The following is a 57,671-nucleotide window of genomic DNA, read 5'->3' as shown; positions in this document are numbered from 1 at the left end:
GCGTGGTCTGTAACTCGACCAGCAAGTCGACCAGCGCGGCCGCCAGCAATCGCGGCTGGGAGTCGATGACCAAGTCGATCAACCCTTGATCCAGGGCTTGTCGCGACAGCTCGGTCGACTCCTGCAGGATGCAACACAGCGACGGCCGTTTCGGCAACTGTGACAGGGCCCGGATGATGCCGTCGCCGCCACCGCCGACCACGCACAGCCCCCGCAAATCGGCATGGCGGGCGATGAGTTCCAGCGTCGCCTCTTCGGTGACATCGCAGTTGTCCAGGTTGATCACCGCTTCGAGTAGCCGCAACCCCGGTGCGCGCTCCGCCAGGTAACTGCGCAGCCCCTCGACCCGAGCCTGATGACCAAGAAAACGATGGCCGCCGAGCAATACGCCGACGCTGCCTTTGCGTGCACCGCAGGTGTGAGCCAGCAGCCAACCCATGGTGCGCCCGACCTCATGATTATCCTGACCGATGTAAGGTTCTTCTGCCGCCTCATGGATGTCCGACAGCAGGGCGATCACCGGCACGCCTGCGGCTCTGATCTGCGCGATGGCGGCATTGATCTGCGGGTGAGCGAAGCTGACCACCGCCAGGCCATCACACTGCACGGCCAGTTGTTCGATCTGGGCAATGATCGCGCTGGGTGTGCGATCGAAGACGTATTCGAACTGGCAGCTCAGGTTGGCCCCGGCCTGACGCTGCGCTGCCTCGGTGATGGCGGCGGCAACGTTGGCATAGAACGCCTGGGCGGTACCGAGCAACAGGATGCCGAAACGATAGCTGGGGCGACGTTCGCGAATGCGCTGGCCGATCAGCCGGGCGGCGAAATAACCGACGGCTTCGGCGGCCTGGAACACCTGCTCGGCGGTGGCTGGGCTGACCGGAGCCCGGGCGTTGAGCACCCGGTCCACGGTGGCGACACTCAAGCGAGCGTGCTCGGCAACGGTGGCGATGGTGGGGCGTTTCTTGTTGTTCATGCTGGGCCCTTGAGTCGCTTTGATAGAAAACTATCAAGCTGCAATGGGCCTGGATGATAGCTTGATAGGGAATGTATTCAAGGGATTGAGGGTGGTTTGTGCGCTCTCTATATTTTCTCCAGCGATGCCATCCCGCATCGAAAGCAAGTGCTTAAACCTTCAAGCTTGCGGAGAACAATAAAATGCCCGAACACAACGCAGCCTTTGAAAAAAACGATAAACCCGTGCCAAGGGATTATCGATTGACCGGTCCCGAAGCCGCCCGAGCGGCGCAAAAAGGTTTGGTATCGGCAACGTGGTACCAATCGCCTATCTCCCGTAAACGCATGAAAGAATTGATGCAGCGTCGCGATGGCCCGGCCCTGCGTGATACCGCCATCTGGCTGTCGGCGATGGCTGTGACCGGCTTCGGTGGCTACTGGTTCTGGGGCTCCTGGGCCTGCGTTCCGTTCTTCTTCGTCTATGGGCTGCTCTATGGCACCGCGTCCAATGCCCGTTGGCACGAAACGGGTCACGGTACGGCGTTCAAGACCCGCTGGATGAATGATGCGGTCTACCAGCTGTCGAGCTTCATGTTCATGTTTGAACCCCAGGTCTGGCGCTGGAGCCATGCGCGGCATCACACCGACACCATCATCGTTGGTCGCGATCCGGAAATCGTCGAGCCGCGTCCACCGAGTCTGATCATGATGGTGCTGAGCCTGTTCAGAATGCCTTACGCGTTGAAGACGATGGGGTCAGTTTGCCGGCATGCGGTAGGGCGCATGGGTGAAGAAGAGCAGACCTTCATCCCCGAATCCGAATGGCCCAAAGTGGCGCGAGACGCACGCGTCTGGCTGGTCATCTATGGGCTTACCGTGGGCACTGCGCTGTATCTGCAGAGCTGGTTGCCGCTGATGTTGATCGGTCTTCCGACTCTCTATGGCGGTTGGTTGTCTTACCTGTTCGGCCTTTCGCAGCATGTCGGCCTGGCGGAGGACGTACTCGATCACCGCAGCAACTGCCGCACGATTTACATGAACCGACTGCTGCGTTTCCTGTACCTCGACATGAACTATCACCTGGAACATCACATGTATCCGATGGTGCCTTTTCATGCACTGGCGCAGCTTCACGAAGAGATCCGCCACGACTGCCCGCCGCCTTACGGCAGCCTGTCCGAGGCCTTCAAGGAAATCATCCCGACTATCTGGAGGCAGCGCAAAGACCCGAGCCATTTCGTCTGTCGTCCTTTGCCACAACGCGCAGCATCGGCCGCCGCCGTCCAGGCAGAGCCTGAAGTAACGCCGGCCTGACACCTTCCTGTCTGTACCACTACCAGAGAAAACGCCATGACCGATCAATGGATCGATGTATGTGCCGTGGGCGATATCGATGATGAAGATGTCATCCGTTTTGACCATGGCCAACACACCTATGCCATCTACCGCTCCGCCGACAGCGAGTTTTTCGCCACCGCGGGCCAGTGTACCCACGAGTCCATTCACCTGGCCGATGGCCTGGTGATGGAGCACGTCATCGAGTGCCCCAAGCACAACGGGCGTTTCGACTACCGCTCCGGCAAAGCCCTCGGCGCACCGGTGTGCGTCAACCTCAAGACCTATGAGGTCCGGGTCGAGGCGGGGCGTGTCCTGCTGGCCATCACGGTTTAACTGCATGGAGTCTGTGCCATGAGTCTTGCCAATGCTCCACTGGTCATCGTCGGCGCCGGGCATGCCGGTGGTCGCGCGGCCCTGACCCTGCGCGACGAAGGTTATAGCGGTCGCCTGATCCTGATAGGTGACGAGTTTCACCCGCCCTATGAACGTCCGCCGCTGTCCAAAGGGTTGCTGCAAGGCACGGTCGATCTGGCGGGTTACAGCCTGTGCGATAGCGCTCGGCTCGCTGAACTGGACATCGAACACCTGGCCGGCAACCCGGTAAAAGGCCTGGACCCGCAACGGCATCGTCTGCAATTGGCCGACGGCAGCTGGCTGCATTACACCCGATTGTTGCTGGCGACGGGAGGGCGTTCGCGCAGACTCGCTTCGGTGCCCGAGCATCTGCGCAATGTGCTTTATCTACGCACCCATGACGAGGCGTTGGCCCTGCGCGCTTCGTTGCAGCCCAACACTCGGCTGGTGATCATCGGTGGCGGCTTCATCGGCCTCGAAGTTGCGGCGACCGCCCGAGCCTTGGGCTGCACGGTGACCTTGCTCGAAGCGGGACCGCGCCTGGCGGGGCGGGTGTTGCCGGAACGGTTGTCCAGCGTTCTGTTGGAACTGCATCGCAGCCAGGGCGTGGACGTGCGGTTGAACGTGGCCATTGAGGCAGCGCAGGGCACTACTCATGTTGAATCCGTGCAACTGGTCGACGGCCAACTGCTGCCCTGTGACCTGGTGGTGGTGGGCATCGGCATGCAACCCAACACCGAATTGGCCTTGGCCGCCGGGCTTGAGGTCGGTCAGGGCATCCGTGTCGATGCGCAACTGCGCACCAGCGCGCCGGACATCTTTGCGGCGGGGGATGTCTGTGAATTCCGGCTGCACCCGCAAGGGGCTTTCCAGCGACAGGAAACCTGGCGCAACGCCGAGAACCAGGGCCGTCACGCCGCCCTGAATCTATTGGGCGGCGAGCTACCCTTCGAGGTCATTCCCGGTTTCTGGTCCGATCAATACGACTGGGGATTGCAGACCGTGGGTGTAATCGCAAACACAGAACCCACGGCGAGCCGGACAACCCCGGGTGGCGGTTTCCTGTTGTTCTACCTCGATGCCGAACAACGTCTGCAAGGCGCTTGCGGCTGGGGCCAGGGCAATAGCATCGCCAAGGACATCAAGTTATGCGAACGACTGATCGCTTCGCATAACTCCCTCTCGGTAGAGGCCCTGGCCGACGCCGAGGTATCGCTCAAACAACTGCTGAGGAACTGACATGCGCGAATTCCTGGTCTTCCAGTCCCTTTGGGCCATGCAAGATCACCGTGGCCAATGCGAGCTTGCGCTGGAAGCGCAACTGGAGAAAATCGCCGCCGCCGGTTTCGACGGAATCACTGACCATTTCTGGGTGGCGAACCATGCCGCACGCTTGCATGCCGCCGCCAAGGCGCAGGGCCTGCAAATCGAAGGTCAGGTGTTCCCCCGCACCGTGGATGATCTGGCGGCAGCGATCGACGTCGCGTCCCGCTACGGCTGCCACCATCTCACGCTGCAAGCCGACGTCCGGCCGCACACGCTGGCGCAAGCCATCCAGTTGATCGAGGGGTGGCAGCGACTGTCCGAGCAGGTGGACTTTCCGATCCTGCTGGAAACCCACCGTTATCGCCTCACCAGTGACCTGTTGTTCACCCTCGACATTCTCGCGCAAATGCCCGATCTCAAACTGTTGGCCGACTTGTCCCACTATGTCGTGGGCCGCGAACTGCCAGAACCGGCTACGGCCGAGGACGACGAACAGATCCAGACCATCCTGCGCAATAGTTGGGGGTTTCACGGCCGTGTCGCCAACAGCGAACAGGTCCAGGTGCCTTTGAGTTTCGCCCAGCATCGACCCTGGCTGGAGCGTTTCCTGGGCTGGTGGCGCTATGGGATCGAGGACTGGCTGGCCCGACCGGACACGCCCACCAGCCTGTCCTTCACCTGTGAACTCGGCCCGCCACCCTATGCCATCACCGGGGCTGACGGACGCGACATCACTGATCGCTGGGCCGAGGCGTTGATGCTTAAGGAGTTGATGCGTCAGGTTTGGAGTGACTGCCGGGGGCGACCTCGCGATGGCCTCTGATTGAGGCAGCGGCATATCAGGGGCACTATATTTTGCGGATCATCCGCCGGGTTGAGGTCGCCGGCGCAGCATAAGCGTTTTCAAGTCGATATCCTCGGCCATCGCCTTGTTGCCGGCATCGCCGGGATGCAAGTGGTCGCCGGAGTCGATAGTCGGCAGTAAGCGACTTGGGTGTTCAGGGTCGCGGGTCATGAAATCAAAGTCGATCACGGCATCGAATGCGTGGCTGGTCCGTATCCAGTCATTAATGACCTGGCGCAGTTGTTCTTTCTCGGCGCTGTGATAATTCTTCACGATCGTTCCGTCCAGGGCGCCTTCGACCGGCATCAGGGTTGTTCCAATGATGCGAATGTTGTTCAGGCGCGCTTGATCGATCAGTTGCCGATAGCCCGCAATCAACTGTTCCTTGGCTGGCAGGCGTTCGTTCGGAGCGAAGGAGGAGCCCGGCCAACTGATGTCATTGATGCCGAGCATCACAATCACCGTTTTTACTCCGGGCTTGCCCAGCACATCGCGCTTGAAACGCGCCAGTGCGCTGACACCCATGCCATCTTCGAGCAGGCGAGCCCCGGATATCCCGGCGTTGAGCACCGCGAGGCTCTGCGCGGCCAAGCGTTGAGCGAGGAAGTCCGGCCAGCGTCGATTGCTGTCCAGGGTCGAGCCATTGCCATCGGTAATCGAGTCGCCGAGCACCACCAGGGCACGGGCGTCGGCCGGTGCATCCACCAGGATGTCGCTGAGAAACAGCCGCGCCTCCACCCGCTCGCTGCCTTCCAGTCGCTGAGCGTCGATGTGTTTGCCAGGGGTGATAAACGCGGTTTGTTTGCCATCCCAATGGAACGTCGTCAACGGCGTGTGCTGCGGCAGATAAAGAGAAATCGCAAGCTCACTGAGTGCCGGCACTGCCAGATCTATCGGATCACTGATCCGCGTTTCACCCGCTGCGAGGGTGACCTGTTCCTGATCGTTGAACTTCAGGCTGTGCCCGGAGCCTGCGCGAATCTGATCGACGCCCTCAACGAAGGCGATACGCGCGGCACCGATGACCAGCGGTTGCTTGCCATACTCGTTGGAAATCACCACCCGTACCCGGCTTCCGCCGCTGCTGATGCGCACTCTCTGGTGAAGGGTGCTGTCGGTCAGCGCTTCAGGAATTCGCGTGGGCAGTGGCAGTTCGTTGCCCCAGGTGGGTTGAGGGCTAGCCATCCAGGTGGTGACCCAATTTTCCGCCGCCATGACAGGGCTCGCGGCAAGCAGGGCGGTCAAGGCGAGAGGCAACGGTATTCTTGAGTGAAGGGCTTTCATTCAGGTGTCTCCTTGAGGGTAATGGATCAAGAAGGCCAGATTGGTCTATTCAAAATACGTGTGGTAGAAGGGGGAACTGCATACAGCCCATTCCAGAATCGAATGCCTATGGACAGTCTTAAAGCGATGCACTGTTTTGTCCGCGCCATTGAGCTCGGAAGCCTGTCATCTGCCGCGCGTGAGTTAGGCAGCACTCAGCCCACCGTCAGCAAACTGGTCGCGGCCCTGGAAAAGCAATTGGGAGCCCGCCTGCTGATTCGTGGCACTACCGGGTTGACGCCTACCGAACAGGGAAAGCGTTTCTACGAGCGTGCCAAAGGCGTGCTGGAAGAGTACGGCGAGGCCGTTGCGGATGTGCGTGGTCTGACCGAACGCCCCGAAGGTTTTCTGCGCGTCAACGTTCCGGTCAGCCTCGGTGTGTTGCGGTTGAATGCGTTGCTGTTGTCGTTCATGGAGCAGTACCCGGCTATTGAAGTTGAACTGATCCTCAATGATCGTTTCGTCGACCTCACTGAGGAAAACGTCGACCTGGCCCTGCGCCTGGGGGGCAGCCTGCCACCGAACGCCGTCGCCCGACGCATAGCGACTTCACCGCGCTATCTGGTGGCTGCACCGGAGTACCTGCGCAACCATTCCCCATTGAAAAGCCCGGCAGACCTGAGCGAACACAACTTCCTGCGTTTTGCGTGGTTGACCGCGGGCGACCGTCTGGAGCTCAACGGCCCCCATGGTGAGCAGGTCAGTGTCACGACTCAGGGGCGCTATCGAACCAACAGTTCATTGGCCATTCGCGACGGTCTTCTGCAGGGCGCGGGGCTGTGTATCACGCCGGCCTGGCTGGTCAGCGACCTGCTTGAAAGCGGGCAGTTGGTCCGGGTGCTGCCCGACTGGAGCGGCCCACCGAACGACGCTTTTCTGATCTATCCCGAACGCCGCTACCGCCCGCTGCGCACGCGTTTATTGATGCAGTATCTGGCCGAACGGGTAGGGCAGTTGCCTGGTTTCTTGCCTTGACGGAGCACCCTTGATTTGACGAGTATTTGGTTGTGCTATACAACTAAATGCACATTTTGTTCGAGGTGCTTGCCGTGACCCATGCCCAGTCAGACCTGATCAACCAAGTCCGTTCAGCGTCGCGCCTCATGGTGCGCGAGTTGGGGTTCATGCAAGCCACGCTGGCGGCGACGGACTATTCGCCTTCGTTTGTTCACACGATCGTGGAGATTGGGGATCGGGGTTCGCTGACGGCGGGAGAGCTTGTGGAGCTCCTCGGCCTGGAAAAATCCACCGTGAGCCGGATGGTGCGCAAGCTCATTGAGGCCGGTGAGATCGAAGAAATTCCACACGAGGAGGATGCGCGCTCCAAGAAGCTGCGACTCACGGTGCGGGGCAAGAAAACCCTGCGAGCCATTGATTCGTTCGCCAGGCAACAGGTGGACGCTGCCTTGGTTTATCTGACGAATGAGCAACAACAGGCGGTGAGTGAGGGCATCGCCAACTATGCCAGCGCCCTGCAAGCCCATCGACTCGGTACAGCGCCGCAGCCCCCCGCGCAGCTGGATATCGCTCGGGGCTATCGGCCCGGAATCATCGGCCGCATGGTGCAAATGCATGCTGACTACTACGCAAGGCATTCGAATTTCGGCCAGCCGTTCGAAAGCCTGGTTGCATCGGACATGGCGGAGTTGATGGGGCGTTTGCACAATCCACGCAACGAAGTCTGGGTGGCTCTGGATGGCGAGCGAATTGTCGGTTCCATCGCGATCGACGGTGAAGGCGAGGGCGGCGAAGCGATTCTGCGCTGTTTCATTCTGGATGACTCGGCGCGAGGCAAGGGCGCAGGCAAACGCTTGCTGGCTGAAGCCATGAAATTCTGTGACGAACAGGGCTTTTGCGCGACGCGGTTGTGGACGTTCAAAGGCCTGGATGTGGCTCGCAAACTGTATGAAGACTTTGGCTTCAAGTTGGAACAGGAGCAGGAGGGCCAGCAGTGGGGCGCAACGGTTATCGAACAGTGTTTTGTCCGACCTGGCCCGGTTGCTGGGCCGCTAAATGGAGTTGGCGATACGCATCCACCAATTGAGCTTGCGTGAATGCGCGATTTCGCCCGCTGGGATTGGGCAGGACCCAGACCGAGGCATCACCAAAAGTCTTTGACTGAAGCCCCCACGCAATTTCCCGTTGACCGGACAACGCGCTGTACGCAGCTTTGCCGAGAAACGCCACAAAGCGTGGCGCATAGTGTGCGATCTTTTGTTCAAAATCCGCGGCGGCAGCGGTGAACTCATGCACGGACAGCTGATCCGCTCGCGCTGTAGGCCGTTCAACCACTGCGGTTAATCCACATTGATATTGCAAGATCGTCCGGTCGTTTTCCGGGTGCACCTCTGTAGGCGTAAAACCGGCTAGATGGAGTGTGCGCCAGAAGCGATTGCCTCGACCCGCAAAATGATGGCCCAGGGCGGCGGCAGTCACGCCCGGATTAATGCCGCAAAAAATCACCGCAAGCCGTTCGGTGAGAATGTCTTCGAGTCCTTCACTCACCCTACACCTCACACACCGCAAATCACGTTGACCGCATTGCGGGCAAGCTCCGTCAATTCCGCGCGGGATTTGCCCGCCCGCGCCCGTATCGAAATGCTATGCAACAGGGATGACGCGAGTACGGCGAGGGCGGCTGGGTCGACATCGTCTTTCAACTCACCGGCGCTGACTGCCGCGCGCAGACGTGTTTCCAGATCGGCATCGAGCCGGCTGAGCCGGTCCGCAAGAACCTCTCGTATTGCAGAATCCTCGACGGCTTCGGTCGTCGCCGTGCCGATCGCAAAGCAGCCACGCGGTTGCCCCTCGCCCGAGAAGTAGATCGACAACTGCCCCTCATAGAAGCCCATTAGCGCCTGCTCCAAGGTCAGGTCTTTGTCCGTAAGCGCCTCCTGCATGGCAGCGGAGGCAGACTCCCAATACTGCTCGAGCGCCTTGATGTAGAGCGCGTGCTTGTCACCGAATGCCGCATAAAGGCTTGGGCGATTCATGCCGGCCGCGGTGGCGATGCTGTCCAGGGAAGCGCCGGAATATCCGGTGCTCCAAAAAACCCCAAGTGCCTGTTGCAGCGCTGTCTGCGGGTCATATGCGCGGGGGCGGCCTCGGCCTTTGCCCTCTGTAATCTTTTTTTGTGCCATGTCGTACAAAATCCTTGTGTGGGGATGAGCTGCTCTATATTCTTACACCATCGCACAAAATTAAGGAACCAGAAGTTCCTGAACGTCAGGTTTGTTGTAGCTGAGCTCGAACTGGGTGTTGCGGCGACGAAACCGGTGCGGCGGAGCGATCCTCCCTGACCGTGCACGGGTTTGCTTTCTCACAGCAATTTTTGCCATCAGGGCCGCAGGCGATTCTCGCAGGTGCTGGCCCGATTTCCCGGTTAAAGGTGTATTCGATCATGACTAAACAGTTCGACATCCCGGCTACGCAGACCTTCGAGCACGCAAGGCCTGACGCGCCCATCAAAAAACCGTTCAAGCAGAAATTGCGGCCATTGCTGATCGTGGGTTTGCCGGTGCTCTTCGCAGCGCTGGGCTATGCCCGCTATCAAGCAGGCGAGGCGTTCATTTCGACCGATAACGCCTACGCCCGAGTGGCGAAGGCGTCGATCAACGCGCGTATTTCCGGACAAGTCGTCGAAATCGCCGTCGAGGACAACCAACCGGTTCACAAAGGCCAGATGCTGTTTCGGATCGACCCGAAACCGTTTCAGATCGCGGTTGACCGTGCGCAAGCGCAGCTGAGCGTGGCGCGGCTGCGCATCGATGGGCTCAAGGCCGGTTACCGCCAGCAGCAGGCTGAACTGCAATCGGCCAAAGAGTCGGCCGATTTCGATCAGCGCGAGTTTGCCCGCAAAAAAGCGCTGGTCGCTACCGAGTTTGTCTCGCGGGCGATTTACGAGCGCGCCGACACCGACCTTAAAGTGGCCCGGCAACGCATCGCGTCGATCGAGCAACAGATCGCCAGCACGGTTGTCGCGTTGAACGGTAATCCGGACATCGAAGCCGATAACCACCCGACGGTTCGTGAGGCGAGGGCGCAGCTGGATGAGGCGCAGCTCTACCTCTCATATACGACGGTATATGCGCCGGACGATGGCATCGTGGCCAAGGTCGACGATCTGCAGGTAGGCAACTACGTCAGCAACGGTGCGCCGGCCTTTGCGCTGCTGTCCGATCGGCAGATTTGGGTCGAGGCCAACTTCCGCGAAACGCAGGTGACCCACATGCGTCCAGGCCAGGAAGCAACCATCAGCATCGATACCTATCCCGATCACGTTTTCAAAGCCCACGTGACCAGCATGAGCCCCGGTGCCGGATCGGACTTCGCCTTGCTGCCGCCTGAAAATGCGACCGGCAACTGGGTCAAGGTTGTCCAGCGGGTACCGGTGCGCCTTGAACTCGACGAGGCCGACCCTGCGTTTCCGCTTTTTTCGGGCACCAGCGCCACGGTCAAGGTCGATACCGGGTATCACACGCCATGGTGGCATCCGCTCAAGGCGCTGTTGACCGCAGGTAACTTCTGATGAACGCCAACCTTGCCAGACCTCAAGGTGCGGGAACATTGAGGTTCGCCGCGCTGCTCGCGACCTATATGCAGTCGGCGAACCTGCCGTTGCCGAATGCGGTACTCAGGTTTATCCAAGGCAGTCTGTCGATGACTGACGACCAGGCAGGCTGGGTATTCACCTCATACCTCGCGGCGAGCGCCATCACCATGCCGGTTGCGCAGTGGCTGGCCGGGCGTTATGGCTTGAAGCGGGTTTATCAGGCCGCGTTAGCCTTCTTCGTTCTTGGCTTGCTGCTCGCCACAGTTGCGACGACTCCGCTGGAGTTCGTCGGTGCGCGAATTATTCAAGGCTTGGCGAGTGGCGTGCTGGCGCCGCTGTCGATGGCGATTTCAATGGAGACGTTGCCTCTGGAGAAGCGTGCGAAATTTGGCGCGACGTGGACGGCAATCGTGCTCTTGGGCATCGTCAGCGGCCCGAGCATCGGTGGTTGGGTCAGCGAGCATTTTGGCTGGCGCCCGATCTTCTACATCAGCCTTCCGTTGTCGGCATTCATCTTCCTGGTGATGGCGCTTTTGCTTGCCGAGAAGAAGGCCGAGCAACGTCCGTCGTTCGATTTCTTCGGCTTCGGCAGCTTCACGCTGGCGTTGATCAGCCTGCAAATGTTGGTCGACCGCGGCGAACGCCTGGACTGGTTTGCCTCGACCGAAATCTGGCTGGAGGCGGCGGGCTGCGCGTTGGGGCTGTATCTGTTCGCCGTGCATCTGTTGAGCAAGAAGGTGCATTTCCTCAACAAGCGTCTGTTCAAGGACCGCAACTTCGTACTGTCGACGATTATCTTTTTCGCCGTGGGTTTCGTGCTGTTGTCGACCATGGCACTGACGTCGCCGATGCTGGACGAGATCCTCGGCTATCCGCCTGATACGACAGGTTCGCTGACGATACCGCGTGGTGTGGGGCTGGTAGGGGCTTTCCTGCTGATGGGCCGTGTTCCCGAGCGTTTCGACCGTCGGTTGTTCGTGGCGATTGGCGTGGCCGTGGTGATTTACGCCAACTGGCTGATGCTCGGTTATTCGCCGTTGATGGACTGGTCGCCGGTGGCGATTGCCGGGGCGATCCAGGGGATTGGCATCGGCATCTTGATGCCGTCGCTCACCAAGATCGCGTTCAGCACGCTCGATCCCAAGTTACGCCCTGAAGGCACCGGTTTTTTCAATCTGTCGCGTGTTTACGGGAGCACCCTCGGCGTTGCGATCGTGCAGATTTTCTTCTTCAACAATACGCAAGCGATGCACCTGGCACTGGTCAGCCATCTGACGCCTTATCGCGCCGCTGCGCATGCCGCGCCGATGTCCCTGCAAGCACTGGCGGGGCTCAACGAAATGATCACCGGCCAGGCGGCTTTCATCGCGGTGATCGACCAATTCAAGCTGTTGATGGTGGCGATGCTGGTGGTCAGTCCACTGGTTGTCTTTCTTCGCAAGCCCGTTCCGACCAACTAGTTTTCGTGGAGTTTGCCCAATGAAATCCAATGCGCGCTTCATCAACAGACAAACGTTCAACACCACGTTCGGTGCGGTGTCGGTTCTTGCGTTCCTGACAGCCTGCACCGTCGGCCCCGACTATCAAATGCAGCCACCGAGCCTGTCGCAGCATTACGACCAACAGGCCGAGCAGCGTCTCGGCCAGGGCGGCAACCAGCCTGGCGGGCAACACATCAACCTTGGCCAAAAGGTCAGCGGTGACTGGTGGACGGCCTTCCATTCGCCGAAGCTCGACCAGGTTGTGCGTCGCGCCATCGAGGGCAATCTTGAGCTCGTGGCGGCGGATGCAACGATCCGGCAAGCGGCGTCGTCCGTCGCGGCGGCGGAGGGGGCGCTTTATCCGCAGGTCGATTTTGGCGCCCAGGCGGGGCGTCAGCGGGTACACAACGCAAAAGAGCCTTCGATCTCCAATTTCTACGCGATCGGGCCGCGGGTCGGTTTTGACCTTGATGCGTTCGGCGGTAACAAGCGGCGGGTCGAGCAGCAGCAAGCGTTTACCGATCTTCAGAAGCATCGATACGAAGCGGCGTACCTGACCCTGACGGGGAATGTCGCCAGCCAGGCATTGTTGGTGGCGTCTGCCAATGCGCAGATGGCAGCCGTCGAAAAGCTGCTCGCCAATGACGCCAAGAACCTCGACTTGGTGCGCAGGGCACATGCCAGCGGCGTCACCACGCAGATCGACGTTTCGCTGGCTGAGACCCGGCTCGCCCAGGACCGCACACTGTTGCCGCCCCTCGCTCAGCAGCGTGATGCCGCGCGCCATGCGCTGTCGATTCTCACGGGCAAAGGCCCCGGCGACTGGATCGCGCCGGACTTCGATTTTGCCGAGTTCGTATTGCCGGCCAACGTGCCGGTGAGCGTGCCTTCGGAAATGGCCCACGGCCGACCGGACGTCCTGCAAGCAGAGGCCGAGCTGCACATGGCCAGCGCGGCAGTCGGTGTCGCGACTGCGAACCTCTATCCCCATGTAACGCTGTCCGCCTCGTTGGTACAGGCCGTTTCCGGCAATGGCGGTGCCGCGCTCTGGGGTTTGGCTGCAGGGTTGGCGGGGCCGATCTTCGACGGCGGAACGCTCAAGGCTGAACGTCAGGCTGCCGTCGACGGCTACAAGGCGACGCTCGCCGGTTATCAGCAGACGGTCATTCAGTCGTTCGGCCAGGTCGCGGACTCGTTGCAGGCGATCAACCATGACGCCGAGCAAAACCTGGCGCAGGAAGACGCGTTGCGCGCTGCAGAAACCAGTTTTCGGTTGAACCAGCAAGCCTACGCGCAAGGCGAGAACAGCATTCTCCAGGTGCTGGAAGCGGAACGTGCCTATGAGCAAGCGTTGCTGGGGCAAATTCGGGTGAAGACCGCGCAGTATCTCGACACGGTGCAGCTGTATGTAGCCCTCGGCGGTAATTCCGTGGGCGCGTTTGAGCAACGGATTGCCAGTCGCGAAGCACATAACCCTTCGTATCAATAACGGCTACGGCCCCGAACATTGGAGTCAAGAGATGTCTTACGAAGCTTTTCACGATGCACTTCGCGATACCCGGTTTGCGCTGAACCACGGCTCAGGTGAAATGCCGGCCGTTGGGTTTGGCACGCTGTTCAGTGATCTCAGCGTCACCACACAAGCGGTCAAGGACGCCTTGGAAGCGGGCTTTCGCCATTTCGATTGTGCAGAGCGCTATCGCAATGAGGAGAGTGTCGGCGCTGCGATAAAAGAGATGCTGGAGGCGGGCAAGATCCGCCGGGAGGACGTGTTCATTACCACTAAACTGTGGAACACCAACCATCGTCCCGAGCGAGTCAAACCTGCCTTCGAGGCCAGCTGCCGCCGCCTCCAAGTGGACTCTATCGACTGCTACCTGATCCATACGCCGTTTGCCTTTCAACCCGGTGAGAATCAGGACCCGAGAGACGAACAGGGTCGCGTCATCTACGACTCCGGCGTGACACTGATCGAGACCTGGAGAGCACTCGAACGCCTGGTGGATGAAGGCCGCTGCAAGTCCATCGGCTTGTCTGATATCACGTTGGAAGCGTTAAAAGAGATTGTGGCAGTGGCCCGGATCAAACCTGCCGTGGTGCAGGTCGAGTCCCACCCTTATCTGCCGGAATGGGAACTGCTTGAGTTCTGCAAACAGCATGGAATCGTCCTCCTGGCGTTCGCGCCACTGGGCCATGGCATGGAGCCGAAAGTGTTGGAAGACTCGGTGATTACAGGGATCGCCAAGCGCTTGCAGAAGACTCCGGCTCAAGTGGCATTGGCCTGGTCTGTACAACGGGGCGTTGCTTTTTTGACCACGTCCGCTACACCTAGTCATATCAAGGAAAACCTGGATATTTCCACCCTGCCGCATAGGGCGATGCTTGAGATCAAGGAAGATATTACGACCAGGGTACGATTCAACTCGGTCGTGGAAACCGGTGTGCCTGGATTTATTCCACGGAAAAAGTGACACGTGAAGAGGAGGGCGGCCTGCTGTAAGGCCGCCCCTGTTATCCACGGCCTTGAGGTGAAAACGATGGACGTTTTCCAAACCATGCGGTTTTTCATGGCTGTTGCCCAGAGCGGCAGTTTTACCGCGGCAGCCGAGCTATTGGACACCACGACAACCAACGTCTCCAAAGCCGTTTCCAGCCTCGAGACCAGGCTTCAAACCCGTCTGATTAACCGCACCACCCGACGCCTGGCGCTGACCGAAGCCGGTGCGCGCTATTTGCAACGATGCGAGAGGATTCTTGACGAGGTACGTGAAGCCGATGAGGAAGCCGGGAGCGCTCACACCCGGCCCGTGGGCAGGCTGAAAATTCATGCCATGTCAGCCATCGGTAATCACTATGTGATCGATACCATTGCCAAATACAGAGAGACTCATCCCTCGGTCATGTTTGATTTGACGCTGACCAATCGGCTACCTGACTTGCTTGAGGAAGGGTATGACATGTCGATTGTTTTAGCGCGGGATCTGCCCGATTCAGGGTTTGTCGCTCAGCGGCTTGGCATCACTTACAGCATTCTCTGCGCTTCGCCTGCTTATCTGAAGAAACGCGGAATCCCGGACTCTCCGGGTTCTCTTGGTACACATGATTGTTTGAGGATTGTTAATACGGTAATGCCGGTTGAACACTGGGCATTTGAGGGGCCTGAAGGCGTGGAGTCAATCAACGTCCCATTGTCTCCTTTTCATATCAATACGGCTGATGGAATGACCGTTGCGATAACAAACGGGATGGGCATCGGTATTCAGCCGATTGCTTCTGCGGTCAATGGTCTCAGGGCCGGCACGTTAGTGCGCGTGCTGCCGGAGTATCGGCTTGAAGAGTTGAATCTATTTGCAATCTACCCATCACGAAAATTCGTGGATGCGAAGACAAAGACTTGGGTCGAGTTTCTTAAACATCACATCCCGGGCATGTTGGCATCCGATGAAAAAATCGTAGGTTCGGGAAAAAATATCAGTTATTGAGTGGGTTGCACCACAGGCATGGAGTGTCGACCCTCCATCGTCCGCACGGTACTCAACCGTTTGAACATCCAGTGCCCATCACTTGATATTGCATGACATGCCGTTGATCGTGGGAGTCTTCATAGGTCATTTGCACCGGAACCGGTTTGCACTCGTCCGGAATCTCTGAGAGGTAAATGACTTTCTTAATGTCGAGCTTCGTTTCGTACGTGTAGATCTCAACAGGTGTTTTACTGGTCGCGTTAGTTGAATGGCCATCGTCTGCAATGGCGTGTGCGCCTATACCGGCAAGTGCCAGAAGAACCGCAATTTTTAAAGTTTTCATTATCTTCACCGTATCGTCCAAGGTTTACTCTGGGGCCGAGATGATCGTAAAACTCATCTCGGATTTCCGAGTGACTACCTCGTGAGCTAATGGATACTGACGCTATTGGCTCACTGGGTAGAGACGATGTTAGGTGTCTGAACTTCTTTCAAATAGCGGTCGACTGGACAAACACTGTTGCCGGTTTTCGCATGAATGGCCCAAAGATCGCAGGCTCCTACAGGGCATGGGTACGGGGGTACTCAACCTCTGCAGGAGCCTGCGATCTTTCTATTTTTGGCTACCCGACAAGGGCGGGGTGCGAGGCGGTATCAAGCGTTTCGTCCCCGTCGACTCGAACGCCGAAGCCAGGCGAAGCAGCGTTGAATCGTCATAGGCGCGACCGGCAAATGTCAGCCCGACGGGCATGCCGATGTCCGGCATGACACCCATCGGCACCGTGACCGTAGGAACGCCCAGGTGGCGGATGGCGAGATTGCCGTTGGCAACCCATACCCCGTTACTCCACGCGATGTCCGCAGACGTCGGATCGACATCGGCATTCGCCGGCCCAACGTCGGCTACCGTCGGAAAGATCACCGCGTCGAGCCCCAGCCGATCCATCCATTCCTCCAGATCGATTCGACGGGTCAGCTCCAGTGCACGCAGTCCATCCGGCAGCGTGTCGATCTGATCCCACGGCGTAATGCCGCGTTCGGCCATCCGCACATACTCGTCCATGCCTGCGGCAAGATCACCCTCGCGGTTGGGCAGCGTCCCCGGGTCGTGGGGGAAAATCAGCGGCCCGTTCACGTCGACCAGGCGATTGAGTTTTGGATCGCCGTTGGCTCGCAGAAAATCATCGAACGCCCAAGCCGTCAGATCCCACAACTCATGGTGCAGGAACTCTTTGGACACCAGGCCCCGATTAAACACAGTCGGTGCGCCAGGACGATCGCCCTCGCAATTGGTGACCAGCGGGAAATCGACTTCGAGCACTTCAGCGCCGGCCGCTTCGAGTGCCTTGCGCGCCGCATCCCAAAGCCCGATCACGGAAGGGCGGGTGTTGATGCGCTGGCCCGTCGGCCCACCGATGCCAGGCGCATCGCTGGTGCCCGCGTCGGGATCGGCGTTGATGTACATGCGAGGCACGCCGAAGCGCTTTCCTTTGAGCGCATCGCTTTTCGCGGCCAGCGATCCGTAGGAAGCGGGGCGCACCGAAGCGACACTCGGAATTGGCACCCAAGGTTGCATCCGCCATAGATCACCGCGTGTGTCGGGATCATCGGCCACCACCACATCGAGCACCTCGAGCAGGTCCGCCATCGTCCGGGCGAACGGCACGACCACGTCCATCGTCGGCGTCAACGGCCAGTTGCCGCGCACCGAGATCACCCCGCGCGAAGGCGTATAAGCACACAAACCGTTGTTCGAGGCAGGGCCACGTCCGCTCGACCAGGTTTCTTCCGCCAGGCCAAACGCCGAGAAACTGGCGGCGGTTGCCGTACCGGCGCCGTTCGATGAGCCCGATGCGAAAGGGGCGGTGAGGTAGTCGGCGTTGTACGGACTCTCCGCACGGCCATATACCCCGCGCTGCATGCCGCCGTTGGCCATCGGCGGCATATTGGTCTTGCCCAGGCAGATCGCCCCGGCGGCGCGAAGCCGTTCGATGGTGAACGCATCGCGATGAGCGATCAGGTTGGCGAAGGCGGGACTTCCAGAGGCGGCGGTCAGCTCCTTCACCAGATAACTGTCCTTGGCCGTGTAGGGGATGCCATCGAGCGGCCCCAGCGTCTCGCCCTTGGCCCGACGAGCATCGGACGCCTGCGCTTCCTTGAGCGCATCGGGGTTGCGCACCACCACCGCGTTGAGGGCGGTGGGCGTGTCGGCGCCGTCGTAGGCGTCGATCCGGGCGAGATAGGCCTGCACAAGCTCAACCGCCGTGGTCCGGCCGGATTCGAGCGCGGCACGCAGCTCGGCGATGGAAACTTCGGTGACCTCGATCATGCTGTTACCACCGGCTGTTGATGGGGGGCGCAGTGGATGTTTCCATTGCGCTGGATTTTGGGCTCAGAGACATCATTTCTCTCAAAATGGGGTTTCATATCGGTTCTCGTTGCACTGCATTGCGCGACAGTATCGGAGAACTTATGGCCCTCTGTCATTCGCCGAACACCTCTGCGCTCTGAAAGTGATGAGGTGGCGTGAAGGGTTGACCGTAGAGAGATCCCGGGAAACTGTCTTGTTTGGCCTGGCACGCCAGCCAGGCGCAGAACAGGTCCAGCTTCTTGTTGGGTTCCGGGCTTCGCTTGGCGATATAGGCGTAGTGACTTTGGTGGAAACCGAACGGTGCCAGCAAACGGCCAAGACGAATGTCATCGGCCACCAGATGCCAAGGGGCGACACAAATCCCTAGGCCGGCAATCGCCGCCTCCAAGGTGAAATAGTAGTGTTCAAACTCTACGCCGGCCGGCGCGGTAGCCTGATATCCAATGGCATCACTCCAGCTGGTCCAGGCATCCGGACGCGTTTTTGTATGGAGCAGTGGATGCAAGAAAATGGAATCTAACCCAGTCAGTTGGATACGCGCGGATAACGCGGGTGACAACACGATGCCCAACCTTTCAGGAAACAGCAGGAGGGTATTCTTTTGACCCTCAACGGCCCCCTGCTCGGCAGTGATCATCACGTCATATCGGTCTCGGTCCGGATCGGTGGCATGGACAAAGGAATTCAAGCGAATCTTGATATCAGGGTACTTCGCATTGAAATCGAAAAGACGGGGTATCAACCACTTGACCGTAAACGTGCTGAAGCAAGACACATCCAGAATACCCGTCGCGGTATCGCTGATTCGGCCTACAGCGGCCTCGATCCGATCCAGCGCAGCCGTCAATTCCGGCAGGAGTTCTTTCCCGGCAGCGGTGAGTTGCGGTTTGTTTTTCGGACCCTCGAACAGTTCCACCCCGAGACTCAGCTCTAACTGGCGTACCTGACGACTCACTGCTCCGGGCGTGACAGAAAGCTCATCGGCGGCAGACGTCATTTTGCCCAGCCGGGCAGCGGCCTCGAAAGAGCGGAGTGCATTCAATGGGGGGAGACGACGTTTCATAAAGTGACTTTAACTCAATTACTTCGGGCGCATAAATCGATTTCAAACCCCATCCCGGTTTCGCAGAATCACCCCGCTGTCCGCATGCCTGGTGACCTGTTCGGGTTTGCCGGAGTGGTAGGCACCTATCCAAAAAAAATTGAGAGAGTCTCACATGCCATTCGTTCGAACAGCCGTCATCAAAGGCACTGACCCGCAGCAACGCCAGCGCATCGTCGACGGCATACACCAAGCGTTGGTGGATAGCATTGGTATGCCCCAGGATGAACTGTTCAATCTGGTGGTGGACTACGATCCGGAACAATTTTTTTACAGCCGTACCTTTAATGGCGTTGCGCGTTCCGACCATTTGATCGTGATTGAAATAACGATGCGCAGAGGTCGCAGCGACGCGATGAAGCGGGAGTTATACAAAAAAATTGCAGACAATCTTGGCGCTCAAGCACAGGTTCGCCCGCAAGACCTTTTCATCTTCATGCATGAAAATGACTATTCAGACTGGTCGGTGGGCTCGGGCAAGTTTGCAATGGAGCTGGTGCAACAGCTCGGTAACACCTCTGCCGTGTAAGTCAGCTAACGCAAAGCCTCACTCCACCAGGTCTCAGCAACTGCGACGCTCTGTAGCAGCTGCCGAGCCTGCGAGGCTGCGTTCGGCTGCGCAGCAGTCGTGAGTCCGGCTGACGCGGGTTGCCTGATGCACCGCAAGGTCTGGTTTGACGACTGCTGCGCAGCCGAACGCAGCCTCGCAGGCTCGACAGCTGCTACGGACGAACGCAGTAGTTGCTACAGACCGCATTACGCCCCAGCCTGTTTATTCAACTCCTCTTCGACAGCCGCGATTTCTGCCTGCCGCTTGATGATCATGTCGCCCACGGGCGGGCCCTGGAAGCGTCGTTTTTCGAAGCTGAACCAGATGATGGCCGTCAGAATCAGAAAACCGATGGTGATGTACAGCGCCCAATCGTTCGGCGGTTGGATACCGATAGCGAAGATCAGCACCATCGAGAGGACCGAGAGGATGGCGAACAACGAGTAAAACGCTCGCCCCATGTTCCACGGTCCCATGGTCGGCCACTTCGAGGTTCCGTAGGTGAACAGGCCCAGCACGATGGGGATGATGAACGAGAAGAACAGGAAGATCACCGTGCAGGAAACCACAATCGTGTACACCGGCGTTTCGCCGATCGACACCAGCGACGATCCCCACACGAACAGCACCGCGAGGATGGAGCCGGTCCAGATCGCTGCCACCGGGCTGCGATGGCTTGGCGAAACCGTGGCCAGCGCCTTCGAGAAGGGTAGGCCTCCGTCACGGGAGAACGCGAAGATCATGCGCGAGACCGAGGTCACGGTCGCCAGCCCGCAGAGGAACTGCGAGATGAAAATCGCCACGTAAAGCGCCATTTTGATCGCCGGGTTCACCTGGGTGTCCATCGCCCAGAAGAACACATTCCAACCCTGCTTCGCCGCTTCATCCATGTTCGGCAACATCAGTACAAACGAGCAGAGCATGACCCAGCCGAACATCAACGACCAGGCCACCGACGTGACCATGCCGATCGGCACCGACACGGCAGCCTTGTGGGTCTCTTCAGACGTATGCGCGGAGGCGTCATAGCCGGTGATGGTGTAGATCGGCAGGAGCAGGCCGAGCATGAACACCCAGCCGTTCGACACTTGTGGCCAGACGTTGCCGCCCGCCGCGCCGGAGTAGTTGCTGAAGGTCACCAGACGGGCGAACTCATAACTGGGCGCGGCGATCAGGCAGACGATGGTCAACGCGGTGGCCGTGGCGAAGATCAGATAGCCCGAGAAGTCGGTGAGCTTGGCGGTCAGGCCGATGCCGAAGTGGTTACACAAGGCCTGGATGCCGGTCAGGATCGCCAGGAAAACGATCCGTGTGGTGATTGTGTCTTGCATGCCCAGGGCCGGTCCGAAGGCTCCGAAAAAGAAGTAATAAGTGCCGACGTTGATCGCGCCGAGCACCGTGATCAGCCCCAGCAGGTTGAACCAGGCCGTCAACCAGCCGGTGAAGCGGTTACCGAGAATCGAGCCCCAGTGATAGAGGCCACCGGCGGTGGGGTAGGCCGAGGAAATCTGCGCCATGGCCAAGGCGAAAACCCCGGAGATCAGGCAGCCCAGTGGCCAGCCGATGCCGATGGCCGCACCGCCTGCACCCGAAGTGCCCTGTGCCAGCGAGTTGATGCCACCGGAGAGGATGCAGATGATCGAAAAGGAAATGGCGAAGTTGGAGAAAACACCCATGCGTCGCGAGAGTTGCTGGGCATAGCCCATGCTGTGCAACACCTTGATGTCGTCGTCTTGTGGCGCGGTGGCGCCGGGTTGGCTTACAGGACTCATAATGTGTGCCTTGTCAGGTTTGATACACATCCATCCGCGTTGTGCGTTGCCGGATGGGACTGTCTTCAACCCCCTGTCTTACTGCTCCTGCGTCTAATGGATAAAACCCATCCATGTTGTGGCCGTTCTAAAGACGGCCGTGATAAGCCGCTTCGAAAATTTCTGCCGCGCCATTTCGTGTCAATGGCAGCGGATTACCGCCGGCGCAGGGATCGACAATCGCCATGTCGGCGATCAGGTCGGCCTGCTGATCATCCACCCCCAGCTCCACCAGCGTATGCGGCACGCCGATGTCCTTGCGCAGCTTGAGGACGAAGGCCATAAAGCTGTCGAAGCCCGGGGAGGGCAGGCGCAGATACGCCGCCAGACGGGTGATGCGCTCCTCAATGGCCGGGCGATTGAACTTCAGCACATAGGGCATGAACGTGGCATTGGTCATGCCGTGGTGGGTGTCATACAGGGCGCCCACCGGATGCGAGAGCGCGTGCATTCCTCCCAGGCCTTTCTGGAACGCAGTGGCGCCCATCGCCGCCGCCGCCAGCATTTGTGCGCGCGCGTCGAGGTCGGAAGGGGTGTGCACCGCCCGCACCAGGGCATTGGCCACCAGGCGCATGCCTTCCACCGCGATGCCTTCGGCCATGGGATGAAAACCGGGAGCGCAGTAGGATTCCAGGCAATGGGAAAACGCGTCCATGCCGGTGCCGGCGGTGACCTTGGCGGGCATGCCGACGGTAAGGGCGGGGTCGCTGATGACCACCCGCGGCATCATCTTCGGGTGGAAAATGATGCGTTTGGTGTGCGTGCGCTCGTCGATGATCACCGCCGCACGGCCGACCTCGGAACCGGTGCCCGCAGTGGTTGGCACGGCGATGACCGGGGCGATGCGGCTTTCGTCGGCGCGTGTCCAGTAGTCGCCGATGTCTTCGAAATCCCACACCGGTCGGGTCTGGCCGCTCATGAACGCGATGAGCTTGCCCATGTCCAGGCCGCTGCCACCGCCGAACGCCACCACGCCGTCATGGTTGCCGGCACGCCAGGCGTCGAGCCCACCGGCCAGGTTGGCTTCAACGGGGTTGGGCTTGAGGTCGCAGAACAGTGCGACACCGAGGCCGGCGGCGCGCAAGGATTCCAGCGCCGCCGTGGTGATCGGCGCACGCGCCAGGCCACTGTCGGTGACCAGCAACGGTCGCTGGATCCCTTGGCTGCGGCAGGTATCGGCCAGTTCGGCGATGCGGCCGACACCGAAGCGGATGCTCGTGGGGTAGTTCCAGTTCGCGGTCAGGCTCATGGCTCAAATCTCGTGGCGCAAGTGGAAGGATTTGGCTCGGGTCAGGTGCTCATAGCCCAGGCGCGACAGCGTTACGCCGCGCCCGCTGTTCTTCACCCCGGTCCAGGCCAGGGCCGGGTCCAGGTAATCGCAGCGGTTCATGAACACGGTGCCGGTGGCAATCTCGTTGCCGATGCGTTCGGCGGCGGCCAGGTCTTGCGTCCAGATCGAGGCGCTGAGCCCAAACTCGCTGTCGTTCATCAAGGCGATGGCTTCGTCGTCGCTGGCCACCGGCATGATGCCCACCACCGGGCCGAAGCTTTCCTCGCGCATCACCGACATGTGATGGGTGACGTCCACCAATGCCTGTGGCGCGAGGTAGGCGCTGCCCGGCGGGCCGGCGGCGAAGTCCTTTGGATCGATCAGCGCCCTGGCCCCTTGTGCCAGTGCATCGGCGATCTGCTTGCGAACGAACTCAGCGGCGCCCGGTGTGACCATTGGCCCGAGGGTGGTGGCTTCGTCCAGCGGGTTGCCCAGCACGTATTGGCGGGTCAGGGCAGCGAAGCGCTCGACAAAGGCCGGGTAGATTTTCTCATCGACATAAATCCGTTCGACGGCGCAGCAGCTCTGCCCGGAATTGAAGAAGCTGCCGTCTACCAGGTTTTCCACCGCATGATCGAGGTTGGCGTCTGCCCGGACGTAGGCCGGGTCTTTGCCGCCAAGCTCCAGGCCCACGCCGAGGAAACCTCCAACGGCCGCGTGTTCCATGGCCTCGCCACCGCTGACAGAACCGGTGAAGTTCACCTGCTGCACCCGTCCGGAGGTAATGATCGCCGCCGCATAGACATGACTGAGCAGCAGGTTATGGAACAGCCCTTCGGGCAGCTGGGCGCGGCGAAAGGCTTCGGCGAAACGCTCCCCGACCAGCAGCGTTTGCGTGGCGTGTTTGAGGATCACGCTGTTGCCCGCCATCAGCGCCGGGATGATCGTATTCACCGCCGTCAGATACGGATAATTCCACGGCGCGACGACCAGCACCGTACCCAGCGGCTCGCGTTTGATATAGCGCCGAAAACCCGCGACAGGCGTGGGCTCTACCGCTGCCAACGCTTCAGGCGCAATGGCGATCATATGCCGGGCACGTTCTTCGAAACCGCGCAGTTCACCAGCGCCGAAGCGTATCGGGCGGCCCATTTGCCAGGCCAGCTCCGGCACGATCTCGTCCTTCATCGCCAGCATCGCGTCCACGGCAGCGCTGCAAAACGCGGCGCGTTCGCTCAGTGGCCGGCGTTTCCATTGCGCCTGGGCGGTTTCGGCAGCCGTCAGGGCTTGCTCGATCTGTACCGCATCGGCACGGCGGCGTTCGGCATAGACCCGGCCATCGACCGGGGAGATAAGTTGAACGGTCTCAGTCATGGCGTGCTCAATAGCGCTCGAAGCCGCGCTGCAGTTCCCAGTCGGTTATCCGTCGGTCGTACTCTTTCTGTTCCCAGTCGGCGGTGTGCACGTAGTGGTCGATCACTTCATCACCGAACGCCTCGCGCAACATGCTCGACGCCTTGAGCGCGGCGCAGGCCTCGCGCAGGGTTTTCGACACTTCAGGCAAATGCTCATCGACGTAGGCATCGCCCTCGAACGGCGCCGCGAGTTCGAGCTTTTCGTCGATCCCGGCCAGGCCTGCGGCGATCAACGCGGCGAAGGCCAGATAGGGGTTGAGGTCGGCCCCGCCGATGCGGCATTCGATGCGGATGGATTTGCTGCCCTCGGCGCACAAACGAAAGCCGGCGGTGCGATTGTCCCGGCTCCAGACCGCCCGCGTTGGCGCGAAGGTGCCGGCCTGAAAGCGCTTGTACGAATTGATGTAGGGCGCAAGAAAGCAGGTGACGTCATTGGCGTATTTGAGCTGCCCGGCGACCCACGAGCGCATCAACTTCGACATGCCGAACTCGGCCTTGGGGTCGAAGAACAGCGATTTTTTGCCGTTCTTGTCCCACAGCGAATTGTGGATATGGCTGCTGGAACCGGCGGCGTCATAGCGCCACTTGGCCATGAACGTGATCGCCTTGCCTTGCAGTTGCGCGATCTCTTTGCAGGCGTGCTTGATGATGACGTGGTGGTCGGCCATGGTCATGGCGTCGGCATAACGAATGTTGATCTCTTCCTGCCCCGGCCCCCATTCGCCCTTGGAATTTTCCACGGGAATGCCGCAGGCCTGCAGGTGTTTGCGAATCGCCCGCAGCACTGGCTCCTCGCGGGTGGTCTGCAGGATGTTGTAATCCTCGATGTAGTGACCGGCGGTCTTGGGCTGGTGGTAATTGCGCTCGTGGATCGCCTGATAACTCTCATCAAACAGATAGAACTCCAGCTCAGAGGCGAACATGCCGGTATAGCCACGCTCGCGCAGGCGCTCGACCTGTTTTTTCAGGATCGCTCGCGGGCTGTGGGGCAGGTCTTTTCTGTGGTGATGATCGAGCACATCGCAGAGCACCAGCGCCGTGCATTCCAGCCACGGCACGCGCCGTAACGTAGACATGTCGGGTTTGAGCACAAAATCGCCATAGCCTTTGCTCCAACTGGCAGCGGCGTATCCCGGCACCGGCTCCATGTCGATGTCGTCGGCCAGCAGGTAATTGCAGCAGTGGGTTTCTTCGTGGCCGCTGTCGATGAAAAACTCGACCTGGAATCGCTTGCCGACCAGTCGCCCCTGCATATCGACCATGCACACCAGCACGGTATCGATTTCGCCGGCGGCAGCGGCGCGTTTAAGTGCTTCGAAACTGAGAAGGGGCTCGGTCATCGCGTCAGTCCTGCGTGAATGATCTGGACCTGTCTGAAATAGCTGTTGCAGACGCTCTCCAGAAAAAACCAAAACCTGCAGACGCGAGCATCGTGAGCAATAAGCTGTTGAAAGCTTAGCCTACTGTTGCTAGGCGCACGTTATGGTGAGCGGGGCTTGATGATTCATGCTGTTCACTTAAGCAGTTTCAGTCGCGACGCGTTCTTTGTAGCAGCTGCCGAAAGCTGCGCTTGGCTGTAGCAGCTGTCGAGCTTGCGAGGCTGCGTTCGGCTGCGAAGCAGTCGTCAAACCAGACGTTGCGGTACGTCAGGCAGACCGCGTCAGCCGGATTCACGACTGCTGCGCAGCCGAACGCAGGCTTCGCCAGCTGCTACAGATCGCAGCATTGGTCTGCTTGGTGGCGGTTAGCTCCAACGCTGTGGACGTTCGTTTCCCCAATCTGGTGTGGCGAGGAGCAAATCCCCTCGCCACCGGTTGCGTTAGTTATTCCTTCGGTTCGACGTGATCCAGCGCCTGGTTCACCGCCAGTTCACCGAGCATGACCACTTGCGCAATGCCCAGCAGGGTCTTGCGATGTGAGGTTTCCAGCAATGCTGCGAAATTGTTGAGCATGAGGGTGGCCGAGCCGAGCGTTTCGCTGGCGTTGGCCAGCAGGGCTTCGGTGTTGTACTTCGGGTTGGCGAGGTACATGGGCTCGGGTTCGTGGGTGGAGGCCATGATCTGGGCGGCCGGGTTGAGGTAGTGGTCGAGGGCGCGCTCGGCGGCTTCGTGGAGTTTCTTTGAATCGGGGGATTCGTAGGGGGATGTTGGGTCTGTGGCAGGCGGATTGGGTGTAGGTTTGAACATGGATGAAACTCCTGGAAAAACTATTTAAGGAGCCATCACCCTTTGCTACCAAACGAAGGGTGGCGGCCATGCACAGGTTGGTAGACCGGTCCAGGAACCCGGCGCGCCCGAAGGAGCCCTACGCATGGCCACCATAAAAACAGAGGTGAAAAAACGACCTCTGCAAAAGGCGGCGCTATGCGCCTGGAAATACCGGGCTACCAAACCCGATCACTGTTTTTCAGTGACCGGGAAACGATAAAACCCGAGCCCAAAGCGCACAAGCCGGCGGATTCTGGCGCAGTCGTAGGCAACGACGCAAGGCGTTGTAGCCTTGATGAAGTAACACCGGGTGTCTTTAAACATGCAGCTTAAACACCGTGGGTGTATGTGGTGATTCGCCCCGTCAGGAAAGGACTGACGGGGCGTTTTTTGTTGCGTTGGGTGCAAATCTATCGCTGCTCTTACGTGTGATGAATCTCCCGATCCTTGGTTTCCGGCAGGAAGAAAGTACCAAGGATGGCCGTCATCACCGCGATCACGATCGGGTACCACAGCCCGTAGTAGATATCACCCGTGGCCGCGACCATGGCGAACGCAACTGTGGGCAGGAAGCCGCCGAACCAGCCATTGCCGATGTGGTAGGGCAGCGACATCGAGGTGTAGCGGATGCGCGCCGGGAAGAGCTCCACCAGCCAGGCAGCGATCGGGCCGTAGACCATGGTCACGTAGATCACCAGGATGGTCAGGAGCAGCAACACCATCGGATAGTTGGTCTTGGCCGGGTCGGCCTTCTCGGGGTAGCCGGCGTCCTTGAGGGCGGTACCGAGGGTGGCGACGAAGGCGTCGTTGCGGGTCTTGAAGTCAGCGGCGGGCATGCCGGTGCCTTCGAAACTCGGGATCACCTTGTCACCGATGCGCACCTGCGCGACGGCGCCAGGCGCGGCTTTCTCGTTTTTGTAGGGGATGGCCTTCTTCGCCAGCACAGTCTTGGCGAGGTCACAGGAACTGGTGAATTTGGCCTTGCCCACCGGGTCGAACTGGAACGAGCACTGGCCGGGATCGGCGACCACCGTGACCGGATTCTTCGCCTGCGCGGCAAACACGTCGGGGTTACCGAACTCGGTCAACGCATGGAAGATCGGGAAGTAGGTCACGGCTGCGAGGATGCACCCGGCCATGACGATGCCCTTGCGGCCGATGCGGTCGGACAGGCTGCCGAACAGGATGAAGAACGGCGTGCCGATCAGCAGCGAGCCGGCAATCAAATAGTTGGCGGTCTGCGGGTCGATTTTCAGTGTTTGCAGCAGGAAGAACAGCGCATAGAACTGCCCGGTGTACCAGACCACCGCCTGGCCGGCCGTGCCGCCGAGCAAGGCCATGATCACAATCTTGAGGTTGTCCCAGCGGGCGAAGGATTCGGTCAGCGGTGCCTTGGAAGACTTGCCTTCTTCTTTCATCTTCTTGAATACCGGCGACTCGGCGAGTTGCAAGCGAATGTAGACCGAGACGATCAGCAGCAGGATCGACAGCAGGAAGGGAATCCGCCAGCCCCAGGCCTCGAAGGCTTCGGTGCCGAGCAGGGTGCGGCAGGCGAGAATCACCAGCAACGACAGAAACAGGCCGAGGGTCGCGGTGGTCTGGATCCACGAAGTGAAGTAGCCGCGCTTGCCTTTGGGCGCATGCTCGGCCACGTAAGTCGCCGCGCCGCCGTACTCACCCCCTAGGGCCAGGCCTTGCAGCAGACGCAGGGTGATCAGGATGACCGGTGCCGCCACGCCGATGGTCGCGTAGCCGGGCAGAAAACCCACGACGGCGGTGGAGACACCCATGATCACAATGGTGATGAGGAACGTGTGCTTGCGCCCGATCATGTCGCCCAGTCGGCCGAACACGATGGCGCCGAAGGGCCGCACGGCGAAACCCGCAGCGAACGCGAGCAGCGCAAAGATGAAGGAGGTTGTTTCATTGACGCCCGCGAAGAAGTGCTTGGCGATGATCGCCGCGAGGGAGCCGTAAAGATAGAAGTCGTACCACTCGAAAACCGTGCCCAGGGACGAGGCGAAAATGACCTTGCGTTCCTCCTTGGTGATCCCTCGGTTGGGCATGCTGCCCGTGGCTGTAGTGTCAATCGTGGCCATGAGTCTTCTCCGTCTTGCTCTTGTTGAAGGCCGGAGTACCTCATCACTTTTGCCGCACCCAGGCCCTAGGGCTGATGTCGTCGGATTACCAATTGCGCGAATAATGGAAACAGGGCTGACGGCCTCGCATTGCTGCATGGTTTCTTGAAGCATAATCGGCTTCGCGCAGATATCCACTCGCCAACGTGCCCGGCGGGGGCCACTCCCACCGGGCACATTCGCGGATTTAGCCCTTGGCCGCCATCGCGGTGACTTCCACACGCATGCCTTCGACCGCCAAAGCGGCCACGCCAACGGCGGCGCGAACCGGCCAGGGCTTGGCGAAGAAGCGCTGGTAGACCTCGTTGAACGCGGCGCGGTCGGCCATGTCGGTGAGGTAGATGGTCAGATGCAGCACCCGGTCCATGGAACTGCCGGCGTTCTCCAGCGCGACCTTGAGCGCCTGCAGAGTGCACTCGCTTTGCAGGGTGATGTCGCCCAGCTCCAGACTGCCGTCGGCGCGGGTAGGAATTTGAGTGGAGACCAGCAGGCCGCCGAAACCGGCGACGTCGGAGGAGATGGATTCCGCGTCGGGATCGGGGAGGAAAGTGATGTCGTGGTTTGCCATGGGGGTCTCTTGTTTGTGGGGGTGAAGGGGGGCTGGGGCATTCAATGGTGCGACGCCTTTTTTGCGCGGCCAGTTTACAGCCTCATCGTCAGGCCGTTCGTTCTGTTGTGTATCACCTGCTAAACACTTTCAGCCACATCAATCTGCAACGAAAGCATGCACTTCGCTGCGCTGTCCGACGCTGGATCTATCGCGGCATCCACCATGGCCCTGACCGCCGTTTGCGCCAGCGCCTCGATCGGATGTGACAGCACGGCTTGAACGATGCCGTCACGCAGGGCGGTCCCGGTGACGGGGGTCAGGTCGTGGCACACCACGACGGGTAGCGCGATGTGCTGGGCTTTCAGTTCGCGCAAGGCGTTGATGACCCCCTCGATACCGCCACCTGCCACATACAGTCCGACCAAGTCGGGTTGGCTGGTGAGCAGGTCGAGCGTGCCGGCATAGGCGAATTCCTCGTCCTCCAGAGTCAGGCGCGTAGCCAGCAATTCCCAGTCCTGGGGTTGTTCCGACAGGAAGGAGCGAAAACTCATTTCACACAGTTCCTGGCACTGAAAGCGCTGGGTGCCGACCATCACGGCCACTGGCCCCGGTTGCGCTGCCAGGTGCTTGATGAACCAGCCGGCGGTGCGGCCCATGGCACGGTTGTCGACGCCGACATAACCGGCGCCGGCCGAGGCGCTCAGCTCGGACACCAGGGCGACCACATGAATGCCGGCCGCTCGCAATTGCGCCATGGCCTCGCGAACAGCCGGATGGTCGGCGGCCACCACGCCCAAGGCATCGACTTCGCCTTGCAACTTGAGGATGCGTTCTGCGGTGGCGGCCGGGGCCAGGTCGTCGATGTAGTGGATCAGCACCCGAACCTGGGCCCGCACGCTGGCCGTCGCCGCCTCAGCCAAGGCCTTTGCCAGCCCCTGATAAAACGCCACGCCACGCTTTTGCAGCAGAAACCCCAAACGCACGGTCGGGCGCTGCTGCAGCACTCGTTGCTCGATCACATTACGCCCGTAGAAGCCCAGTCGGGCGGCAGCCTCGGCAATGCGTTGCGCGGTATCGGCGCGCACGTTGGCCCGCAGGTTCATCACCCGGTCCACGGTGGACAGGCTCACCCCGGCGGCCAGGGCCACGTCTTCCATGGTTGAACGACGACCGATCGGGTTGACGGCTTTTGACGAAGAATGCTCTGACATGAAATGAAAGCCTATCTGAAACTTTTGACGGGTTTTGACAGGTATTGCCGACCGACTATAGCAGCCATGGACCTGCCCGCCTTAGGATTTCTCCCAGCGAAACATCGCTACCCATAACAATAATCACCGGAGCCTGACATGACCCTCCACATTTCCACCGCGCCTTGTTGCTGGGGCGTCGACGACGTCAACAATCCTCATCTGCCGGCGTGGCAACAGGTTCTTGGCGAAGCGGCGCAAGCGGGGTATCGCGGCATCGAATTGGGGCCATACGGTTACCTGCCACTGGACGCCGACGCGGTGGGCTCGGTGCTGGTCGAACACGGCCTGCATGTGGTGGCTGGCACGGTATTCGACAATCTGGTCGACCCCGCCAATCTACCCAGCCTGCTGCATCAAACCCGTAATATCTGCGCATTGCTCAAGCAGTTGCCGGCGATCCCACTGGAGCCGGGGCAACGTTTCGCCATGCCGTGTCTGGTGGTCATCGATTGGGGGCATGAGGAGCGTGACTACGCCGCTGGCCACTCTGACCGCGCGCCGCGCCTGGCGCCCGATGCCTGGCGGGGCATGATGGCCCACATCCGCGCCATCGCCGAGTTGGCGTGGACGGAATTCGGTGTGCGCACGGTGATTCATCCGCACGCCGGGGGCTACATCGAGTTCGCCGACGAGTTGGCCCGACTGGTCGAAGACATCCCCTACGAAGTGGCCGGCCTGTGCCTGGACACCGGCCATCTGTACTACGCCGGCATGGACCCGGTGCAGACCCTGCGCCAGTACGCGGACCGCGTGGATTACCTGCATTTCAAAGACATCGATCAGGCCGTGTTCGATCAAGTGCTGGGCGAACACATCACCTTCTTCGCCGCGTGCGCAAGAGGCGTGATGTGCCCGATCGGCCAGGGTGTCATCGACTACGGCGCCTTGCGCGAGCTGATCACCGAGATCGGTTACCAGGGTTACATCACGGTCGAGCAAGAGCGTGATCCACGTAACGCCCATGGCAGCCTGCGCGACGTGGCTGCCAGCCGTGACTACCTGTCCCGGGCGGGTTTCTGATTTCTCTCATGCGAAGGACATTTCGATGATCAATGGCAGCAAGCGAATTCCTCAACCAATCCGCTGGGCGATGGTGGGCGGCGGGCGTGACAGTCAGATCGGCTACATCCATCGTTCGGCGGCCCTGCGTGACCAGTCGTTTGCACTGGTGGCCGGTGCCTTCGACTTGGACCCGCAACGCGGTCGCGACTTTGGTGTGCAACTGGGGGTCGACCCCGAGCGTTGCTACGCCGACTATCGCAGCCTGATTGAGGGCGAAGCCGGGCGGGCGGATGGTATCCAGGCTATTTCCGTGGCGACGCCCAATGGCACTCACTTTGAAATCACCAAGGCCGCTCTGGAAGCGGGGCTGCATGTGGTCTGTGAAAAGCCGCTGTGCTTCACCCTTGAGGAGGCGCAAACCCTGCGCGAAATCGCGTTGTCGCGAAACCGGGTGGTGGGGGTGACCTACGGCTACGCCGGGCACCAATTGATCGAGCAGGCGCGGGAAATGATCGCCCAGGGTGAGTTGGGTGAGGTGCGCATGGTGCACATGCAGTTTGCCCATGGCTTCCACTGTGAGGCGGTCGAGGCGCAGAGCGAGGCGACCAAATGGCGGGTCGATCCGCGCCTCGCCGGCCCCAGTTATGTGCTGGGAGACGTTGGTACTCATCCGCTGTACTTGTCGGAAGTCATGCTGCCCGAGCTCAAGATCAAACGGCTGTTGTGCACCCGCCAGAGCTTTGTCAAAAGCCGCGCACCACTCGAGGACAACGCCTACACACTGATGGAATACGAAGGCGGGGCCATGGGCAGTGTGTGGTCGAGCGCGGTGAACGCCGGATCCATGCATGGCCAGAAAATTCGGGTGATCGGCTCCAGGGCCAGCCTTGAATGGTGGGATGAGCGGCCGAACCAGCTGTCATTCGAAGTCCAGGGTAAACCTGCCCAGGTGCTGGAGCGCGGGATGGGTTATCTGCATCCCCATGCGTTGCTTGATGACCGGATCGGTGCCGGGCACCCGGAAGGGCTGTTCGATGCCTGGGCCAACCTCTATTACCGTTTCGCCTTGGCCATGGACGCCGCCAACCGTGGTGATCATGAACAACTGGCAACGCTGCGTTATCCAGACATCAATGCCGGTGTCGAAGGCGTGCGTTGGGTCGAGCGCTGCGTCCATTCCGCGGACCTGGGTGGGGTGTGGGTCGATTACTGAGTCACGGGTGCCCCTGGCAGATCGGCGTGCGGCTGAGCAGTCGTGAGATAGACTGATCAGCGGACATCGGACGGTGGGGGGCGCAAGTGGCGCAGTTCACATGGATTCGCTGATCACCGCAGCAGCGCGTGCGCTCGCGGCGGGTGATCCGCTCGGCGCGCTGAACCGCATCGCCCTGCGCAACGACGCACCTGCACTTGCCCTTCGTGGCATCGCGATGGCGCAACTGGGTGACCTTGTGCGAGCGAAGGCGCTGGTGCGAAGTGCCGCGCGGGCGTTCGGTGCGAAGGAGGCCTTGGCCCGCGCGCGGTGTGTCGTCGCCGAAGCCGAGATCGCGCTCGCCTCGCGTGACCTGAACTGGCCGGTGAAGGCGCTCGACGCCGCGCGGGCGACGCTTCAGGCACACGGCGATTGGGTCAACGCCGCCCATGCGCGCTATCTCGAGATTCGCCGCTTGCTGCTGATCGGGCATCTCGACGAGGCCGAGCAACGTCTCGCCGAACTCGACCCGACGCCATTACTGCCTGCGTCGAGGGCCGCTTACGAACTGGTTCTGGCGGGCATCGCGATGCGTCGTCTGCAAACGAAAGCGGCGCGTGCTGCACTTGTTCGGGCCGAGCATGCCGCGCAGCACGCGGGCATTGCGGCGCTCACCGCCGAGGTCGAAAGCGCCTCGCATATCCTCGATACGCCAGCGGCGCGGCTGATTATCGATGGGCAGGAACGGCCGCTGCTACTCGATGAGATTGAAACGTTATTGGCGTCCCCCACGCTGGTGGTGGACGCCTGCCGGTACGTCGTGCGCGACGCAGGCTCGTCGGTTTCGCTCGCCCGGCGTCCGGTGCTGTTTGCGCTCGCCCGGGCGCTGGGCGAAGCGTGGCCCGCCGACGTGCCGAGGGAAGCGCTGATTGCGCGAGCCTTTCGGATGAAGCACGTGGATGAGTCCCATCGCGCACGGTTGCGCGTCGAACTTGGGCGGCTGCGCAGGGCGCTGCACCTGATCGCCGACGTGGTCGCGACCCCGAGAGGGTTTGCGCTGGTGCCACGGGTTGCGTCTGACGTCGTGGTGCTGGCGCGGCCTGTCGAAGAGCAGCATGCGACGCTGCTCGCTTTTCTCGCTGACGGTGAGTCGTGGTCGAGTTCGGCCCTGGCGTTGGCGCTCGGCGCCAGTCAGCGCACCGTGCAACGAGCCCTCGACACGCTGGCGGCGACCGGCAAGGTGCAGTCATTCGGTCATGGTCGGGCTCGTCGCTGGATGTTCCCGCCGGTACCTGGATTCGCGACGGGATTGTTACTCACGGCGTTGCTGCCCAGTGATTAGCATCCTCATCACTACCCCAGTGATCGCAGTCAGTAAACGAGGAGCAAGACATGAAACATTCAACGGCTGAAATCATCCGCGAATACGGGCCTTTTCCAGGCGTCGACCATGTGCATGGCGTCACCCATGACGGTCAGCGTGTCTGGTTTGCCTCCGGCGACAAACTCAACGCCCTGGACCCGGCCAGCGGCAAAACCCTGAAATCGATCGATGTCGCCGCCCACGCCGGCACAGCCTTCGACGGCCAGCACCTGTTTCAGATCGCCGAGGATCGCATCCAGAAGATCGACCCGCAGACCGGCCGTGTGATCTCCACCATCCCCGCGCCCGGTGGCGGTGGTGACTCAGGGCTGGCGTGGGCCGAAGGCACGCTCTGGGTCGGTGAGTATCGCGAGCGCAAGATCCATCAGGTCGACCCCCAGACCGGAGCGGTGCTGCGCACCCTGGAATCCAATCGTTTCGTCACCGGAGTGACCTGGGTCGAGGGTGATCTGTGGCATGGCACCTGGGAAGGTGACGAGAGCGAGCTGCGACGAGTCGATCCGGCCACGGGCGAGGTGTTGGAGAGTGTCCAGATGCCGGCTGGTGTCGGCGTGTCGGGGCTGGAGTTCGATGGCCACGACCGGTTTTTCTGTGGCGGTGGCAACAGCGGGAAGGTGAGGGCTGTGCGCCGGCCTGAATGAAAGGCTGCGACTATAAAACGGCTTTGTATCAGAGCGCTTGCAGAGGCGGCGAGTGTGACTGCCGCCTTTGGGACCGTGCCTATGGGGGAACTTGGAAATAGCCGATAGGCCCGCTCCCTGAAAAATCTGTGGAATATGAGTCATTTACGATACAACCATTACCCATTCTTTACATTGGAACGGTGCTCAAACCCCCGCAAACACTGTCTGAAAGGGCGAGAAAGGTTGTTTTTCTCGCCTAAACAGAGAGTGACGTAATGAAGTTGAACAAAGTTGTAAAAGCGGCGGTGGTTTTCGCCTTGTTGTCGTCCCTGTCGGGCTGCTGGATGTTCTTCCCACCAGGTGGTGGTGGTGGTGGTGGTGGTGGTGGTGGTGGTGGTGGTGGTGGTGGTGGCCATCATGGAGGTTTTGGGGGTGGGCCCGGTGGCGGACCACGCTGAGCAGCTTCACTCAGCGTGTCAAAAGGTGAACGCTTGCGCCGAGCGTGACGAACGCTGAGTCATCTCGGTTTCCAGCAGATGCTCAACCAGCACATCATTCAAAAAACGGAACTGATCGTTGAGCCCGACCACTTCGTTACTGAAGTGGTTGGTGGCTGCCGGTATCAGCAAGGTTTCGAATTGCTTATCGAACACCAGCGCGACCGCTTTGCGAGAGATCACCTGCTGGGAATAGTAGTTGCTGCCGAACACCGGGAAACTCACGGTAAGGCTGACGGAATAAATCATGATGTCGGCTCCTCGGTTTGATCGATATCCAGCACGAAGCGGGAAAACAGGGTCAGGGTGATGGCCGTCAGGGCAAGGCAGGTCAGGAGATGGATCAACATGGTGTGCCCCTCCGATGTGGGGTTTAAGTGGCGATAAGTTGATCCTGCGCCCAGCGTTTTTTTTGCGGAAGGCATTCGCGGCGATGGTGAATATCGACGTGGATGATGGTGGCGTTCCTCGATGGACTTGCGGGCCTGCTCGCGCAGGCATTTTTGAAGGCGCTACCACACTTCCTGACGGACGGCCCCCGGCCCCGACCTATACTCAAATCAACATGCTTTTGCGCGTCAAACACTCCGTTCGACGCAGACTGTAGGACACGCGATCTTGAACCTGCGTTCGCTGATCGCCGCTGTGTTGTTGGTGGTACTGGCGGGATGCGTCACGTCTGCGCGTGCCCCGGTAGCGGTGGCGCCGGTAGTGGTTTCCCAGAGCACCTGGCAGCAGGTGGACCAGGAAATTGTCGCGGCTTCGCAGCAGGCCACCGAACAGGCCAGGGTATACGCCCGCGGGTCCATGGAACATTGGCGCACGCGGGTTTACGAACAGACTGAAGAAGTCTTCATTCCGTGGTTCAGTAGCTACTGGACCCAGGAATGGCTGTCAATGAAGGTCAGCTGGTACACCCTCAGTGCCGGGGGTGAGCAGGATGCCTCGGCCAAACGCCTGGCGGCCTATCTGTTGGAGCAATATCACCACAAAGTGCTGGACCCGGTAGCGGTGGAGATCGATCCCGACGAGATCCTCGGGCAGGCGACAGCGTATTACGTGCAAGCTCTCGGCCAGCAACTTCAGGTCATCTCCCAGCGTCATGGCGTGCCGATGGCGCAGCTCAACGACCGTATCCAGAAAATTCCGGCGATTTCGCTGGGACCGCCGCCCGCCCGTGACGCGTCGCTGTATCAGGTGGTGCACAGTGAACCGCTGACTAAGTTGCCGGCCTACGCGGCGTTGATCGACAAGATCCACGCGGCAGGCGGTGAGAAGGGTATTGCCTCGACGGACGCCGGCATGACGCCGGTGGCCAAACGCGCAAGTAAGCGGATGGAAGCCGAAATGGCCCCACGAGGCGCGGCCGGTGCCGTGGCGGCAGCGGCGGGGAAACTGGCCGGGGCGTTGATTTCCCTGGGAGTGGCGGGGGTGCGTGCGGTTATTCAAGCCAACGACCGACCTGATAGCGAGGCGCTGATCCGCAGCAGCCTGGGCGACTCATTCGACAAGGCGTGGCTGAAGCTGGTGCAAAACCCTACCACCGGTGTCATGGCCGGAACGCTGTACATGGCCGGGCAAATCGAAGGCGGCTTGGCCCAGCCTGCTGCACAACCTGTCGCTCAGCCCGTCGAACCGTCGGTCGGCTTGGGCGCGGGAACTGTCGATTGGAGCCACGCTGGATCGACTACCCAGCAGATCAACCCATAACCCGAGGAGAATGATCATGGCTTACGTTGATGGCTTCGTCGCAGCGGTGCCCAAGGCCAACCGCGAAAAATTCAAGAAACACGCGGAGTCCGCCGCGGCGATTTTCAAGGAGAACGGCGCGCTCAGCCTCGCTGAATGCTGGGGCGACGACGTGCCTGATGGCAAAGTGACGTCGTTTCCCATGGCGGTCAAACTCAAGGAAGACGAGACCGTGGTGTTTTCCTGGATCGTCTGGCCGGACAAGGCCACCCGTGACGCTGGCATGGCGAAACTGATGAGCGATCCACGGATGCAACCGGACGTCAATCCGATGCCGTTCGACGGCCAGCGGGCGATTTTTGGCGGTTTCGAAATGCTCGTCAAAGCCTGAAGAGGCGGCAGGATCACTCCGGCGTTGGGGTGATCCTGCAGCTTTTGCGATTGCGAATCTCGCTGTCCGACGGCCGCTCCTTGATGAACTCGAAGCGCGGCTCGCCTTCGTTGTAATGAACCAGCCAGCCCCATTCCAGCTCGGACTCATCCTGGCCGGGCTTCGGTGGCACGGCCCACCATGGCTCTTTGCTGATGACCTGACGCATGGCGTCCTCCCGTCAATTCGGTTGCTTCAACTATAACGCGCATGCCGGCAGGTGCCAGAAATGGACTTGCTGGCGTGGTATCCCTTTGTAAAATCAAAGGGTCCCCGAGCATTGAGGTGCCAGACATGAGCGATGAAACCCGCGAGCCGTTCAAACGGCTGTTCTTCGCCCTGAACTGCGCCCCCGAACAACGCCGGGCCATTGCCCAATGGCGCGCCGCACTGGGGCTCAACATCGGGCGCCCGGTGCCGGCGGAAAACTTTCATCTGACCCTGCTGTTTCTCGGCACGGTGGGCATGGCGCAAATAGCGGGTGTCTGCAAGGCCGCCGCCAATATCCGCACGTCCGGCGTGCCGTTGACGGTGGTGCTGGATCGGCTGGACGTCTGGCGTCGCTCCGGGGTGTTGCTGCTGGCGCCCGCGCAGGCGGCACCGGAGCTGCTGCGCCTGGTGTATGCGCTGGAGCAGGCCATGCTGCCGTTCGGTTTTGAAGACACCCATCGGGAATTCCGCCCGCATTTGACCCTGATGCGCGACTACCGGGCGCCGGTCCCCGAATCCGCGACGCCGCCGGAGTTTTACCTGCGCGCCGATCGCTTCAGCCTGTTCGAGTCTCATAAAGGCCGGTACATAGCGCTGGCCGAGTGGCCGCTGGTCGCTTCATAAGCCCACAAAAAAAGGCGCCCGAGGGCGCCCGAAACTCACCTTAACCGAGGAAGCCAGGTGAGGCCGTTCATCAGAGAGGAGTGCAGCGGTGGTAAGGCGCTGCGTGAACGGAAAACGGGAAAGCGATGATCGTTCCCACGCGGAGCGTGGGAATGATCAGTGCCAGTGGGGGGTTACTTACCGAGCTTCACCCGCGTCCAGCCCCGGGTCATGATCCGCTGGGTGGCGATTGGCATGTCAGGAATGGCATACAACGTCGCCATCACCGCTTGCGGCGGATACGACCCCGGGTCGTCGCGAATCGCTTCATCCACCAACGGCGTGGCCGCCGCGTTGGCATTGCTGTAGCCGATGCTGTTGGTGACTTCGGCAATGATGTCCGGGCGCATCAGGAAGTTCATGAACAGGTAGGCGTTGTCGACGTTGGCGGCGTCCCGTGGGATGGCGACCATGTCGTAAAAGCTACCGGCGCCTTCTTTCGGGATGCTGTACTCGATCTTGACCTTGTCGCCGGCTTCCTGGGCGCGGGCCTTGGCTTGCAGCACATCGCCGGAGTAACCGACGGCGACGCAGATGTTGCCGTTGGCAAGGTCGGAGATGTATTTCGACGAATGAAAGTAGGCCACCGATGGCCGGATCTTCATGAACAGCGCTTCGGCTTCGGCGATTTGCGCCTTGTCCCGGGAGTTCACCGGGTAGCCCAGATAGTGCAGGGCAGCCGGAAGCATTTCCGTCGGCGAATCCAGAAAGCTGATGCCGCAGGCTTTGAGCTTGGCGGCGTTTTCCGGTTTGAACAGCAAGTCCCAGGAGTTCACCGGCGCATTGGTGCCGAGCACTTCCTTGACCTTGGCCGGGTTGTAGCCGATGCCGATCGAACCCCACATGTACGGGAAGGCGTGGCCGTTATCCGGGTCGCTGGCCGAGGCGTTTTTCAGCAGCACCGGGTTGAGATTCTTCCAGTTCGGCAGCTTCGATTTGTCCAGTTCCTGATAGACCCCGGCCTTGATCTGCTTGGCCAGGAAACTGTTGGACGGCACCACGATGTCATAGCCCGATTTTCCCGCCAGCAGCCGTGTCTCAAGGGTTTCGTTACTGTCGAACACATCGTAGGTCACGCGGATGCCGGTCTCGTCTTCGAACTTCTTGACGGTGTCCGGGGCGATGTAATCCGACCAGTTGTAGACGCGCAGAACCTTGTCATTGGCCTGGGCGCCAGCGGTGATTGCGCCCAATAAGGACAGTGTCAGCAGAGTCCTGCCAAACATTTTCATCGGTACAACTCCATTCTTTTTATTCAAATCACATAAAACAAAAATGCGGTGAACACAAAACCTGTGGCGAGGGGGCTTGCCCCCGTTGGGCCGCGAAGCGGCCCCCAAACCTGTAAACGAGGTGTATCAATCACACTGAATTCGCTGGTTTACGACTGCTTCGCAGCCGAACGGGGGCAAGCCCCCTCGCCACAGGATGGTGCTCACTTAACTGAAAATCAGTGGCACTAGACCGTCGCTTCTACCATTTGCTTTTTCGGTTGTTGCCAGGACTCGCTGGCCGTCTGGTCCATCGCTTCCTGGATCGCTCGTTTGCGGGTGGCTTCGGCCCTGCGGCTGAAGTACCAGACCATGAACGTGACGATCGACACCGCCAGCAAAATCAGACTGGCCACGGCATTGATCTCAGGCTTCACGCCCAGACGCACCGCCGAGAACACTTCCATCGGCAGGGTCGTCGACCCTGGCCCCGACACAAAGCTCGCCAACACCAAATCATCCAGCGACAAGGCAAACGACATCATGCCGCCGGCCGCCAGTGATGGCGCGATCATTGGAATGGTGATCAGGAAGAACACCTTGAGCGGCCGTGCACCGAGGTCCATGGCGGCTTCTTCGATGGACAAATCCAGCTCACGCAAGCGCGCCGATACCACCACCGCCACATAGGCTGCACAGAATGTGGTGTGAGCGATCCAGATGGTGACGATGCCGCGTTCCTGCGGCCAGCCGATCATCTGCGCCATGGCCACGAACAGCAGCAACAGCGACAGACCGGTGATCACTTCCGGCATTACCAGCGGCGCCGTCACCAAACCACCGAACAGCGTACGGCCCTTGAAGCGCGTCACGCGGGTCAGCACGAACGCCGCCAATGTGCCGAGCGCCACCGCGGCAATCGCCGTATAGCAGGCGATTTCCAGCGAGCGCACCACTGAGCCCATCAGTTGCGTGTTGTCGAGCAGGCCGACGTACCACTTCACCGACCAGCCGCCCCACACCGTCACCAGCTTCGAGGCGTTGAACGAGTAGATCACCAGAATCAGCATCGGCAGGTAGATAAACGACAGGCCGAGCACCAGCATCAATCGTGAAAATCCGAAACGGTTCATCCCCGTCCCTCCATCTCTTTGGCCTGGCTACGGTTGAACAGCAGAATCGGCACAATCAGGATCGCCAGCATCACCACCGCCAGGGCGGACGCCACCGGCCAGTCGCGGTTGTTGAAGAACTCCTGCCACAGCACGCGGCCGATCATCAGGGTTTCCGGGCCACCCAACAGTTCCGGAATCACGAACTCACCGACCACCGGAATGAACACCAGCATGCAGCCTGCGATGATCCCGTTCTTGGCCAGCGGCACCGTGATTTTCCAGAAGTTGTTGAAGTTGCTCGAGCCCAGGTCCGATGCGGCTTCCAGTAGGCTGCCATCGTGCTTCACCAGGTTGGCGTACAGCGGCAGGACCATGAACGGCAGGTAGGCGTAAACCACCCCGATGTACACGGCGGTGTTGGTGTTGAGGATCTCGATCGGCTGCGACGTGAGCCCGGTCCACATCAAAAACGCATTGAGCAATCCGTTGTTGCTGAGGATGCCCATCCACGCATACACGCGGATCAAGATCGCGGTCCAGGTCGGCATCATGATCAACAGCAGCAAGACGTTTTGCGCTTCCTTGCTGGCCTTGGTGATCGCATAGGCCATCGGGAAACCGATCACCAGGCACATCAGCGTGCTTAAGAATGCGACCTTCAACGAGCCAAAGTAAGCCGAGATGTACAACTCATCTTCGGTCAGCAGCGAGTAGTTGCCGAGGTTCAGCAGCAGCTGAAATTTCTGTTCGGCGAAGGTGTAAATCTCGGAGTAGGGCGGAATGGCCAGGGCTGCTTCCGAGAAGCTGATCTTCATTACCAGGAAGAACGGCAACAGGAAAAACAGGCACAGCCACAGGAATGGAATGCCGATGACCATTTTGCGGCCACTGGGCACCAGGAGCAGGAACTGCTGATTGAAGGTTCTCATGAGCGCAGTACCACGCCGCTGTCGTCTTCCCACCACACGTAGACCTGATCGTCCCAGGTCGGGCGTGCGCCACGGCGTTCGGCGTTGGCCATGAACGACTGGACGATCTTGCCGCCAGGCAACTCCACATAAAACACCGAGTGGCCACCGAGGTAGGCGATGTCATGCACCTTGCCTTCGGACCAGTTGTAGCGAGTCTCGGGCTTGAGGGTGCTGACCAGCATTTTTTCCGGGCGGATGGCGTAGGTGATCGACTTGTCCTGCACCGAGGTGCTCACGCCGTGGCCGACGTAAATCTTCTGCGCAAGGTCCGGGCTGTGAATGATCGCGTGGCCTTCCAGGTCTTCCACAACGGTGCCGTCGAAGGCGTTCACGTTGCCGATGAATTCGCAGACCATGCGGCTGACCGGCGCTTCATAAATGTCGACTGGGCTGCCGATCTGGGCGATCCAGCCCAGGTGCATGATCGCGATGCGCTCGGCCATGGTCATGGCTTCTTCCTGGTCGTGGGTCACCATCACGCAGGTCACGCCGACGCGTTCGATGATTTCCACCAGCTCCAGTTGCATCTGCGAACGCAGCTTTTTATCCAGTGCGCCCATCGGTTCATCGAGCAGCAACAGCTTCGGGCGCTTGGCCAACGAACGCGCCAACGCCACACGCTGACGCTGACCGCCGGACAACTGATGCGGTTTGCGTTTGGCGTATTGGGTCATGTGCACCAGGCGCAGCATTTCTTCGACACGGGCGTCGATTTCGCTGGCGGGCAAACGGTCCTGCTTGAGGCCGAAGGCGATGTTCTGCGCCACCGTCATGTGCGGGAACAGCGCATAGGACTGGAACATCATGTTGATCGGCCGTTCGTAGGGCGGCATGTCAGTGATGTCGACACCGTCGAGCAGAATCCGCCCTTCGGTCGGGCGCTCGAAGCCGGCGAGCATGCGCAGCAGCGTCGATTTGCCCGAGCCGGAACCACCGAGCAAGGCGAAGATTTCGCCTTGATGGATTTCCAGGGACACATCGTCCACGGCGGTGGTTTCGTCGAATTTCTTGGTGACGCGGTCGACTTTCACCAGCACCTTTTTCGGTGCCTGGTGACCATCAAGAGCCTTCCTGTAGATGCTGGAGGCGTTTGCCATATGAAACTCCCAACAGGTTTCAGTCGTCGGGCCAACACGGCCTGACTTAAGAGTGGATTGCAAACCCGGGCCGGGCGATGCCATTGAATTCAACGCTTACCGCTCGGGCTTATTCGGCACCGCCGTCCTGGCTGCCTGGTCGTACTTGTTGTTATTGCGGTTCATCTATTACGCAAGCCACCGGCGCGCAAAGGCACGCCCGCCAGACTCACGGGGGCAGTCAATCGATTAGAAATGTTTGAAGTCAGCGCGTATTACGCAGCGCCGCCCGTTGTCGGCACGCCTCGCCAAACGCCTGGAAAATACTCAAGTAAGGGGGATTCGAAAGCACCTGCCATTCCGGGTGCCACTGCACGCCGACGGCGAAGGTCTTGCTGTGCTCGACGGAGATCGCCTCGATCAAACCATCCGGCGCGATCGCCTCAGCGCGAAGGCCGGGTGCGAGTCGGTCGATGCCCTGGCTGTGAATCGAATTGACCTGGAATACCTGCGGCAGGTCCAGTGCTTCGAACACACCGCCCGGTTGCACAGTCACCGCATGGGCCGCGGCGTACTGCACGGCCAGATCGGGACTGTCCGCTTCCCGGTGATCGAGCATGCCGGGCAGTTCGTGCACCTTCTGATGCAGGCTGCCGCCGAACGCCACGTTCATTTCCTGAAAGCCCCGGCAGATGCCGAGCACCGGAACACCGGCGGCGATGGCTGCGCGCAATAAGGGCAGGGTGGTGGCGTCCCGTTGCGGATCGTGATCCGTACCGGGAGCGCTGGCCGGGCCTTGATAGTGGAAAGGCTCCACATTCGACGGCGAGCCGGTCAGCAACAGACCGTCGAGCTGCGCGAGCAGCGCATCGGTTTCGGTCAGGTCGCCTAAGGAAGGAATGACCACTGGCAGCCCCAATGCCGCGACGCTGACAGCACGCAAGTACTTGTCGCCGCTGACGTGGTAGGGGTGCAGGCCAATCTGTTTGACGCACGCAGTAACGCCGATCAATGGCTTGAATGCCATTTTTATCACCTCGAAGTTTCACACTTGAACGAGCTTTTCCGGAGCTTAGCCTTGTTGATTTTAATTAACAACTCTCATGTAAAAAATTCTAAACGCCGAACGTCCGATGCTGAGGGTCTACGCGGTGTTCAAGCCTGATATGGCACTCTGGTGCCCAAAAAAGGCCAGAAAATAAAGGCTGAAAGGCCATGTGTTCGCTATTGACTTCACTTTGCCGTTCGGGTTGACTGGCTCTCGCAAGTGAAGTGAACATAATAATTAACAGCTAATAGGTGCATCATGTCGGTCCCTCTGCGTGCCGTTCAACTCAACGAAGCAAACGCATTCCTTAAGCAACATCCTGAGGTTTTGTACGTCGACCTTCTGATTGCGGATATGAACGGTGTGGTGCGCGGCAAGCGCATCGAGCGCACCAGTCTTCACAAGGTCTACGAAAAAGGCATCAACCTGCCGGCGTCACTGTTTGCCCTGGACATCAACGGTTCCACGGTGGAAAGCACCGGCCTGGGTCTGGACATCGGCGACTCGGATCGCATCTGCTATCCCATCCCCGATACCCTCAGCATCGAACCCTGGCAGAAGCGCCCGACCGCGCAATTGCTGATGACCATGCATGAGCTCGAAGGCCAGCCGTTCTTTGCTGACCCGCGCGAAGTGCTGCGTCAGGTGGTGAGCAAGTTCGATGACATGGGCCTGACCATTTGCGCGGCGTTCGAACTGGAGTTCTACCTGATCGACCAGGACAACGTGAACGGTCGTCCGCAGTCGCCACGCTCGCCGGTGTCGGGCAAGCGTCCGCACTCGACGCAGGTGTACCTGATCGACGATCTGGACGAATACGTCGACTGCCTGCAAGACATCCTCGAAGGCGCGAAAGAGCAGGGCATCCCGGCTGACGCCATCGTCAAGGAAAGCGCCCCGGCGCAATTCGAAGTCAACCTGCATCACGTCTCCGACCCTATAAAGGCCTGCGACTACGCGGTGCTGCTCAAGCGTCTGGTGAAGAACATCGCCTACGACCACGAGATGGACACCACGTTTATGGCCAAGCCATATCCGGGTCAGGCGGGCAACGGTTTGCACGTGCACATTTCGATTCTCGACAAGCAAGGCAACAACATCTTCGCCAGCGAGGATCCCGAGCAGAACGCCGCGCTGCGACATGCGATCGGCGGTGTGCTCGAGACCCTGCCGGCGCAGATGGCGTTCCTCTGCCCGAACGTCAACTCCTACCGTCGTTTCGGCGCGCAGTTCTACGTACCGAACTCGCCAAGCTGGGGCATCGACAACCGTACCGTGGCGGTGCGCGTACCCACCGGTTCGGCGGATGCCGTGCGCATCGAGCATCGTGTCGCCGGTGCCGATGCCAACCCGTACCTGCTGATGGCCTCGGTATTGGCTGGCATTCACCACGGCCTGACCAACGAAATCGAGCCGGGCGCCCCGGTGGAAGGCAATAGCTACGAGCAGAACGAGCAAAGCCTGCCGAACAACCTGCGCGATGCATTGCGCGAACTGGACGACAGCGAAGTCATGGCGCGCTACATCGACCCGCTGTACATCGACGTGTTCGTGGCGTGCAAGGAAAGCGAACTGGCCGAGTTCGAGAACTCCATTTCAGACCTTGAGTACAACTGGTACCTGCACACAGTTTGATGGGCCTGAACGGTGGGTCAATGCCATTGATGTCGAATGTGAGGCCCCCCTTCGCGGGCAAGCCTCGCTCCTACAGGGATGATGCGTCCCTTGTAGGAGCGAGGCTTGCCCGCGAAGGCACCAGCACAGCCACCATCGAAATCACCTGACACGCGACATTCGCCGGCACCAATAGAACGATCAACTATTCCTCTGCGTCGAGTCACAACCATGACAAACACTCGCAGCGACTGGGAGCAACGCTTCCAGTCCTTGACACTAGAAGGCCGCGCATTCATCGACGGCCAATACTGCCCGGCACTCAGTGGCGACACCTTCGAATGCATCAGCCCGGTCGACGGCCGCTTTCTGGCGAACATCGCCAGCACCGACGAAGCCGACGCCAATGCGGCAGTCGCCGTCGCGCGCCGTGCATTTGAATCCGGCATCTGGGCGCGGTTGGCGCCCGCAGAACGCAAGCGCATCTTGATTCGCTTCGCGGACTTGATCCTGGCCAACCAGGAAGAACTGGCGCTGCTGGAAACCCTCGACATGGGTAAACCGATCAGCGATTCCATGAGCATCGACATTCCAGCGGCCGCCAACGCGATCCGCTGGAACGCCGAAGCCATCGACAAGATCTACGACGAAGTCGCCGCCACCCCGCACGACCAATTGGGCCTCGTCACTCGTGAGCCGGCAGGCGTGGTCGCCGCGATCGTGCCGTGGAACTTCCCGCTGATCATGGCCAGCTGGAAGTTCGCCCCAGCCCTGGCGGCAGGCAACTCGTTCATCCTCAAGCCCTCGGAAAAATCACCGCTGACGGCGATCCGCATCGCGCAACTAGCCCTCGACGCCGGCATTCCCAAAGGCGTGTTCAACGTGTTGCCGGGCTTCGGTCACACCGTCGGCAAGGCGCTGGCGTTGCACATGGACGTCGACGTGCTGGCCTTCACTGGCTCCACCGCGATTGCCAAGCAACTGATGATCTACGCCGGGCAAAGCAACATGAAGCGCGTGTGGCTGGAGGCGGGCGGCAAGAGCCCGAACGTGGTGTTCGCCGACGCGCCGGACTTGCGCGCAGCGGCTCGGGCAGCGGCCAGTGCGATTGCCTTCAACCAGGGCGAAGTCTGCACCGCCGGCTCGCGCCTGCTGGTGGAGCGCTCGATCCGCGAGCAGTTCATTCCGTTGCTGGTGGAAGCGCTGCAAGCCTGGAAACCGGGGCATGCGCTCGACCCTGAAACCACCGTCGGCGCCGTCGTCGATCAGCGCCAATTGGACAATGTGCTGCGCTACATCCAGGTCGGCAAAGACCAGGGCGCGCAACTGATTGCTGGCGGCAATCGCACCCTTGAAGGCACCGGTGGCCTGTACGTGGAGCCAGCGATATTCGACGGCGTGACCAACGCCATGACCATCGCCCGGGAAGAAATCTTCGGCCCGGTGCTGTCGCTGATCACCTTCGATACCACGGAGGAAGCCCTGCAGATCGCCAACGACAGCATCTTCGGCCTCGCCGCTGGTGTGTGGACCAGCAATCTCAGCAAGGCCCACACCTTCGCTCGCGGCTTGCGCGCCGGCAGTGTCTGGGTCAACCAGTACGACGGCGGCGACATGACCGCGCCGTTCGGTGGGTTCAAGCAGTCGGGTAACGGTCGGGACAAATCGCTGCACGCGTTCGACAAGTACACCGAACTCAAAGCGACCTGGATCAAGCTCTAACACTTTTACAGCGGCGGTCGCCGGCATAGGCCGGCGGCCCTCGGAGAAATGTATGAAACACAGCTCTACACAAAATCATGTAAACAGCTATTACGCCGCAACCCGCAACCAGACCGGCGATTACCCGGTGCTTGAAGAACTGGTGGAATGCGATGTCTGCGTGATCGGCGCCGGCTACACCGGGCTGTCCTCGGCGCTGTTCCTCAGCGAAGCGGGCTATAGCGTAACGGTACTGGAAGCAGCCAAAGTCGGCTTCGGCGCCAGCGGTCGCAACGGCGGTCAGCTGGTCAACTCCTACAGCCGCGACGTCGATGTAATCGAAGAGCGCTACGGCGACAAGACCGCCGAAGTCCTTGGCAGCATGATCTTCGAAGGCGCCGACATCATCCGTTCGCGCATCAAGGAATACGACATCAAATGCGACTACCGCCCCGGCGGCATCTTCGCAGCGCTGAACAAGAAGCAGCTCAATGGCCTGGCCGAGCAGAAGCGTAACTGGGAACGCTATGGCAACAACAACCTGAAAATGCTCGACGCCTCGGACATCCAGCGCGAAGTCGGTTGCGACAACTACGTCGGCGGCCTGCTGGACATGCAGGGTGGTCACATCCACCCGCTGAACCTGGCCCTGGGCGAAGCCGCTGCGATCATTCGCCTGGGCGGCAAAATCTACGAACAATCCGCCGCCGTAGACATCTCCTATGGCGAACCGATCACCGTGCGCACCGCCAAAGGCGTGGTGCGGGCCAAGTACCTGCTGATCGCCGGCAACGCCTACCTGCCGCAAGACCTCGACAACCGCGTGACCCGCAAAAGCATGCCTTGCGGTTCGCAAATCGTCGTCACCGAGCCGTTGTCGGAGAAGGTCGCCCGCAGCCTGATCACCAATAACTACTGTGTCGAAGACTGCAATTACCTGCTCGACTACTACCGCCTCACCGCCGACAACCGCCTGCTGTACGGCGGCGGCGTGGTCTACGGCGCCCGCGAGCCTGACGACATCGAACAACTGATCCGCCCGAAGATCCTCAAGACCTTCCCGCAACTCAAGGACGTGAAAATCGACTACCGCTGGACCGGCAACTTCCTGCTGACCATGTCGCGCATGCCGCAATTCGGCCGCATCGAGAAAAACGCCTATTACATGCAAGGCTACAGTGGCCACGGCGTCACTTGCTCGCACCTGGCCGGCAAACTGATCTCGGAAATGATCCGCGGCGACGCCGAACGCTTCGACGCCTTCGCCTCCCTGCCACACATGCCGATGCTCGGCGGCCGCACCTTCCAGGCCCCACTCACCGCCATGGGCGCGGCGTATTACGCCTTGCGAGACCGCTTCGGCATCTAGGTTGAACCTGCCGGCGGTCTCCGCCGGCCAAGCCTACGCATCAATCCTGTGGCGAGGGGGCTTGCCCCCGTTCGGCTGCGAAGCAGTCGTAAAATCAGCCCATTCGGTGTACCTGATACGCCGCGTGGGCAGGTTTTTGGGCCGCTTCGCGACCCGACGGGGGCAAGCCCCCTCGCCACAGTTTCTAAACCAGAACTGACTGACATCAGAAGCCGACAGCTTTTTTGCCAGCCGTTTATCGAACCTGCTGAGCTGCACCGACAAACGTGATTTAATACCCGCCTTCCACGGTTCCGGGACGGGAAACGGCGTAATCCGCGGCCACCAGTCGCCCGCCACCCACCCCCATTACCCCTTAAGTAGTTCTCACATAAGGCTGTCATGGACACGGGCTCACGACTCAAATTAGTACGCGAAAGCTACAAACTGTCCCAGCGCGAGCTGGCCCGGCGTAGCGGCGTCACCAATGCCACCATCTCCCTGATCGAACAGAATCGCGTCAGTCCCTCCGTCAGCTCCCTTAAAAAACTGCTCGAAGGCATCCCCATGTCCTTGGCGGACTTCTTCACCTTCGACCAACCGCCGCGCGAGCATCAGTACGTGTTTCGCGCCAATGAACAGCCGGATCTCGGGCGTCATGGGTTGCGGTTGTTGTTGATCGGGGCTTCGGTGCCGAGTCGGCAGATGCGGCTGTTGCGCGAGCAATACGCGCCTGGGGCGAGCTCTGGGGAAGAGCCAATCGTGCATGCTGAGGGGGAGGAGTGTGGGCTCGTAACTCGCGGCACGGTTGAGTTGACGGTGGATGGGCAGATTAGTGTGTTGAATGCCGGGGATGGGTATTACTTCCCGACGACGCTGCCGCATCGGTTTCGCAATATTGGGGCGGATGAGGCAGAAATCATCAGCGCCAACACCCCGGCTAACTTCTGATACCTAAAGCAGACATTAAACCTGTAGCAGTCGATAGCAGCCGTTCATGGTCGCTATCAATGAAACCCGGACAGAGTCCGGGTTTTTTATTGCTTAAAAAAAGATCCTGCCGTTTGGCACTTGGCTTTTTCTCTGTGGACTACAGCGCCTTGGTGTTGTGAGCATTTTTCTACACCACATCAGGAAACGTCCTGCGCTCTCGTCGGAAGCGCCCGATTTAGCCATTACAAGTTGTCCCTTAACCTCCATCGAATGGATCCATTCATTGACGCCAGAATAATGGCCATCTAATATCTAGCCACCATTGTGCCATTACTCTCCATTCGAGGGATCGAACATGTACCCACCCGCCCTCGTGGCGAGGTTGTGCCTGGCTTTGCTGTGCCTTTCTCCGCTGAATCTTGCTCACGCCGCCCCCACCCCCGGTGAAACCGATCTGATCCGCGAACGTCAGGATCGCTTGCTCGACGAGCAGCGTCGGCGTCTCGAAGAGCTCAAGGAATTACCCGGCAAGGCAGCCAAGCCCGCGCCACCGACGGCCCCGGCCGACGCCCGTTGTTTCCCCATCAAGGACATCGAGCTCAAAGGCGCCGACAGTCTTTCGGACGGCGAGAAAAATCGTCTGCTCAAACCTTACATCGGTCAGTGCCTGGGCGTTACGCAGCTCAACGAGTTGCTGAAAGTCATCACCGATCTGTACATCGAGAAGGGTCTGGTCACCAGCCGTGCCTACTTGCCGCAGCAGGATTTGTCCGGTGGGCATTTGAAGGTACTGGTGGTCGAGGGCCGGCTCGAAGGGTTGAAGGGCGCGGAGGGCAGCCAGCTGTCGGACCGTGAACTGGCCATGGCTTTTCCCGGCAAGAGCGGGGAGCTGGTCAATCTGCGGGAAATCGAGCAGATGGTGGATCAGCTCAACCGCTTGCCGTCGAATCAGGCGCAGATGGAGTTGTCGCCGGGCAAGAACGTCGGTGGCAGTGAAGTGCTGGTCAAGAACACGCCGCAGAAGCCGTGGCGTGCCGGGTTGTCGCGCAGTAACGACGGCCAGCGCAGCACCGGCGAGCAGCAGTGGGGCACGACGTTCGATTGGGACAGCCCGCTGGGCCTGGCCGATCAGTTGATGCTGCGTGGTGGTCACGATGCGATGAGCGATCACCAGCACACCTCCAACAACGCGATGCTCAATTACAGCGTGCCGTGGGGCTGGTGGAACTTCAGTTACACCTACAGCCAGAGCGAATACCGCTCGCAAGCCCAGGCCAATGGTTTCAATTTCAAGCAGACCGGCGACAGCGAAAACCATCAGCTGCGCGCCGAGCGGGTGATCCATCGCGACGCCCTGAGCAAGACCTCCCTCGGCACCGGTCTCTCGTACCTGCGCACCAACAACTTCATCGAAGACAGCAAGCTCAAGCTGAGCAGCAACCGCATCAGCGAAGCGCAGTTCGGTATCAACCACGGTCGGCGGGTCGGCAGTGCCTTCGTCAACCTCGACCTGGGCATGCAACAAGGCATCGGCGCGTTCGACGCCCAGGGTAACGGTGATCCGGGCCCCGGCGAGCCGAACGCGCGTTACCGCAAATACACCGCCACCGCGAGCTATCTGCAGCCGTTCAAGCTGTGGGGCGAGTCCTTCAGTTTCAGCAGCCTGATGACCGGCCAGCGCAGTGAAGACGTGCTGTTCAGCCCGCAGCGCACCAGCCTTGGCGGGCAGTCGTCGATTCGCGGTTACAAGGACCAGTCGTTGTCCGGCGACAGCGGCGGCTACTGGCGCAACGACCTGCGCTGGAGTCGTCCGGTGACGCTGGAATGGCTGCGCCCGGTGTTCGCTGAATACGGCACCAGCCTGGGTTACGACCAGGGCGTGATCCGTGGCGACCGCTACAACGGCGATCAGCACGGGCGCATGTCCAGCGACTCCGTGGAGCTGTTCGCCCGGGGTCAGCATGTGGCCGCCAGCGTGACTTTTGCCCATTCCCTGGAACGCCCTGACGTGCTGACCGAACGCGAAGCGCCGATCTATTTCCGCGTGGATTTCTTTCTCTAAATTCTGCTTTAACGAGATTCGATCATGGATGTTCGCCAACTGGCCTTTCTGGCCGGCCAGCCCGCTGCTGCCTTAAAAAACCGTGAACACTTCTGGGGCATGCCCAAGCGCGGGCTGGCGTTCCTGTTGGCCAACGTCATGTTCTGGCAGCCGATGTGGGCGCAGGCCGACGGGATCGTCGTCAGCACGCCGGGTACCACGCTGGATAACGCCGGCAACGGAATACCGATCGTCAACATCGCCACGCCCAACGGCAGCGGTCTGTCGCATAACCAGTTCCACGATTACAACGTCGGCACTCAGGGCGTGATCCTCAACAACGTCGCCAGCCAGACCGGTGCGACGCAGTTGGGCGGGATCATCATTGGCAACCCGCACCTGAAAAACAGCGGTGGGGCGCAAACGATACTTAACGAAGTCATCGGCGGCAGCCCCAGTCAGTTGCGCGGTTACACCGAAGTGGCAGGGCAGTCTGCCCGCGTCATTGTTGCCAACCCCTACGGCATCAGTTGCAACGGCTGCGGCTTCATCAACACCCCGCGCGTGACCCTGACCACCGGCAAACCGGTGCTGGACGGTAGTGGTCGTCTGGATCGCTTTCAGGTCGATCAGGGCAGTGTCTCCATCGATGGCACGGGCCTTGATGCCAGCCAGGTCGACGGCTTCGAAATCATCACCCGCAGCGCGAAGATCAACGCCGAGATCCATGCAAAAAACCTGACCATCGTCGCCGGTCGCAACGACGTGAATGCGGACAACCTCAACGCCACCGCCCGTGCCGATGACGGCAGTGCCAAACCGCAACTGGCTATCGACTCTTCGGCCCTGGGCGGCATGTACGCCGGGGCGATCAAGCTGGTGGGCACCGAGCAGGGCGTCGGCGTGAAGCTGGCGGCGGAACTGGCGGCCAGCGCCGGGGATATTCAGATCGACTCCAACGGCCAACTGAGCATGGCCAAAGCCACCGCCAGCAACGTCGTCGACATCAAGGCCAAGAGCCTCGATGCCCAAGGACCGATATACGCCGGAACGCAATTGGCCGTGCAGACCGCCGAAGATCTGGTCAACCGACAAAGCCTCGCGGCCAGGGACACGGTGCATCTGACGAGCGGTGGCAAACTGACCAACCTCGGCGTCATCGAAGCCGGGGTCAATGCCGACAACAGCCGCAACGCCAGCGGTGATCTTGTCCTCAACAATCAGGCGCTGAGTAACAGCGGCAGCCTGTTGGCCAGCCGTTCCTTGAACGTGCAGGCTGATGGCTCGCTCGACAACCAGAACGGCATCATTCAGGGACGCGACGTCACGCTCAATGCCGCTCGATTGCTCAACCAGGGGATCAATGCGCGGATCTTCGGCGAAGGTCGTCTGGCGTTCAACGCCCCGGCCATTATCAACCTCAACGGATTGATTCGCTTCGCCGATGGCCAGGCCGCGACCCTGACCCTCGACAGCCTGGACAACCGCCAGGGCCGCATCGAAATCGCCGACGGTAGCCTGACGCTCAACGCCCGGGAGCTGAAGAACGGCGATGGCAAAATGATTGCCGGCCGTCTGGACCTGGTCACCCGTCAACTCGATAACACCAACGGTTTGATCGCGGCCAATCAGACCAACGCCAAGGTCACGGCCAGTGAGCGCCTGGACAACGGCAAAGGCAAAATTCAGGCTCAGACCGCTCTGTCGGTGTCCGGCGGCGAACTGCTCAACCAGGGCGGCACGCTGGTTGCCGATGAAGTGACCGTCAACGCCACCCGCGTGGATAACAGTCAAAAAGGCGTGATCAGCGCTGAAGGCGGTGCGCTGAACCTGACCCTCGACGAAGACCTCGATAACCACGACGGCAAGGTGCAGGCCTCAAGAAAACTGACCGTCACCGCCCAGAGCATCAACAACCGCAACGCCAGCCTGACGGGCAAAACCCTCGAGCTGACCAGCCGCGGCAAACTCGACAACACCCAAGGCACGATCTCGTCCGGAGACAGCGTTCTGGCTACCCAGGATCTGGACAACACCCAAGGGCTGATTCAGGGCAACACAAGCCTCAAACTCGTTGGCCGCGACCTGAATAACACCGAGGGCAAGCTGCTGGGCGGCACCGTCCATACGACACTCGACAATCTCACGCAGAACACCAACGGCACCATGAGCGCTGGGGTTGGCAAGCTCACGCTGATCGTCACTCAACACCTGAACAGTGCCCTGGGCCGATTGCAGGCCACCCACGGGGACGTGGACATTCATGCCGCGAGCATCGACAACCGCGCAGGTGTCGTGGCCGGTCAGCAATTGCTGCTGGTCGCCGAAGGCGGGCGCATCGACAACCGTGGCGGGCGGGTCATGGGTGATCGCCTGGACTTGCAAGCCGCCAGCCTCGACAACAGCGATAACGGCCTGCTAGCGGCGGGCGTTGACGGCGCACGGTTGGTCCTCAAGCAGACGGCCCCCGGTCAGTCACAGTTGTTGAACATCAAGGGCCGGATTCAAAGCGAAGCCGGTCTGCAGATCGAAAGTGACACGGTCGACAACAGTGCCGGTGTCCTGCTCGGTAAAACCATCGACGTCACCGCAGGGCAACTAAGCAACAACGACAAGGGCGGCATCGTCAGCAGCGATGGCACCATCGAACTGAAAATCGCCGGTGTTCTCAGCAACGTCACCGGCGTGGTCGACGCCGGTGATCAACGCCTACTGCTCACCCGACTGACGGAACTCGACAACCGTGGCGGCACCTTGCGTGGCAAGCGTCTGGATATCAGCAGCACGGCCGTCGACAACCGCAACGAAGGCCAGATCATTGCCGGCAGCGATGGCCTGAAAATTGTCGGCGCGAGCCTGCAAAACCAGCAAGGTGTGATCCTCGCCAACGGCAGCCACGCAGAACTGGCGCTGGGCCAGGGCAGCCTGCAGAACCAGGGCGGGACTCTTCAGGCCGACAGCCTGGATATCACCGCTGCCGACCTCGACAACAGCGCCGTCAACGGCAAGGCCGGGCTGATCTCCAGTCTGCTGGGTGACTTGCAATTGACGGTCACTCGCCTGACCAACCGTGCTGGCAAGTTGTTCGGCAAAGACCAGGTCATCTTCGATGGTTCAAGCCTGGACAACGCCGGCGGTGAGATCAGCGGCACGCGGCTGGGGCTTGAAGCCGTCAGCCAGATTCTCAACCAGGGCGGGCTGATCGAATCGGCCACCGACCTGAACCTCATCAGCGGACAGTTGAATAACAGTGTCGGTGGCCAGGTCCGCGCGCTCGGTGGCGCGTCGAGTCAGATCAAACTGACCGGCAACCTGAACAACCAGAACGGCGTTATCGAGATCGGCAGCCAGGACCTGATCCTCAGCGGCGTTCAGCTCAATAACCTCAGTGGTAGCGTACGTCACGCGGCGCAAGGCCTGTTCGATCTTGACCTGAGTAACCTGACCGGCAGCCAGGGCAGCCTCACCGGTCTGGGCAATGGCAGTTGGGACATCGGCTCAGTCAACGGGGTGGGCACCTGGCAACTCAACGGTGGCCTGACCTACACCAGCGCCCAAGACCTGACCCTCAATGCCGGTGACCGTATCGCCAGCGCTTCGGCGCTGAGCCTGAATGTCGCCAACCTGACCAACGCCGGCGAGCTGCTCAGCGACGGCAACCTGTCGCTGACCCTGGGCGGCAATCTGTTCAACAGTGGCCGAGTCTCGGCCAAGCAAAAACTGACCATCGGCGCCAACGATCTGATCCAGCGCGATGGTCGTCTGGTCAGTGGCGGCGACACACAACTGACCCTGCGTGGCACCCTCGACAGCCTCGGCCGCCTGATCGCCAATCAAAACCTGACGGTGACGGCGGCCCGGATCGATAACAAAGGCACCCTCGGCGCGCAAGGCAAGGTCACGCTCAAGGCGGCCAATGGCATCAGCAACGGCGCCGATACGCTGTTGTTCAGCGGCGGTGCGATGGAGCTGCACGGCAACAGCCTGAGCAACTATTTCGGTGATATCTACAGCCGCGGCAACCTGACGTTCAGTGCCCCTGATGGTGGCCGTGCGGCCTCGTTCAGTAACCTTTCGGGGACTATCGAAAGCGAAGGCGACATCGACATTAACGTGGCGTCGCTGGTCAACGCCAAATCCGAATTCGAGCTGACGTCCGGGCAATCTTCCGGCAGCCTGGATTGGCAATGCGGTCAGCACTGCGGGGGACACGACGGCTGGAAACGCGGCAAGATCACCATCACCACCCAGTTCAACGACACCGTACTCAAGGACTCTCGCGCCTCACGGCTGGTGGCTGGGAAAAACTTCACCGTTCACGCCAATCAGGTCGAAAACCGTTACAGCCTGATGGCAGCCAACGGCAACCTCGACCTGACCGCTGACAGCCTGCTCAACCAGGGTGCCGCGTCACGTTCGGGACAGCGGGTCGTGATAATCGGCACCCCCGGTCGTATCGACAATAGTCTCTGGGACAAAATGGAGTTCATCGATGTCCCGGCGTTCAACGCGGCGACAGCGGCGGGTAATTTCGATGAGGTACGTTTCAAGGAACTGAGCGACCGGTCGAGCGACAGTCGGTTCGCGGTACAGAGCGACGTCACCACCTGGAATGAAAACGGCAACAACGTTTACGCCGCCGTGTTGCAAGCCGGTGGCAACGTCCGACTGAGCGTCACCAACACCATCCAGAACGGCACGCTCTACGACAACACCTTCGGCCAGTTGACCGGTTCGCTGAGCAGCGACCAGACCGCCTCGGTCGGCGGCATCAATATCAACTTGGGCAAACGTAGCACCGACGCCAGCGCCCAGGTGGCCAAGGATGTCACGCGCATCGAGCGCGTGGATGCCGATGGCGTGAAGCAGGTCAGCTTCGTCCCGGTCGACTTCCGGGGTGTGCCATTTGCCGCCGTAGACCCGACGGCGTCCTCGACATTCCGACTGCCCAAGGGGCCGTACGGCATGTTCGTGCAGAGCCGCAACCCGCAAAGCCGATACCTGATCGAAACCAACCCGGAGCTGACCCAGTCCGCGGCATTCATGAGTTCCGATTACCTGCTGGGCAAGCTCAACTTCAGCGCCGATGAAGCCGCGCGCCGTCTCGGTGACGGTCGCTATGAATCCCGTCTGATCAGCGACGCTGTAATGGCTAAGACCGGCCAGCGCTTTCTCGCCAGCGGCCTGAACGATGATAACGAGCAATTTCGTTATCTGATGGACAACGCCCTGGCCAGCAAAAACGAGCTGAGCCTGTCGCTGGGCGTCAGCCTGACTTCCGAGCAGGTCGCGGCCCTGACCCACGACATCGTGTGGATGGAAGAACGCATCGTCGATGGCCAGAAAGTGCTGGTGCCGGTGCTGTATCTGGCCCAGGCCGAATCGCGCAACGTGCGCGGCGGCAGCCTGATCCAGGGGCGCGACCTGACCCTGATCGCCGGCAACGACCTGGTCAACGTCGGCACCCTGCGCGGCACTCACGACCTGTCCGCCGACGTCAAAGGCAGCCTCTATCAGGGCGGCCTGGTCGAAGCCAACGAACGCCTGAGCCTCATGGCCACGGACAGCATCCGCAACGCCCTGGCCGGCGACATTCGCGGCAACCAGGTCAGCCTCACCACCCTCAAGGGCGACATCGTCAACGACCGCACCGCCATCGCCGTGGGCGAAGGCTCCGGCATGCGCACCCAGGTCGACGCTGGTGGCAGCATCAGCGCCCGCGACACACTGACGATCAAATCCGCCCGCGACCTGACCAACTCCGGCGCCATCAGCAGCGGCGGCGACGCCAGCCTGAGCGCCACCCGCGACCTCAACCTGCTGGCCACGCGCAACGAAAGCGAAATCCACGACATGGCAGAGGGCGGCCACCGCTCCACCATCACCACCACCGTGGAAAACCTGGCGTCCAGCGTCACCAGCGGCGGCAACCTGACCCTCAACGCCGGCCGCGACCTCAACGTCATCGCCAGCACCGCCAAGGCCGAAGGCGACCTCACCGCTGACGCCGGGCGCGATCTCACCCTGGCCTCGGCCGGCGACGAACACAACGTCGAAACCCGCAGCAAGGACGGCAAAAAACGCATCCACGAAGAGGACAACCACACCGTACAGAAAGCGGCCGAGTTCAGTGCCGGCGGCAATGTGATCACCCGCTCCGGCGGGGACACGACGCTGGTGGCGAGCAAGATCAGCGCGGGGAATGAAGCGTATGTGTACGCGGGTAATAACCTGAACCTGCTGGCGGCGCAGAACAAGGATTACACGCTGTATGACATGAAGGAGAAGGGTGGCTGGGGTGCCAAGAAAACCCAGCGTGATGAAGTCACCCAGGTAACCCACGTCGGCAGCGAGATCAAGACCGGTGGCAACCTGACGCTGATCAGCGAGGGCGATCAGCGCTATCAGGTGGCGAAGCTGGAGAGTGGCAAGGACATCACGCTGGACAGTGGTGGCTCCATCACCTTTGAAGGGGTGAAGGACCTGCATGACGAGAGCCACACCAAGAGTGATGGCGACGCCTTCTGGACCTCATCGAAAGGCAAGGGCAATACCGACGAGACACTGCGCCAGACCCAGATGATTGCCAAAGGCAACATCACGATCAAGGCCGTCGAAGGTCTGCGAATCGACCTCAAAGAGGTGAATCAGCAAAGCGTCAGTCAGACCATTGATGC

Annotated in this window: 48 protein-coding genes (1 of these 48 running past the window's edge); 26 read left to right on the top strand and 22 right to left on the bottom strand. The window is 60.4% G+C overall.

Going from position 1 to position 57,671, the window contains the following annotated elements; translation table 11 throughout:
- Positions 1–976: the 5' portion of a substrate-binding domain-containing protein gene (locus JUI81_RS07505; RefSeq protein ID WP_019580229.1), read on the bottom strand. The gene continues 86 nt to the left of window position 1, outside the view; only the first 976 of its 1,062 coding nucleotides appear in the window; the start codon lies at positions 974–976; its stop codon lies off the left edge, out of view.
- 182 nt (positions 977–1,158) lie between these two features.
- On the opposite strand from JUI81_RS07505, the gene JUI81_RS07500 reads away from it, so the two are divergent.
- From JUI81_RS07500 to JUI81_RS07485, 4 genes are read left to right on the top strand one after another with little or no spacing between them, the layout of a single operon-like run.
- Complete coding sequence (locus JUI81_RS07500) at positions 1,159–2,271, top strand: fatty acid desaturase family protein (protein ID WP_026331795.1); 1,113 nt, start codon at positions 1,159–1,161, stop codon at positions 2,269–2,271.
- A gap of 36 nt (positions 2,272–2,307) precedes the next feature.
- Positions 2,308–2,628 carry a MocE family 2Fe-2S type ferredoxin gene (locus JUI81_RS07495; RefSeq protein ID WP_096479981.1) on the top strand — a complete coding sequence of 107 codons (321 nt, stop codon included), beginning with the start codon at positions 2,308–2,310 and terminating at the stop codon, positions 2,626–2,628.
- A gap of 18 nt (positions 2,629–2,646) precedes the next feature.
- Positions 2,647–3,888: an NAD(P)/FAD-dependent oxidoreductase gene (locus JUI81_RS07490; protein WP_204124025.1), complete on the top strand. Its 1,242-nt coding sequence runs from the start codon at positions 2,647–2,649 to the stop codon at positions 3,886–3,888.
- Between the two features lies 1 nt (position 3,889).
- Entirely contained in the window at positions 3,890–4,738 is an 849-nt protein-coding gene (locus JUI81_RS07485) for a sugar phosphate isomerase/epimerase (protein WP_204124024.1), read from the top strand.
- 39 nt (positions 4,739–4,777) lie between these two features.
- On the opposite strand, the gene JUI81_RS07480 is transcribed toward JUI81_RS07485, so the two are convergent.
- Positions 4,778–6,043 (bottom strand): SGNH/GDSL hydrolase family protein, encoded by a 1,266-nt coding sequence (locus JUI81_RS07480; RefSeq protein WP_204124023.1) that lies wholly within the window; start codon positions 6,041–6,043, stop codon positions 4,778–4,780.
- Positions 6,044–6,151: 108 nt separating this feature from the next.
- Between JUI81_RS07480 and JUI81_RS07475 the strand changes: the two genes are divergently transcribed.
- A complete protein-coding gene (locus JUI81_RS07475; protein ID WP_204124022.1) occupies positions 6,152–7,057 on the top strand; it encodes a LysR family transcriptional regulator in 906 nt (301 codons plus the stop codon).
- Between the two features lie 47 nt (positions 7,058–7,104).
- The gene (locus JUI81_RS07470; RefSeq protein ID WP_019580236.1) at positions 7,105–8,136 is read left to right on the top strand and encodes a helix-turn-helix domain-containing GNAT family N-acetyltransferase; all 1,032 of its coding nucleotides are present in this window, start codon (positions 7,105–7,107) and stop codon (positions 8,134–8,136) included.
- Here JUI81_RS07470 and mug read toward each other — a convergent pair.
- Positions 8,048–8,587 carry a G/U mismatch-specific DNA glycosylase gene (gene mug / locus JUI81_RS07465; RefSeq protein WP_081625743.1) on the bottom strand — a complete coding sequence of 180 codons (540 nt, stop codon included), beginning with the start codon at positions 8,585–8,587 and terminating at the stop codon, positions 8,048–8,050. The two genes, JUI81_RS07470 and mug, sit on opposite strands and share 89 nt — an antisense overlap.
- A gap of 8 nt (positions 8,588–8,595) precedes the next feature.
- Positions 8,596–9,222, bottom strand: coding sequence for a TetR/AcrR family transcriptional regulator (locus JUI81_RS07460; RefSeq protein WP_019580237.1), 627 nt, complete (start codon positions 9,220–9,222; stop codon positions 8,596–8,598).
- A 260-nt stretch (positions 9,223–9,482) separates the two neighbouring features.
- On the opposite strand from JUI81_RS07460, the gene JUI81_RS07455 reads away from it, so the two are divergent.
- The 5 genes from JUI81_RS07455 (at position 9,483) to JUI81_RS07435 (ending at position 15,597) form a co-directional block, all read left to right on the top strand.
- Entirely contained in the window at positions 9,483–10,610 is a 1,128-nt protein-coding gene (locus tag JUI81_RS07455; protein WP_019580238.1) for an HlyD family secretion protein, read from the top strand.
- Positions 10,610–12,094 carry a DHA2 family efflux MFS transporter permease subunit gene (locus JUI81_RS07450; protein ID WP_204124021.1) on the top strand — a complete coding sequence of 495 codons (1,485 nt, stop codon included), beginning with the start codon at positions 10,610–10,612 and terminating at the stop codon, positions 12,092–12,094. The genes JUI81_RS07455 and JUI81_RS07450 overlap by 1 nt, the downstream gene beginning before the upstream one ends.
- Before the next feature lie 19 nt (positions 12,095–12,113).
- Positions 12,114–13,604, top strand: a complete 1,491-nt coding sequence (locus JUI81_RS07445) for an efflux transporter outer membrane subunit (RefSeq protein WP_204124020.1) — start codon at positions 12,114–12,116, stop codon at positions 13,602–13,604.
- 31 nt (positions 13,605–13,635) lie between these two features.
- On the top strand, positions 13,636–14,586 hold the full coding sequence (locus JUI81_RS07440) for an aldo/keto reductase (protein ID WP_138867833.1): 951 nt from the start codon (positions 13,636–13,638) through the stop codon (positions 14,584–14,586).
- A gap of 66 nt (positions 14,587–14,652) precedes the next feature.
- Positions 14,653–15,597: a LysR family transcriptional regulator gene (locus JUI81_RS07435; protein ID WP_064621302.1), complete on the top strand. Its 945-nt coding sequence runs from the start codon at positions 14,653–14,655 to the stop codon at positions 15,595–15,597.
- 52 nt (positions 15,598–15,649) lie between these two features.
- On the opposite strand, the gene JUI81_RS07430 is transcribed toward JUI81_RS07435, so the two are convergent.
- From JUI81_RS07430 to JUI81_RS07420, 3 genes are all read right to left on the bottom strand, one after another.
- Entirely contained in the window at positions 15,650–15,922 is a 273-nt protein-coding gene (locus tag JUI81_RS07430) for a DUF2790 domain-containing protein (protein WP_204124019.1), read from the bottom strand.
- Between the two features lie 270 nt (positions 15,923–16,192).
- Positions 16,193–17,908: an amidase gene (locus JUI81_RS07425; protein WP_204124018.1), complete on the bottom strand. Its 1,716-nt coding sequence runs from the start codon at positions 17,906–17,908 to the stop codon at positions 16,193–16,195.
- A gap of 154 nt (positions 17,909–18,062) precedes the next feature.
- A complete protein-coding gene (locus JUI81_RS07420; RefSeq protein ID WP_239077667.1) occupies positions 18,063–19,013 on the bottom strand; it encodes a LysR substrate-binding domain-containing protein in 951 nt (316 codons plus the stop codon).
- A 154-nt stretch (positions 19,014–19,167) separates the two neighbouring features.
- Here JUI81_RS07420 and JUI81_RS07415 point away from each other — a divergent pair, with 154 nt between their 5' ends.
- Positions 19,168–19,581, top strand: coding sequence for a tautomerase family protein (locus tag JUI81_RS07415; RefSeq protein ID WP_204124017.1), 414 nt, complete (start codon positions 19,168–19,170; stop codon positions 19,579–19,581).
- Positions 19,582–19,808: 227 nt separating this feature from the next.
- Here the strand turns inward: JUI81_RS07415 and JUI81_RS07410 are convergent, their stop codons facing one another.
- From JUI81_RS07410 to JUI81_RS07375, 8 genes are all read right to left on the bottom strand, one after another.
- Positions 19,809–21,374: an amino acid permease gene (locus JUI81_RS07410; protein WP_204124016.1), complete on the bottom strand. Its 1,566-nt coding sequence runs from the start codon at positions 21,372–21,374 to the stop codon at positions 19,809–19,811.
- Positions 21,375–21,501: 127 nt separating this feature from the next.
- Entirely contained in the window at positions 21,502–22,662 is a 1,161-nt protein-coding gene (locus JUI81_RS07405) for an iron-containing alcohol dehydrogenase (RefSeq protein WP_019580247.1), read from the bottom strand.
- 3 nt (positions 22,663–22,665) lie between these two features.
- A complete protein-coding gene (locus JUI81_RS07400) occupies positions 22,666–24,057 on the bottom strand; it encodes an aldehyde dehydrogenase family protein (RefSeq protein WP_204124015.1) in 1,392 nt (463 codons plus the stop codon).
- 7 nt (positions 24,058–24,064) lie between these two features.
- The gene (locus JUI81_RS07395) at positions 24,065–25,438 is read right to left on the bottom strand and encodes a glutamine synthetase family protein (RefSeq protein ID WP_019580249.1); all 1,374 of its coding nucleotides are present in this window, start codon (positions 25,436–25,438) and stop codon (positions 24,065–24,067) included.
- 483 nt (positions 25,439–25,921) lie between these two features.
- Positions 25,922–26,284: a DUF6124 family protein gene (locus JUI81_RS07390; protein ID WP_019580250.1), complete on the bottom strand. Its 363-nt coding sequence runs from the start codon at positions 26,282–26,284 to the stop codon at positions 25,922–25,924.
- A gap of 443 nt (positions 26,285–26,727) precedes the next feature.
- Positions 26,728–28,404 (bottom strand): MFS transporter, encoded by a 1,677-nt coding sequence (locus tag JUI81_RS07385; protein WP_028941393.1) that lies wholly within the window; start codon positions 28,402–28,404, stop codon positions 26,728–26,730.
- Between the two features lie 226 nt (positions 28,405–28,630).
- Positions 28,631–29,011 (bottom strand): RidA family protein, encoded by a 381-nt coding sequence (locus JUI81_RS07380; RefSeq protein ID WP_019580252.1) that lies wholly within the window; start codon positions 29,009–29,011, stop codon positions 28,631–28,633.
- A gap of 119 nt (positions 29,012–29,130) precedes the next feature.
- Positions 29,131–30,204 (bottom strand): LacI family DNA-binding transcriptional regulator, encoded by a 1,074-nt coding sequence (locus tag JUI81_RS07375; RefSeq protein WP_204124014.1) that lies wholly within the window; start codon positions 30,202–30,204, stop codon positions 29,131–29,133.
- Positions 30,205–30,342: 138 nt separating this feature from the next.
- Here JUI81_RS07375 and JUI81_RS07370 point away from each other — a divergent pair, with 138 nt between their 5' ends.
- The 5 genes from JUI81_RS07370 (at position 30,343) to JUI81_RS07350 (ending at position 34,905) form a co-directional block, all read left to right on the top strand.
- On the top strand, positions 30,343–31,266 hold the full coding sequence (locus tag JUI81_RS07370; RefSeq protein WP_204124013.1) for a TIM barrel protein: 924 nt from the start codon (positions 30,343–30,345) through the stop codon (positions 31,264–31,266).
- A gap of 25 nt (positions 31,267–31,291) precedes the next feature.
- Positions 31,292–32,461, top strand: coding sequence for a Gfo/Idh/MocA family protein (locus JUI81_RS07365; RefSeq protein ID WP_096479998.1), 1,170 nt, complete (start codon positions 31,292–31,294; stop codon positions 32,459–32,461).
- 100 nt (positions 32,462–32,561) lie between these two features.
- Positions 32,562–33,782, top strand: coding sequence for a helix-turn-helix domain-containing protein (locus tag JUI81_RS07360; protein WP_204124012.1), 1,221 nt, complete (start codon positions 32,562–32,564; stop codon positions 33,780–33,782).
- 50 nt (positions 33,783–33,832) lie between these two features.
- Positions 33,833–34,465, top strand: a complete 633-nt coding sequence (locus JUI81_RS07355; RefSeq protein ID WP_204124011.1) for a PQQ-binding-like beta-propeller repeat protein — start codon at positions 33,833–33,835, stop codon at positions 34,463–34,465.
- Between the two features lie 257 nt (positions 34,466–34,722).
- Positions 34,723–34,905 carry a hypothetical protein gene (locus JUI81_RS07350; RefSeq protein WP_177324931.1) on the top strand — a complete coding sequence of 61 codons (183 nt, stop codon included), beginning with the start codon at positions 34,723–34,725 and terminating at the stop codon, positions 34,903–34,905.
- 18 nt (positions 34,906–34,923) lie between these two features.
- On the opposite strand, the gene JUI81_RS07345 is transcribed toward JUI81_RS07350, so the two are convergent.
- Positions 34,924–35,193, bottom strand: a complete 270-nt coding sequence (locus JUI81_RS07345) for a hypothetical protein (protein WP_019580258.1) — start codon at positions 35,191–35,193, stop codon at positions 34,924–34,926.
- 369 nt (positions 35,194–35,562) lie between these two features.
- Here JUI81_RS07345 and JUI81_RS07340 point away from each other — a divergent pair, with 369 nt between their 5' ends.
- Together JUI81_RS07340 and JUI81_RS07335 are read left to right on the top strand one after the other, a co-directional pair.
- Positions 35,563–36,654 (top strand): hypothetical protein, encoded by a 1,092-nt coding sequence (locus JUI81_RS07340; protein WP_204124010.1) that lies wholly within the window; start codon positions 35,563–35,565, stop codon positions 36,652–36,654.
- 16 nt (positions 36,655–36,670) lie between these two features.
- Positions 36,671–37,024, top strand: a complete 354-nt coding sequence (locus JUI81_RS07335) for a DUF1428 domain-containing protein (RefSeq protein WP_018930098.1) — start codon at positions 36,671–36,673, stop codon at positions 37,022–37,024.
- 13 nt (positions 37,025–37,037) lie between these two features.
- On the opposite strand, the gene JUI81_RS07330 is transcribed toward JUI81_RS07335, so the two are convergent.
- The gene (locus JUI81_RS07330; RefSeq protein WP_018930099.1) at positions 37,038–37,232 is read right to left on the bottom strand and encodes a hypothetical protein; all 195 of its coding nucleotides are present in this window, start codon (positions 37,230–37,232) and stop codon (positions 37,038–37,040) included.
- 125 nt (positions 37,233–37,357) lie between these two features.
- On the opposite strand from JUI81_RS07330, the gene thpR reads away from it, so the two are divergent.
- The gene (gene thpR / locus JUI81_RS07325) at positions 37,358–37,897 is read left to right on the top strand and encodes an RNA 2',3'-cyclic phosphodiesterase (RefSeq protein ID WP_019580261.1); all 540 of its coding nucleotides are present in this window, start codon (positions 37,358–37,360) and stop codon (positions 37,895–37,897) included.
- Between the two features lie 173 nt (positions 37,898–38,070).
- Here thpR and JUI81_RS07320 read toward each other — a convergent pair whose 3' ends face one another.
- The 5 genes from JUI81_RS07320 to JUI81_RS07300 form a co-directional block, all read right to left on the bottom strand.
- The gene (locus tag JUI81_RS07320) at positions 38,071–39,168 is read right to left on the bottom strand and encodes a polyamine ABC transporter substrate-binding protein (protein ID WP_204124009.1); all 1,098 of its coding nucleotides are present in this window, start codon (positions 39,166–39,168) and stop codon (positions 38,071–38,073) included.
- Positions 39,169–39,395: 227 nt separating this feature from the next.
- Positions 39,396–40,280 carry an ABC transporter permease subunit gene (locus JUI81_RS07315; protein ID WP_018930102.1) on the bottom strand — a complete coding sequence of 295 codons (885 nt, stop codon included), beginning with the start codon at positions 40,278–40,280 and terminating at the stop codon, positions 39,396–39,398.
- Positions 40,277–41,158 carry an ABC transporter permease subunit gene (locus JUI81_RS07310; RefSeq protein WP_167331203.1) on the bottom strand — a complete coding sequence of 294 codons (882 nt, stop codon included), beginning with the start codon at positions 41,156–41,158 and terminating at the stop codon, positions 40,277–40,279. Before JUI81_RS07310 ends, JUI81_RS07315 begins: the two co-directional genes overlap by 4 nt.
- A 29-nt stretch (positions 41,159–41,187) precedes the next feature.
- The gene (gene potA / locus JUI81_RS07305) at positions 41,188–42,330 is read right to left on the bottom strand and encodes a polyamine ABC transporter ATP-binding protein (protein ID WP_018930104.1); all 1,143 of its coding nucleotides are present in this window, start codon (positions 42,328–42,330) and stop codon (positions 41,188–41,190) included.
- A 244-nt stretch (positions 42,331–42,574) separates the two neighbouring features.
- On the bottom strand, positions 42,575–43,336 hold the full coding sequence (locus tag JUI81_RS07300) for a gamma-glutamyl-gamma-aminobutyrate hydrolase family protein (protein WP_086944873.1): 762 nt from the start codon (positions 43,334–43,336) through the stop codon (positions 42,575–42,577).
- A gap of 279 nt (positions 43,337–43,615) precedes the next feature.
- Here JUI81_RS07300 and JUI81_RS07295 point away from each other — a divergent pair, with 279 nt between their 5' ends.
- The 6 genes from JUI81_RS07295 to JUI81_RS07270 form a co-directional block, all read left to right on the top strand.
- Positions 43,616–44,992, top strand: coding sequence for a glutamine synthetase family protein (locus JUI81_RS07295; RefSeq protein ID WP_018930106.1), 1,377 nt, complete (start codon positions 43,616–43,618; stop codon positions 44,990–44,992).
- Between the two features lie 210 nt (positions 44,993–45,202).
- Positions 45,203–46,693, top strand: a complete 1,491-nt coding sequence (locus tag JUI81_RS07290; RefSeq protein WP_204124008.1) for an aldehyde dehydrogenase — start codon at positions 45,203–45,205, stop codon at positions 46,691–46,693.
- Positions 46,694–46,745: 52 nt separating this feature from the next.
- Complete coding sequence (locus JUI81_RS07285; RefSeq protein WP_019648644.1) at positions 46,746–48,041, top strand: FAD-binding oxidoreductase; 1,296 nt, start codon at positions 46,746–46,748, stop codon at positions 48,039–48,041.
- 381 nt (positions 48,042–48,422) lie between these two features.
- Positions 48,423–48,971, top strand: a complete 549-nt coding sequence (locus JUI81_RS07280) for a cupin domain-containing protein (RefSeq protein WP_008011722.1) — start codon at positions 48,423–48,425, stop codon at positions 48,969–48,971.
- A gap of 337 nt (positions 48,972–49,308) precedes the next feature.
- The gene (locus JUI81_RS07275; RefSeq protein ID WP_204124007.1) at positions 49,309–51,015 is read left to right on the top strand and encodes a ShlB/FhaC/HecB family hemolysin secretion/activation protein; all 1,707 of its coding nucleotides are present in this window, start codon (positions 49,309–49,311) and stop codon (positions 51,013–51,015) included.
- 24 nt (positions 51,016–51,039) lie between these two features.
- On the top strand, positions 51,040–57,671 hold a 6,632-nt coding region (locus JUI81_RS07270), incomplete at its 3' end, for a filamentous hemagglutinin N-terminal domain-containing protein (RefSeq protein ID WP_204124006.1).

The sequence above is a fragment of the Pseudomonas sp. 008 genome (genome assembly GCF_016861935.1).
Lineage (GTDB): Bacteria > Pseudomonadota > Gammaproteobacteria > Pseudomonadales > Pseudomonadaceae > Aquipseudomonas.
This window is presented reverse-complemented; position numbering and strand designations above follow the sequence as displayed.

Bases quoted from the DNA above. Each gene is read 5' to 3' on its own strand.
- JUI81_RS07460 (WP_019580237.1), bottom strand. From the start codon at position 9,222: ATGGCACAAAAAAAGATTACAGAGGGCAAAGGCCGAGGCCGCCCCCGC.
- JUI81_RS07380 (WP_019580252.1), bottom strand. From the start codon at position 29,011: ATGGCAAACCACGACATCACTTTCCTCCCCGATCCCGACGCGGAATCC.
- JUI81_RS07440 (WP_138867833.1), top strand. From the start codon at position 13,636: ATGTCTTACGAAGCTTTTCACGATGCACTTCGCGATACCCGGTTTGCG.
- JUI81_RS07450 (WP_204124021.1), top strand. From the start codon at position 10,610: ATGAACGCCAACCTTGCCAGACCTCAAGGTGCGGGAACATTGAGGTTC.
- potA (WP_018930104.1), bottom strand. From the start codon at position 42,330: ATGGCAAACGCCTCCAGCATCTACAGGAAGGCTCTTGATGGTCACCAG.
- JUI81_RS07405 (WP_019580247.1), bottom strand. From the start codon at position 22,662: ATGAGCCTGACCGCGAACTGGAACTACCCCACGAGCATCCGCTTCGGT.
- JUI81_RS07385 (WP_028941393.1), bottom strand. From the start codon at position 28,404: ATGGCCACGATTGACACTACAGCCACGGGCAGCATGCCCAACCGAGGG.
- JUI81_RS07445 (WP_204124020.1), top strand. From the start codon at position 12,114: ATGAAATCCAATGCGCGCTTCATCAACAGACAAACGTTCAACACCACG.
- JUI81_RS07500 (WP_026331795.1), top strand. From the start codon at position 1,159: ATGCCCGAACACAACGCAGCCTTTGAAAAAAACGATAAACCCGTGCCA.
- JUI81_RS07490 (WP_204124025.1), top strand. From the start codon at position 2,647: ATGAGTCTTGCCAATGCTCCACTGGTCATCGTCGGCGCCGGGCATGCC.
- JUI81_RS07420 (WP_239077667.1), bottom strand. From the start codon at position 19,013: ATGAAACGTCGTCTCCCCCCATTGAATGCACTCCGCTCTTTCGAGGCC.
- JUI81_RS07485 (WP_204124024.1), top strand. From the start codon at position 3,890: ATGCGCGAATTCCTGGTCTTCCAGTCCCTTTGGGCCATGCAAGATCAC.
- JUI81_RS07335 (WP_018930098.1), top strand. From the start codon at position 36,671: ATGGCTTACGTTGATGGCTTCGTCGCAGCGGTGCCCAAGGCCAACCGC.
- JUI81_RS07495 (WP_096479981.1), top strand. From the start codon at position 2,308: ATGACCGATCAATGGATCGATGTATGTGCCGTGGGCGATATCGATGAT.
- JUI81_RS07295 (WP_018930106.1), top strand. From the start codon at position 43,616: ATGTCGGTCCCTCTGCGTGCCGTTCAACTCAACGAAGCAAACGCATTC.
- JUI81_RS07315 (WP_018930102.1), bottom strand. From the start codon at position 40,280: ATGAACCGTTTCGGATTTTCACGATTGATGCTGGTGCTCGGCCTGTCG.
- JUI81_RS07275 (WP_204124007.1), top strand. From the start codon at position 49,309: ATGTACCCACCCGCCCTCGTGGCGAGGTTGTGCCTGGCTTTGCTGTGC.
- JUI81_RS07475 (WP_204124022.1), top strand. From the start codon at position 6,152: ATGGACAGTCTTAAAGCGATGCACTGTTTTGTCCGCGCCATTGAGCTC.
- thpR (WP_019580261.1), top strand. From the start codon at position 37,358: ATGAGCGATGAAACCCGCGAGCCGTTCAAACGGCTGTTCTTCGCCCTG.
- JUI81_RS07395 (WP_019580249.1), bottom strand. From the start codon at position 25,438: ATGACCGAGCCCCTTCTCAGTTTCGAAGCACTTAAACGCGCCGCTGCC.
- JUI81_RS07400 (WP_204124015.1), bottom strand. From the start codon at position 24,057: ATGACTGAGACCGTTCAACTTATCTCCCCGGTCGATGGCCGGGTCTAT.
- JUI81_RS07410 (WP_204124016.1), bottom strand. From the start codon at position 21,374: ATGAGTCCTGTAAGCCAACCCGGCGCCACCGCGCCACAAGACGACGAC.
- JUI81_RS07330 (WP_018930099.1), bottom strand. From the start codon at position 37,232: ATGCGTCAGGTCATCAGCAAAGAGCCATGGTGGGCCGTGCCACCGAAG.
- JUI81_RS07415 (WP_204124017.1), top strand. From the start codon at position 19,168: ATGCCATTCGTTCGAACAGCCGTCATCAAAGGCACTGACCCGCAGCAA.
- JUI81_RS07365 (WP_096479998.1), top strand. From the start codon at position 31,292: ATGATCAATGGCAGCAAGCGAATTCCTCAACCAATCCGCTGGGCGATG.
- JUI81_RS07350 (WP_177324931.1), top strand. From the start codon at position 34,723: ATGAAGTTGAACAAAGTTGTAAAAGCGGCGGTGGTTTTCGCCTTGTTG.
- JUI81_RS07360 (WP_204124012.1), top strand. From the start codon at position 32,562: ATGGATTCGCTGATCACCGCAGCAGCGCGTGCGCTCGCGGCGGGTGAT.
- JUI81_RS07375 (WP_204124014.1), bottom strand. From the start codon at position 30,204: ATGTCAGAGCATTCTTCGTCAAAAGCCGTCAACCCGATCGGTCGTCGT.
- JUI81_RS07280 (WP_008011722.1), top strand. From the start codon at position 48,423: ATGGACACGGGCTCACGACTCAAATTAGTACGCGAAAGCTACAAACTG.
- JUI81_RS07455 (WP_019580238.1), top strand. From the start codon at position 9,483: ATGACTAAACAGTTCGACATCCCGGCTACGCAGACCTTCGAGCACGCA.
- JUI81_RS07355 (WP_204124011.1), top strand. From the start codon at position 33,833: ATGAAACATTCAACGGCTGAAATCATCCGCGAATACGGGCCTTTTCCA.
- JUI81_RS07290 (WP_204124008.1), top strand. From the start codon at position 45,203: ATGACAAACACTCGCAGCGACTGGGAGCAACGCTTCCAGTCCTTGACA.
- JUI81_RS07345 (WP_019580258.1), bottom strand. From the start codon at position 35,193: ATGATTTATTCCGTCAGCCTTACCGTGAGTTTCCCGGTGTTCGGCAGC.
- JUI81_RS07285 (WP_019648644.1), top strand. From the start codon at position 46,746: ATGAAACACAGCTCTACACAAAATCATGTAAACAGCTATTACGCCGCA.
- JUI81_RS07430 (WP_204124019.1), bottom strand. From the start codon at position 15,922: ATGAAAACTTTAAAAATTGCGGTTCTTCTGGCACTTGCCGGTATAGGC.
- JUI81_RS07425 (WP_204124018.1), bottom strand. From the start codon at position 17,908: ATGATCGAGGTCACCGAAGTTTCCATCGCCGAGCTGCGTGCCGCGCTC.
- JUI81_RS07470 (WP_019580236.1), top strand. From the start codon at position 7,105: ATGCACATTTTGTTCGAGGTGCTTGCCGTGACCCATGCCCAGTCAGAC.
- JUI81_RS07480 (WP_204124023.1), bottom strand. From the start codon at position 6,043: ATGAAAGCCCTTCACTCAAGAATACCGTTGCCTCTCGCCTTGACCGCC.
- JUI81_RS07320 (WP_204124009.1), bottom strand. From the start codon at position 39,168: ATGAAAATGTTTGGCAGGACTCTGCTGACACTGTCCTTATTGGGCGCA.
- JUI81_RS07300 (WP_086944873.1), bottom strand. From the start codon at position 43,336: ATGGCATTCAAGCCATTGATCGGCGTTACTGCGTGCGTCAAACAGATT.
- JUI81_RS07370 (WP_204124013.1), top strand. From the start codon at position 30,343: ATGACCCTCCACATTTCCACCGCGCCTTGTTGCTGGGGCGTCGACGAC.
- JUI81_RS07435 (WP_064621302.1), top strand. From the start codon at position 14,653: ATGGACGTTTTCCAAACCATGCGGTTTTTCATGGCTGTTGCCCAGAGC.
- JUI81_RS07390 (WP_019580250.1), bottom strand. From the start codon at position 26,284: ATGTTCAAACCTACACCCAATCCGCCTGCCACAGACCCAACATCCCCC.